The following is a 57,671-nucleotide window of genomic DNA, read 5'->3' as shown; positions in this document are numbered from 1 at the left end:
CTTTAGCAACAGCAACTGCATGACCGGTACCGAGTTGTTCTTCTTGTAATACCCAGTTTACTTGGTTGTGCGATAGGGCTGTTTGTAACTGTTCACGGCCATGGCCATAAACCAGGTTTGTTTCACGAGCGCCGAGAGCGGTAGCATTATCAATAACGTGCTGCACCATAGGTTTACCAGCAACTTTGTGTAATACCTTAGGGAGTGCAGAGCGCATACGGGTGCCTTTACCCGCAGCAAGAATAACGGTAGTCAGAGACATTAAAACAATATCCTTCTTTCTTTGTTTTAGTTGAGCGAAATGAATTAAGCGATAAACATGCAAAGTTGCGCAAGTCACGTCATGTGCAAATACTCAAACCTAGTTAATAGGAAAGAACTTCAGATGAAAGCTCAGTTCAGTTTCAATACACACATTGTAGCGGGGAATAGTGCAGGATATAAGTACAATAATCAGAATAGGGTGTTATGCAGTGAATTTCGGGCACAAAAAAGCCCACGTTAAGTGGGCTTTTTGAAAACCGAGTAGGCTTACTTTTTACGTAATTGTTGGATTACGCGAAGTTGAGCGATTGCTTCAGCAAGCTGCACAGCAGCTTGTTGATAATCTAACTCAGCAACTGACGTGTTCGACATTTGCTCTTCAGCATCACGTTTAGCTTTTTCAGCTGCTTGTTCATCTAGATCTTCACCACGAACTGCAGTGTCTGCAAGAATCGTAATGCGATTAGGTTGAACTTCTAGCGTACCGCCAGCAACATACATCACGTCTTCGTGACCAAATTGCTTAACTAAACGTACCATACCAGGTTTTAGGGCAGTTAATAATGGAGCGTGACCATAGTTAACACCTAGGTCACCTTCAGTACCACTTACTTGAATAGATTCTACCAGACCAGAGAATAAACTCTCTTCTGCGCTTACTACGTCAAGATGTACAGTCATAGCCGCCATACTACCCTCCTAATTACATGCTTTTGGCTTTTTCTTGAGCTTCTTCAATAGAGCCAACCATGTAGAACGCTTGCTCTGGCATATCATCAAACTCACCGTTTAAGATACCTTTGAAGCCAGCAATTGTGTCTTTAAGTGACACGTATTTACCCGGTGAACCTGTGAATACTTCAGCAACGAAGAACGGCTGAGATAGGAAACGCTGGATTTTACGTGCACGAGATACAACTTGCTTATCTTCATCAGAAAGCTCGTCCATACCTAGGATTGCGATGATGTCTTTAAGTTCTTTATAACGTTGAAGAACTGTTTGAACGCCACGCGCTGTATCGTAGTGCTCTTGACCGATTACTAATGGATCAAGTTGACGTGAAGATGAATCAAGTGGGTCTACCGCTGGGTAGATACCAAGTGAAGCGATATCACGTGAAAGTACTACTGTTGCATCTAAGTGAGCAAACGTTGTTGCTGGAGATGGGTCAGTTAAGTCATCCGCAGGTACGTATACCGCTTGGATTGAAGTGATTGAACCAGTCTTAGTAGATGCGATACGCTCTTGAAGTACACCCATTTCTTCAGCAAGAGTTGGTTGGTAACCTACTGCTGAAGGCATACGACCTAGAAGTGCTGATACTTCTGTACCCGCTAGAGTATAACGGTAGATGTTATCAACGAAGAAAAGAACGTCACGACCTTCGTCACGGAACTTCTCAGCCATAGTAAGACCTGTTAACGCTACGCGTAAACGGTTACCCGGTGGCTCATTCATCTGACCGTATACTAGAGATACTTTGTCTAGTACGTTTGAGTCGTTCATCTCATGGTAGAAATCGTTACCCTCACGAGTACGCTCACCAACACCTGCGAATACTGAGTAACCGCTGTGCTCGATTGCGATGTTACGGATAAGTTCCATCATGTTTACGGTTTTACCTACACCGGCACCACCGAATAGACCAACTTTACCACCTTTAGCGAATGGACATACAAGGTCGATTACCTTGATACCAGTCTCTAAAAGTTCTACTGAATTTGATTGATCTTCGTAAGAAGGTGCTTCACGGTGAATAGACATACGCTCTTCTTCACCAATTGGACCAGCTTCATCAATAGGGTTACCTAATACGTCCATGATACGACCTAGTGTCTTCGTACCTACTGGAACGTGGATTGGCTGACCTGTACCTTCTACTGCTGTACCACGACGTAAACCGTCAGTAGTACCAAGTGCGATACCACGTACCACACCGCCACCTAGCTGTTGTTGAACTTCTAAAGTTAAACCTGCTAAGTCGCCATCTGTTACTTTTAGTGCGTCATATACGGCTGGCACGTTGTCTTGTGGAAACTCGATGTCCACAACGGCGCCGATAATTTGGACGACCTTACCTAAACTCATGTCTATTCCTCTCATTAAACTTTGCCGAAGCGTTAAACTGCTGCCGAACCGCCAACAATCTCACTGATTTCTTGTGTGATTGCAGCTTGACGAGCCTTGTTATAAACAAGCTGTAACTCATCCATAAGGTCGCCTGCGTTATCAGTTGCAGCTTTCATTGCAACCATACGGGCAGCCTGTTCAGAGGCAGCGTTCTCAACTACACCTTGGTATACTTGAGACTCAATAAAGCGTACTAACAGAGCTTCTAAAATCGCTTCTGGGTTTGGCTCATATAAGTAATCCCAAGAATGTTGAGATACTTCTTCTTCAGCTTTTGGCAAAGGGAGTAACTGATCGATTGTTGGTTCTTGCTTCATAGTATTAACGAATTTGTTAAATACTACGTATAAGCGGTCAATTTTGCCTTCAGAATATGCATCAAGCATAATTTTTACAGGACCGATAACGTCTTGTACTGAAGGTGTATCTCCTAAGCTCGCTTTTTTAGCGAGTAACTTACCGCCGAAACGTTGGAAAAAGCCAGCTGCTTTGCTACCTAAAGTAGCGAACTCAGCTTCAACGCCTTTTTCTTTCCACGCTTTCACGTCTAGGGCAACTTTTTTGAACTCGTTAGAGTTCAAGCCACCACAAAGACCACGGTCAGTAGAGACAACAATATAACCAACTCGTTTTACTTCACGCTCAACTAAGAACGGGTGAGTAAAATCAAGATTTGCTTGAGCAACACGACCGATTACTTCGCGTAAGTTTTCAGCGTATGGACGGCTTGAAGCCACACGTTCTTGCGCCTTTTTCATTTTAGACGCAGCAACCATTTCCATTGCGCTGGTGATCTTTTGAGTATTCTTGATACTCCCGATCTTGCTTTTAATCTCTTTTCCGCTGGCCATGACTCTCTCTCCGAATCAGGTGGGCTTTAGTTGCCTAAAGCTCACCATTCATAACTAAATTACCAAGTTTGCGTCGACTTGAACTTCTCTAGAAGTTCTTTAAGTTGAGCTTCAATCTCAGCGTTGTAGTTACCAGTTTCATTGATTTGAGCCATTAGCTCTGCGTATGTGCTGTTTGCATAAGAAATTAAGCCAGCTTCAAAGTCACCGATTTTCGCGATTTCGATGTCTTTTAGGTAGCCTTTTTCAGCAGCAAATAGCGACAGAGACATTTCAGCAACAGACATTGGTGCGTACTGTTTCTGCTTCATTAGCTCTGTTACGCGCTCACCATGCTCTAATTGAGCACGTGTTGCATCGTCAAGGTCAGACGCGAACTGCGAGAACGCAGCTAATTCACGGTACTGAGCTAACGCTAGACGGATACCACCACCTAGTTTCTTAACGATTTTAGTTTGCGCTGCACCACCAACACGAGATACCGAGATACCAGCGTTAACAGCTGGACGGATACCTGAGTTGAATAAGTCAGTTTCTAAGAAGATCTGACCGTCGGTGATAGAGATAACGTTTGTCGGTACGAACGCAGAAACGTCGCCGCCTTGAGTTTCAATGATTGGCAATGCCGTCAATGAACCAGTTTTACCTTTCACTTCACCATTAGTGAACTTCTCAACGTAATCAGCGTTTACACGTGATGCACGCTCTAGAAGACGTGAGTGAAGGTAGAATACGTCACCTGGGTATGCTTCACGACCTGGTGGACGCTTAAGTAGTAATGAGATTTGACGGTAAGCAACAGCTTGCTTAGATAAATCATCATATACGATTAGCGCGTCTTCACCACGGTCACGGAAGTATTCACCCATAGTACAACCAGCGAATGGTGCTAGGTACTGAAGTGCCGCAGATTCAGAAGCAGATGCAACAACAACGATTGTGTTTTCAAGTGCACCGTGCTCTTCTAATTTACGTACTACGTTAGCGATTGTAGATGCTTTTTGACCAACTGCAACGTACACACACTTAACGCCTGTACCTTTTTGGTTGATGATTGCATCGATTGCTAATGCAGTTTTACCAGTTTGGCGGTCACCGATAACAAGCTCACGCTGACCACGACCTACTGGGATCATCGCATCGATAGATTTATAACCAGTTTGAACTGGCTCATCTACTGATTGACGTTCGATAACGCCTGGTGCGATTTTTTCTACTGGCTCATAACCATCGTTAGCTAAAGCGCCTTTACCGTCGATAGGAGCACCTAGTGTGTTAACAACACGACCAAGTAGACCACGACCAACAGGAACCTCTAGGATACGACCAGTTGATTGTACTTTTACGCCTTCTTTAAGGTCTGCGTAAGGACCCATTACTACAGCACCTACTGAGTCACGCTCAAGGTTTAGTGCGATAGCGAAACGGTTGCCTGGAAGCTCAATCATCTCACCTTGCATACAGTCAGCAAGACCGTGGATGCGGATGATACCGTCAGTAACAGATACGATAGTACCTTCGTTACGAGCTTCACTTACAACTTCGAACTGCTCAATACGTTGTTTGATCAGATCTGAAATTTCAGTGGAATTAAGTTGCATGCTCTTCTTCCCAATTACGATTGTAGTGTAGTAGCTAGGCGGTTTAATTTACCGCGTACAGTGCCGTCGATTACAGTGTCACCAGCCTTGATTACAAGACCACCAACAATAGTTTCGTCAACACTACAATTCAGCTTAACTTTGCGTGCGAAACGTTTTTCTAATGCCGCTACCAGAGATGCTTGCTGCTCAGCAGTAAGCGTTGTTGCAGAAACTACATCTACGTCGATTAATTTGTCGTAGTCCGCTTTAAATTCAGCGAATAGTTCAGCAACAGCTGGTAGTGCCGTTAAACGTCCATTTTCAGCCATCACTTTTACTAAGTTCTGACCATTTTCGTTGAGTTGCTCTGCACAAACAGAAATAATAATTTCTGATTGCTTTTCAGCAGAGGCACTTCCTGAAAGAAACTGAGCGATTTGCTCGTTCTTTGCCACTTCACCAGCAAAAAACAACATTTCGTTCCAGCTTTCAACAGTACCTTTATCAACGGCAAATTCAAAAGCCGCTTTAGCGTATGGGCGAGCGATTGTAGTCAATTCAGACATGCTCATACCCTCCTATTAAAGCTCAGCGACGAGTTTTTCAACGATGTCACTATGTGCGGCTTCATTGATTTCGCGCTCTAAGATCTTCTCGGCACCGATAACCGCTAATGAAGCAACTTGCTTACGCAATTCTTCTTTAACACGGTTACGCTCAGCTTCGATTTCAGAATGACCTTGAGCAATAATTTTTTCACGCTCTTCGTGACCACGAGTAGTCTCTTCATCAACGATTTGCGTGGCACGCTTTTTAGCTTGCTCGATGATATCAGCAGCTTGTGATTTAGCTTCTTTAAGCTCTTCAGTTGCTTTTTTACGAGCAAGCTCAAGATCTTTTTCAGCTTTATCAGATGCAGCTAAACCATCTTCAATTTTTTTCTGGCGAGCTTCAATAGCACCGTTTAGTGGTGGCCACACGAACTTCATGCAGAACCATACAAAAACAATAAATGCTATTAATTCGCCGAGTAGAGTAAGGTTTAAACTCACAACCACTCCTCCTTAGTCAATTGTTGATCGCGTAAAAGTATTTTCAATATTAAAGTGCGAACAACATGTATAGACCGATACCTACACCGATCATCGCGATAGCATCGATAAGACCCGCTACGATGAACATTTTAACTTGAAGTTGTGGTGCAAGCTCAGGTTGACGAGCCGCTGACTCTAGGAATTTACCACCAAGGTTACCGAAACCGATCGCAGTACCTAAAGCACCAAAACCAATTAGTAAAGCAACAGCGATATATTTAAGGCCGATTACAAGTTCCATTATTGTCTCCAATATAATTTTAAATGATTAAAGTTAAAGTAAAAAAATCTTTATTGAACAAGCGCTACGATTAGTGATCAGTAGATGCCATGCTCAGGTATACAATTGTTAGCATCATAAAGATAAATGCTTGCAATACGATTACGAGAATGTGGAATACAGCCCATACGAAGTGCAGTGGTAATTGGAATAAACCAATTGCGCCGATCAGGATGAAGATAAGCTCACCTGCGTATAAGTTACCAAATAAACGTAGTGCCAATGAAATTGGCTTAGCAAACAAGGTTACTAATTCTAGTAACAAGTTTACTGGAATGAATAAAGCTTGAACTACTGGGTTCTTAGCGCTAAATGGTTGTAATGTAAGTTCTTTTACAAAACCCATTACGCCTTTCACACGAATCGAGTAGAAGATGATTAACGCAAACACACCTAAGCCTAACGCCATTGTTAAGTTAAGGTCAGTGGTTGGTACTACTTTCATGTAAGTGTGTGATTGACCGCTAGAGATTACATCCCAAGACTCACCATTGATCAGCGATGCTGCAATTGGTAAGAAGTCTACTGGAATTAAATCCATTAAGTTCATTAAGAAAACCCATACAAAAATCGTAAGGGCAAGCGGGGCAATTAGTTTGCTTCGACCGTGAAAGGTGTCTTTCACGTTTTGATCAACGAATTCAACGATCATTTCGACAAAGCATTGAAGTTTACCAGGAACACCAATCGTTGCTTTATTCGCAGCACGTTTGAAAATCCATAGGAAAACCAATCCTAAACCGATTGACCATGCAAGGGTATCGACATTAAGTACCATCCACCAATTGTTAGGGTCGTCGGTTAGACGCACCTGACCGTTGGTAAGGTGGTGCTTGATGTAACCCGTAAGAGTTAGCTCTTCACCTGCAGCCATGTTATATCCCAAAAGTTAATGTTTAAAAAAAACCGGTGCAAACAATCCAAAAAACATCACAAGTATAAAGCAGCTGAAAAAAGGTAGATGAACTACCGGAAAAAGCTTAAATACCAGTACAAACAAAACGATTGTAAGCAAAAATTTTAGTCCTTTGCCGCGTTTAAACGAAGCAAACACTTGTTTTACCTTACTTGCACCCATATAACGGAATGCATAGAGGGTAAAAACCAGATTAGGGAGTACTGCGACAACTCCGCCAGCAAGCGCTGACTGACCGGCGTTGGCTCCCCAACCTATAAAAACAATTACTGCAGCTATGAGCGCTACGATACCCTGAAGACAAATTAATCTGAATGCGGCAAGCCTATATGGCTTTGCTAACCTATTAGTCACGTTTTGTTAACCTTTAGAACTATCGTTGTCAGGGTATGAAAACTGGCGAAATTATACTGATTCCTACCAGTTTTGCAACTTGAGTTGAGCCTTTGTAGTGCAAAATCACCACAAATGTCTCTTTTTGGACATGTTATTAATTAATGACGGGAATAGTCTTAATTTATACGGCTTAAAATGCCATCTAACTCATCTAGACTTGTATACGAAATAACCAGCTTGCCTTTACCTTTTTTATTGTAGTTAATTTCGACTTTTGCGCCCAAATTTTCAGCGAGCTTTTGCTCTAACTGTTTGACATCTGGGTCTTTTTCTTGCTGTTCCTTTTTAGGCGCTGGTTCTAAAATAGAACGCACTAACTTTTCGGTTTCACGAACGGTTAAAGCTTTAGCAACTGCGAAACGTGCAGCGTCTGACTGCGCTTCACCTTCAAGTGCTAATAAACAGCGTGCATGGCCCATTTCAATGTCGCCATGCTCTAACAAAATTTTAACATCTTCGTTAAGATTATTCAGACGTAGTAAATTAGTCACAGTGGTACGAGATTTACCTACGGCCTCGGCAACTTGTTGGTGAGTTAATTCAAATTCGTTGAGTAAGCGATTCAGTGCAATCGCTTCTTCCATCGCATTTAGGTCTTCACGTTGAATATTTTCAATTAGCGCGATAGCAACTGCCGCTTCATCAGGCACATCTTTGATAATACACGGCACAGTGTCTAATTTGGCTAATTGAGCAGCACGCCAACGACGTTCACCCGCGATGATTTCATATTTGTCTGCACCAATTTGGCGCACAACAATCGGCTGAATGATACCTTGGGCACGAATTGAGCTCGCTAATTCTTCTAGCGCTTCTTCTGACATGTCTTTACGCGGTTGATATTTACCCGATTGTAAAAACTCAATCGCTAACTTTTGCAGCTCACCTTTACTTTGCTCGGCAACCACATCAGAGACTTGCTCAGTTGCTGCGGTTGCTTGTTGCTGATTATTTGCACTAGGGGCAGGTTTTGATGAACTTAATAAAGCGTCGAGTCCTCGGCCTAAACCGCGTTTTTTAGCAGACATGTTATTTTTTTACCTCGAAGTTAGGCTACTGCTGAAGATGTTTTCTCTTTTCTACGTAACATTTCACCGGCTAGGGCTAAGTATGCTTTAGCACCACTAGATGCACGGTCATAATACATGGCAGGGGCACCAAAACTCGGCGCTTCTGCTAAACGGACATTACGTGGGATAACGGTACGATAAACTTTATCGCCAAAATGTTGTTTAAGTTGTTCAGATACATCATTTGCAAGGCGATTGCGCGGATCATACATGGTGCGCAAAATCCCTTCAATTGTTAACGCTGGATTTACTAACTTAGAAAGTTGCGTAATGGTATCCATTAATGCGGTTAAACCTTCAAGGGCATAATACTCACATTGCATCGGAACTAAAATTGAATCAGCTGCAGCCATCGCATTCACAGTCAACATGTTCAGTGAAGGCGGGCAGTCGATAAAAATGAAGTCGTATTGGTCTTGAATTTTTTCTAGCGCATTACGTAAACGCACTTCGCGAGCAAACAATTCCATTAGCTTTACTTCAGCGGCAGTCACATCGCCATTAGCAGCAATTAAGTGATACTCACCTGAGGTCTCTTTATTGATCACCTCTTCGATAGGGGTTTCTTCAATCAATAAATCGTAAATAGTCGCAACATCACCGTATTTATCGACACCGCTACCCATGGTCGCGTTTCCTTGCGGATCAAGATCGATTAATAACACTTTACGCTTCGTCGCGGCCATCGATGCCGCGAGATTCACAGCGGTGGTTGTTTTACCAACACCACCTTTTTGGTTTGCTAATGCGATGACTTTTGCCACAGTGCTCTGATCCCTAGTCTTTAGATAGAATGATTAGATGTCTTTGCGCATCTAACTCAGGTACTTCCAAGCTGATTTTTTCGTCAAACTTAATACCTTTAGGTAATGAGTCTAGTTCTTCGCTCGGAAATACGCCTTTTAAAGCGATAAATTTACCTGAATGATCAATCAAGTGCGCACACCAGTCAACCATATCTTGTAAAGAGGCGAATGCACGACTTAATACACCATCTAATTTAACACTTGGTTGATATTCTTCAACTCTAGACTGCACTGGGGTTACATTTTCAAGGCCAAGTGCATGTTTTACTTGCATCAAAAAGCGCACACGTTTACCTAAACTATCTAACAAAATAAATTGCGTGTCAGGTAAAGCAATGGCTAATACGATACCCGGTAAACCAGGACCTGTACCAACATCAATGTAATGTTTGCCTTTAAGGTGAGGTGCAACAACTAAGCTATCCATAATATGCTTAATCATCATTTCTTCAGGTAAACGAACAGAGGTTAAATTATACGCTTTGTTCCACTTGTCTAATAATTCAACATATTGCACAAGCTGTTGTTGCTGTTTTTCTGTTAGCGCAATATCAGTTTGCGCTAACAGTGACGTTAATTGTTGTTGTAACACTGTATTCCTTACCAACTACGCTGTTTTGCGTAGTAAGCCTTGCTTTTTCAGATAGACTAATAATAGCGAAATAGCAGCAGGGGTGATACCTGAAATACGCGACGCTTGGCCAATTGTGTCTGGACGACTATCCGTAAGCTTAGCTACAACTTCATTTGATAAACCAGAAACAGTTGAATAATCAAAGTCTTTTGGTAAAACAGTTTGCTCATGACGCAGTTGTTTATTGATCTCGTCTTGTTGACGGGCAATATAACCTGCGTACTTAGTGTGGATCTCAACTTGCTCAAGTGCAGCTTGATTATCAAACTCTGAACCTAAGCCATCAATTGCCATTAAGTCGTTATAACGAATTTCAGGACGACGGATCAGATCTTCAAGGCTTGCCTCACGCGTCAATGGGGTCTTAAGTAACGCATTTACTTGTTCTACAGCAACATGATCTTTATGGATCCACGTTTCTTTTAAGCGTTGCGTTTCTTTTTCGATGATTTCCATTTTTTCGTTAAATGCAGCCCAACGAGCATCATCAACTAAGCCTAGTTCACGGCCTTTAGCAGTTAAACGGATGTCGGCATTATCTTCACGAAGTAATAAACGGTATTCAGCACGGCTAGTAAACATACGGTACGGTTCTTTAGTACCTAATGTTGCTAGGTCGTCAATGAGTACACCTGTGTATGCTTCATCACGGCGTGGTGTCCAAGATTCTTTACCTTGTACTTGAAGTGCTGCGTTCATACCCGCAATTAGACCTTGCGCGCCCGCTTCTTCGTAACCAGTTGTACCATTGATTTGACCCGCAAAGAATAAACCGTCAATAAATTTGGTTTCTAATGATTGCTTTAAGTCGCGTGGATCAAAGAAGTCATATTCAATCGCATAACCAGGGCGACAAATATGTGCATTTTCAAAACCAGTGATTGATTGCACAATTTCTAGTTGTACATCAAACGGTAAACTCGTTGAGATACCATTTGGATATAGTTCGTATGATGTTAAGCCTTCTGGCTCAACAAAGATTTGATGTTTGTCTTTATCAGCAAAACGTACAATCTTATCTTCAATTGAAGGGCAGTAACGTGGACCAATCCCTTCGATAACACCCGAGTACATAGGTGAGCGATGCAGGTTATTGCGGATCACATCATGTGTTTTTTCATTTGTATAAGTGATGTAACACGGGATCTGCTGTGGGTGATCCGATTGTTTACCCATAAACGAGAATACTGGAGTAGGGGTATCACCTGGCTGTTCTTGCATCTTGCTAAAATCAACAGTACGCGCATCAATACGAGGTGGCGTGCCTGTTTTTAAGCGATCAACACGGAACGGTAATTCACGTAAACGCTGTGCTAGAGCAATTGAAGGTGGATCGCCAGCACGACCGCCTTTGTAATTCTCTAAACCAATATGGATCTGGCCGCCTAAGAAAGTACCGACTGTAAGTACAACTGAAGGCGCGCTAAAACGAAGACCCATTTGGGTTACAACACCCATTACACGATCACCTTCAACAATCAGATCATCACATGATTGTTGGAAGATCTTTAAATTCTCTTGATGTTGTAATGTATGTTGGATAGCTGCTTTATACAAAGCACGGTCTGCTTGTGCACGTGTAGCACGTACAGCAGGGCCTTTAGATGAGTTTAAAGTACGAAATTGAATACCGCCTTTATCGATAGCCTGAGCCATAGCACCACCAAGTGCATCGATCTCTTTAACTAAATGGCCTTTACCAATACCGCCAATTGCCGGGTTACAAGACATTTGACCAAGGGTATCCATATTATGAGTTAGCAATAGGGTATTCATGCCCATGCGAGCAGATGCTAATGCAGCTTCAGTACCTGCATGTCCACCACCTACAACAATAACATCAAAACGTTCGTGAAAAATCATTTATGGGATCCTACTTAATCGACCAGCAAAACTTTGTAAAGGGAGCGTATTCTACCTAGAAATTTAGAGAAGATAAATGATTAAACAGTGCTCAAGATCTAAGTGGGTGATCTCTAATAATATAAAGGATCTTTTAAAGAGATCTTTTGTTGTTTTTACTATTAGTACTCAGCAGATCTGTTGATAATGTCTGCTTTGCTATTTAAAACATGATCTTAAAGCAGATCTAAAGGTGTTAATATGATCGGATCTTCCCGCGTACAAGCTTTGATCAAAAGGGCTATTTATTCACAGGGCAATATCGATTGGATCTTATCCAAGGGATAAACTAGCTTAAAATCGCAGTTAGATCAGTGTTTATCCACAATCCGATCTAAATTATCAGTAAATTGTGGGTAACTTTTATAACGACGATCAATGCTGATCGGCTTAATTGAGTCCTACTGACTCGATCCAGCTTGGTAACCAGGCTAAAGCTGTGTCTTCTGGTAATGCTTCATCAAGAATATTGAGCTCTAAGCGTTCTGCGACGCGGCTTGCGCCTTTACTCGCTAATAACTCATCAAGATTACGGCCTGCATAGTTATAGGTGTCGTAGCTAGTGTCACCTAGACCGATCACACTGTACTTTAATCCTTTAAGATCAGATTGTTGGTTAATAGATTCAACAAATGGCAGTAGGTTCTCAGGGTAGTCTCCCGCACCATATGTCGATGTACACATCAACCAAATAGTATCTTGCTGATCAATATCATCAAACACAGGCTGTTCATGAAGCTGCACTTGGATCCCTTGTTGTTCAAGGGCTTCTGCTAGTTGCTCTGCTACGTATTCAGCAGATCCCATTTGGCTGCCAACAATGATATTTACTGATTGCATGTGTTTGATCATGTAATTAAATAAGTGGCCACATGATAACGAAGTTAGGGTGTGAGTAAAGCGTTGAATTACGATCTGAATAAGTTTTTAAGCTCAAAATACAGGCTTTAATTTAATAATAATTTTAAAGTACTGTTTTTAATGGTTTTTTAAATATCATAATAAATTAAACCCTTTGATCAAGCTGTTAATAAATTTGGGGAAAGTTCTGATCAAGCTAAATATTGGAAAGTGTATAACTTTGCTAAGTTGTTGATCTTTAATTGTGTGTAAGCGCTTTTATTTTTAGATCAAGGTAAAGTTCGGGTTATGATCGTTTTGTGGATAGATCGCTTGTTGATAACGATCGGTTTGCAATTTGCGATCAATAAAACAGATCGAAAAAATGCTAAATAAGTGCCTATAAGAGCTGTTTTAAAGAAAATTAACGGTGAAAAATGGCTGTTGATGACAAATAAATTTAAATTTCTGCGTTTTTTTATGATCAAATCAGCCTTTAGATCTAAAAAAGCCCCAAATGTGGATAACATTTTTAGCTAAATTCGATCTTAAAAGCTGTTTTGATCTGATTTTTTAGCTCGCTAAGTTAATTTTCGATCTGAGTTAAACTGGTTTTTATCGTATTACCGACTAGATCATAGAGAGAATTACCCAGTGAGAAGCGTTTTGCGCCACCAGCAAAAGCCGCTTTTGCTGAGTTAAAATTATTCATTGTCATCACATTTAGTGGAATATCTATCGCGTTTGCTAAGCTGGTTATTTGCTCTATGTTAGTGAGACCGGGTACAAACAGACCATCTGCTCCTGCATCTTGATACGCTTTTGCGCGCTTTAATGTTGCTTGAAAAGGGGATTCACTTAGAAAGTAGGTATCGGTTCTGGCGTTTATAAATAAACGACCGAAGCTATTTTCGTTAAGTACTTTCTTTATCTCACTAATAATAGTGCATTGCTGTTCGATAGATCTTAGTGCGTTAGTGTCTTTGTCTGAGTCTTCTATGTTGATACCAACAACCCCTAATCTTGCTAACGCTAAAACGTTTTGGCTAATTTGCTGCGGATCGTTACTGTAGCCTGACTCTATATCGACAGAGAGTGGAATATTTAAGTGTTCGGTTAAGCTTTTAACCAGCGCTAATTGAGTTTTAAAAGAGATGTTCTCACCATCGGCTAAACCTAAACTGGCTGCAATGCCCCAGCTGGTTGTTGCGACGGCTTTAGCACCCGCAGTTTGAATGAATTGGGCAGAACTTAGATCCCACGCATTAGCGAGTACAAAACCTGTTGGCTGGTGGTGTAATTGGTGAAAGAGTTGATATTTGTCCATGATGTCCTCCGTTTAATGACATCGCTAGACTAATTGAAATTGCATTTAATACTGGCTGGTTTCGGCCCTGAACCGATAATTGAATGCTGGATTAAAAACAAAAAAAGAGTCTTGCGACTCTTTTTTATAATATTGATGTCCGGAAACTATTTACCGATACAGAACGAACTAAAGATTTTCCCTAGTAGGTCATCAGAGGTAAATTCACCCGTTATCTCATTTAAGAACTGTTGAGTTAGGCGTAATTCTTCAGCAAGGATCTCGCCAGCAATATGCATCTCTAATTGCTCTTTACCCGTGTTTAAATGATAGGCTGCATGATCTAGTGCATCTAAGTGACGACGACGTGCCATAAAGCCACCTTCAGTAGCTCCTTGGAAACCAATACATGCCTTTAAGTGAGTACGAACTAACTCTATACCTTCTGCATTTTTAGCACTTAAACGGATCACCGGATATTGTTCATGTTCATCCATACCGACATTTTCACCGGAAATATCGGCTTTATTTCGGATCACTGTCACGCCCATACCCTCTGGTAGCTTAGCCATAAACTCAGGCCAAATATCATGAGGGTCGGTGGCTGCTGTGTCTGTGCCGTCTAACATAAATAGAACGCGATCGGCTTGGTTGATCTCTTCCCATGCGCGCTCAATACCAATTTGTTCTACTTTATCTGGACTTTCACGCAGGCCAGCGGTATCAATAATATGCAGTGGCATACCGTCAATGTGAATATGTTCACGTAATACGTCACGTGTTGTACCGGCTATTTCGGTAACGATAGCAGCATCTCGGCCAGCTAATGCATTGAGTAGGCTTGATTTACCAGCGTTAGGGCGACCCGCAATAACAACACGCATACCTTCACGCATGATGCTACCTTGCTTAGCTTGCTGAGTGACATTATCGAGTTGATCAATAATGGCATCGAGATCTGCTGCTACTTTACCGTCAGATAAAAAGTCGATTTCTTCATCTGGAAAATCAATTGCAGCTTCAACATACATACGTAGGTGAATGACTTTCTCCACCAGCGTTTCGATGTGTTTAGAGAATTCACCTTGCAGTGATTGAAGGGCGCTTTTGGCTGCTTGTTCACTGGTTGCATTGATTAAATCGGCAATTGCCTCTGCTTGGGTTAAATCAAGCTTGTCATTCATAAATGCGCGCTCAGAGAACTCACCTGGTTTTGCTAAGCGTACACCGTCAATTTGGCTAATTTCTTTTAATAGCATATCAAGTACGACAGGGCCGCCATGACCTTGTAGTTCTAGTACGTCTTCGCCGGTAAATGAATTTGGCCCTTGAAAGTAAATAGCAATACCTTGGTCAAGCTGTTCACCGCTCAAGCTCTTAAATGGTACATAGTCTGCGTAACGTGTTTTAGGACAACGGCCAATAATGTGCTCTGCCACTGTTTTAGCTAAGCTGCCAGAGACGCGAATAATACCAACCCCACCACGTCCTGGTGCGGTCGCTTGTGCTGCAATTGTGTCTTGATTAATCATGCGATGAAATATTGCCAATAAAAGAATGAATGCTGGCTCTATTGTAACCTATGGCTTAATTTCATGCGAATAGCTGTTTAGCGAATGAAGTAGTAGTTAGCTGATATTAGTAATACTTTATTTAGCTTTAATTAATAATAAACGACCATTGCAAATGATAATTATATTCATTAACATGTTGCGCATTATTAACCTTGTCCCTTTTTACTATGCGTCTTTCTGCTGTTTTTATTGCTCTTGCTGCGGGTTTTTCAGGTATTGCTCATTCGCAAACTGAAGTTTCTACTGATCAAAATGACTCTAAAGAGATCGAAAAAATTGAAGTTGTTGGCCGTGCGTTTTCTTTATATCGCCCAACAGAGTCAAGTTTTGCTACTCGTACTAATACACCGTTAGAAAAAATACCTCAGTCAATTCAAATTTTACCGCAGGAGCTGATTAACGATCAGGCTGCTCGCCAAATTACCGATCTTTATAGCAATATTGCTGGTGTTAATGCCTTTAGTTATTCAGGCGTGACATTCCGTGGTTTTCGCCAAGATGAGATTTTATACGATGGCGTGAAGGGCGACCCTTTCAATGGCTTTGCTGTGCCGCAATTATTTAATATCGAACAAGTTGCGGTGTTAAAAGGACCTGCTGGTGCTATATACGGTAGTGGTAATCCGGGCGGTATTATTAACTATGTGACTAAGAAGCCTAAATTCACCAGTGAGCATAGTATTGAAGTTGAAGTGGGGAATGATGACTTCTTCAGTGGCGCATTAGAAAGCACAGGAACATTGAGTGAATCACTTGATAACCATGCTTATCGTGTTGGCATCTACCGTGATACTGAAAAACCATTTCGTGAAAATACTAGCAGCGATAATACCATTGTTGATCTTGGTTATACGTGGCTTATAAACAATGCAACAGAATTAACCACTCAGTATACCTATATAGAGCAAGAATTAGGTGGGGCGCGTTTACGTGGTGTCCCGGCTGATGATAATGGCAATTTTTTAACTGATATAAGCTGGAACCATAATGAGGCAACAGACTTTCAAAATGTAGAAGCGCATGTTTATCAGGCGACTTTAAAACATGATTTTAATGATGTTTGGCGCACAGATGCCACAGCACGTTATTTTGATAACAAAGAAGTGCAAAACTACCATGAGCCAAGAGGTCTGGTAGATACTGACGGTGATGGAATTGTTGATTGGAGTCATCGAGAGTTTCGTGATCAAGTCCGTGAGAACGAAGGGTTTAGCTTAACAGCTAATGCAATTGCGGAGTTTGCATTTGCCAACATGCAGCATCAAGTGCTGTTTGGTAGTGATTGGTATGAACATGATTTTGAAAGTGTTTACCGTACGGCTACACAACAAAGTAAAGGTGGCCCAGTACCAGGACTTGATCTTAACAACCCTGAATATGGTTTAACGTCTGCTGATGACTATGACCTTGATAGTATTACTCCAAGGCTTGGGAAAACAAATAGCACGCGCTTTGGTGCGTACTTACAAGACCAGCTAGATATCACCGCAAATTGGAGTGTGACAGCTGGCTTAAGATATGACCGTTTTGAAGATAAAGATCTGTTAAATCAAACCGAGTTTTCTGATAGCGACCTCACTTACCGTATTGGTACCAGCTATAACATTAACAATATGTTCTTCCCTTATGCGTTACATGGCACTGGCTTTGTGCCGCAAAGTGCCAGTAATCAGGAATCAGCAAAGGGCGGCCCATTCTCGCCTGAAACTAGTCGTATCAACGAGTTAGGTTTAAGAACCAAGCTATTAGCAGACACACTTGCTGTTAATATGGCGGCGTATGATATTGTTCGCGAAAACATCCTGCAGCCTAGCTTACTAGGTGATGTTGCAGGTGACGGCGTTGATGATTTAGTTGCTATTGGTGAAGTGCAAAGTAAAGGTTTTGAACTTGAAGTGGTTGGCGACATTACTGAGCGTTGGGTGGTTACTGCAAGCTATGCTTATAATGATACCCGTATTACTAAAGCAAACGACAGTATTACCAATCAAATACCTGATAGTGATAAATTTGCCAACGCACCGCAAAATACTTTAGGCATATGGACACGCTATGAGTTACCTCGCTTATCATCATCTATTTCTGCTGGTTTAGATTATGTTGATGAACAGCTAAGTTTAGGTGGTCAACGCGTTAAACCTTATACGATTTACAACATGGCGTGGCAAACAACCATTAATAACTGGCAATGGCAGTTATCAGTTAAGAACGTGTTTGATAAAGAATACGCAAGCAGTGGCTTTATCGAGCGAACAGGGCACTTTCCTGGTGAACCACGTCGTGTCTATTTAAGTGCTAAATACAGCTTTTAATGGTGGCGTGTGAACGCTAAAAGTTGGTTTAACTTACATTCTTGGGCAGGACTCTTTTTAGGAGTCCTGCTTTTTGTTACCTGCGTATCGGGGACACTCGCTACGTTAAGTCATGAACTCGAATACTTATCAGACGCAAAATACCGTGCTTTAAGTTCTTCTACCTCTACTAACTACTCAGCTATCGAAAACACTCTTAATAAGTATTATCCGCAAGCTCAGATACTCTATATACAACGCCATAAACAAGATTACCTTGCCACTGAGGCGGCCCTTAAAGTCGGTGATTCATTTCGTTTTGTTTATTTAGATGCCGCAACTGGCACCTTACTCGGTGAAGGAGAGTGGGCGCGGATATCGCGGTTTTTACGTAACTGGCATATGAACCTGTCGATGGGCTGGACGGGTAAATTAATCGTCACTAGTTTGAGTGTGTTACTCGTTATTTTATTGGTCTCGAGTTTTTATGTGTATCGGCGCTGGTGGCAAGGCTTTATGAAAAAGCCTGCTGCGCTTTGCCTTGATAAGCGCAGTAGTTGGGCTGATTGGCACAAACTGTTTGGGCTTTGGAGTTTATGGTTTATTACGGTGATGGCCATTACTGGGATTTGGTATTTAGTCGAACATGGGCTGCAAACCGCTAAAGTGCCGCACACAGTTTCTTTACCACAAGCGGTAAGTGACTTTAAAAAACAACGTATTGAAAAGCATCTATCGCCAATTAGTTTAACTGCAGCATATGAGGCGGCTAAGCAGGCGTTTCCGAGCCTTGATATTCGCTATATCCGCTATCCTAATAAAGCGGATCAGCCTATTGAAGTGCGTGGATATAACGATGATATTTTACTGCGTCTACGTGCTAACCGGGTTTATTTAAATCCAAGTTCCGGTGAAGTTCTAGGTATACAAAAAGGAGAAGAATTACCGATTGTAGCCCGGATTTCAGATACCGCTGATCCATTGCACTTTGGTAACTTTGCAGGAGTCGGAACTAAACTTATTTGGGGATTGTTTGGTACGTTGATGAGCTTTGTTAGTGCTGCTGGCATCTATATGAGTTGGCTTAGAGTTAAACGTAAAACAACGGCTGTAAAGTGGCTTGGAGTATCTGGGGGGATTGCAATCGGTTTGGTGGTTACTTCGCTACTAATAACGAGTTTGAGCTTTACTGAGCGCAGTGTGCCGAATCGGGTTTATTCTCCCATTCTTGGTTAGCCATGTTCAGACATTAAAAAAGGCGCAGTTAGCGCCTTTTTTGTTGGGTTAAGAGTTTAGCCTCTTACCTTAATACCTTTTTTCTCCATACCGCGGTAGATGATCAGCATCTGTGCGATTGAGATAAGGTTCGATACTAACCAGTAAAGTACTAGGCCAGATGGGAACCACAAGAAGAAAATAGAGAATACAACAGGCATAAAGGTCATCATTTTTTGCTGCATAGGGTCAGTAACCGTCATAGGTTGCAGCTTTTGAGTGATGAACATACTTAAACCAAATAAAACAGGCAATACGTAGTATGGGTCCATTGCTGATAAGTCATTTAACCATAAAATGAATTCAGCATGACGTAGCTCTGTTGATTCTAAGAATACGTAGAATAATGCTAAGAAGATTGGCATTTGTAGTAACAGCGGGAAACAGCCACCCATAGGGTTTACTTTTTCTTTGCGGTACATTTCCATCATCGCTTGACCGAATTTTTGACGGTCATCACCATACTTCTCTTTTAGCGCAGCCATTTTAGGCTGTAGTGCACGCATCTTCGCCATTGACGTGTATTGTGCTTTAGTAAGCGGGTACATTGCCGTTTTAACGATAACCGTGATTGCAATGATAGCTAGACCCCAGTTACCTAGGATGCTGTGTAACCACTTAAGTAGTACGAATAATGGTTGTGAGATAAACCATAACCAACCATAGTCTACTGTTAGGTCTAAGTCGGGGTGAATTGCTTCTAGTACATCAGACTCTTTCGGGCCCATGTAGTAAGTTGAGCTAAGTGTTGCTTGCGTACCAGCTTGTACGTTAACTGCTTCACCTTTAGTACCAATAATTGCCGCATTACCAGCAACTAACTTGCTGTAAAGGGTATTTTGTTGGTCTTGCTGAGGTACCCAGGCACTTACAAAGTAGTGCTGGATAAATGCAATGTAGCCACCAGCAGTGGTGATGTTAAGGTTTTTATCAGCCATGTCTGAGAAGCTGTACTTTTCGTATGGCTCTTCTTCAGTACCGTATGCTGCACCTAAGTAGTTTTGATCTACTAAGCTACCTTTGTCTTGTACAGTGCGTTTTACTTGCGTGTATAACTGAACTTGAATTGGGTCAGCTGTAACGTTGTTTACTGTGTACTCTAAACCTACAGCGTAGTCGCCTTTTTTGAATATATAGGTTTTAGTAAACGTCACACCTTTGCTGTCAGTAAACTCAAGTGGAACACGCAGCTCATCACCATTTAAAGTGAATGCTTTTTGTGTGGTTTTATAAACCGGACGGCCTTCAACTGTCGCATCTGGGCCATTTAAACCAATTAAGCCGCTTTGTGAGAAGTATTGTTTACCGTCAAACACACCAAGTAGCATGTAAGGAGTATCACTGCCTTTTGTCTCTTCGTACTGAAGTAAGTCTGCTTCAATAATGTCACCACCACGGGTGTCAATTTTAACAGTGAATACATCAGTTGTTACATCGATAACTGAGCGCTTTGCTGTAGTAGCAGCTGGCACTTCACCGTCAGATGATGCTGGAATAAAGTCATCAGATTCTGGTGTAGTTGCGCCTAGTGTTTGTGTTGTGGCACTTGGATCAGCTTTTGGTGCGTTGTAGTCGTTATTCCATTCTTGAAATAATAAAAACGACACAAGCATCAAGCCGATTAATAAAAACGTGCGTTGCGATTCCATAACAGCTCTTATTTCTCGTGTTGGTGGTTAATATGATTTTTTGCCGGTACGGGATCATCCCCACCAGCATGTAAAGGGTGGCATTTTAATATGCGTTTAACAGCTAACCAACTGCCTTTTACACTTCCATGCAAATTAATTGCTTGAATAGCATAACTAGAGCAGGTTGGGTTAAAACGACAATGCGGGCCTAATAGTGGGCTTATCCATTTTTGATAGCCGCGTATTAGCATGACTAAACAGCGCTTTGGAATAGCAACAAGTGGTTTAAGTAACCTCATGATGTGTCAGCCCCTGCGTTAATTTAGTCAATGGATACCATGAATTTAAATTCCTATCGTAGAATTTTAAATGCATGATTAAAAGGTGAGCTAAAGATACCTTAATTAAGCCTGTAATTCTATTGCTATCAGGCTTGTTTATTAGATTTAGCTGATTTATTCGGGCGTTTTTTGAAAGGTGGTGGTTTTGGTGCACCAGGCTTGCAGCGTTCGTTAATTTTTCGCCACAATTTATTAAGTTGTTTTGTTAGCTCGTCGTTTGACTGCTCATCAATACCACTTTTAACCATAAGCACAATATCAATGTTATCGAGTTTGTGTTGATTTAAACGAAAACTTTCGCGAGCAAGTCGTTTGATTCGATTACGTTGGCAGGCTTTTTTAACGCGTTTTTTTGCGACCGTAAGACCTAATCGAGGATTTGTTTGGTCATTGCGTTTAGCTAATAGGGTAAAAAAAGGAGTCGCAGCGCGTGCTGGTTCATTAAAGATTCGAGAGTAATGCGAGGGAGTTAACAGACGTAACTCCCTGCTGAAGCTAAAGTCTTCCACTTATATATTAAGCAGAAAGAACTTTACGGCCTTTAGCACGACGACGAGCTAATACTTTACGGCCATTTGCTGTTGCCATACGAGCACGGAAACCGTGTGTACGTTTGCGTTTTAAAACGCTAGGTTGAAAAGTTCTTTTCATAACAATTCCATCCGATCGGTTAAGGTTAAAACATCCTATGCAGGTCGCGATCCTGGCACAGGTGCCATTGCGAGCGCGAGATATTATAGATGAAGACAGCAAAAGTCAATCATTAAAACGCTGCAGAGGTAGTAATTATAAAGGATCCTTTTATGTGATCATATAGGATCATCATAAATAAGAAGTTTTCCACAGCCTCTGTATAAAAAGTGAATAAAAGCTTGGGAAAAGCCAATTCGATCGTAGAATTTGATCGCGATCTGCGTCTAAATTTGTTATGATCACTGTTCGAGCTTAAAAAATAATTTTCTTTAAAATCAATATTTTAATGTTTTATGTTGCCGAGATCATATTTTTCATAAAAATCAATCTTGTACTTGTGGATAAAGTACCTTCATAATAGTCGGTCTGGGCCAAGAAAGTTGGTCAAAGATTAGCAATAAATGTTTGATTTTCCATCATTAAAGATGAACGGGAATAAAAATTAAATCTCTGGGAGTTTAACTGTGTATCTGTCGGTTTGGCAAAGTTGTTTATATGTATTGCAAGATGAATTGCCTTCACAGCAATTCAGTATGTGGGTAAGACCACTTCAAGCAGAAAGTACCGAAGATACGTTGACTATATATGCACCTAATCGTTTCGTTTTAGATTGGGTGAGAGAAAAGTATTTAAACCGTATTAATGAACTACTCGTTGAAATTTGTGGTGATGAAGCACCAGAGTTACGTTTTGATGTAGGTAGTAAACCCATTTTAAATGCTCAAGCGGCATCAGCTCCGGCTGCATCGGAAGCAAGTGCACCAGTGAGTGCGCAACATACTACCGAAAAGCAACAGCCAAAACCTGAAAAAGCAGCGGTAGAGCCTGCTCCAAAATCAGGTTATAAATCAAACATTAAAGAAAATTATACCTTTGATAGCTTTGTTGAAGGTAAATCAAACCAATTAGCAAAAGCCGCAGCGACTCAAGTTGCAGATAACCCAGGTTCGGCATTTAACCCTGTATTTATATATGGTGGTACGGGCTTAGGTAAAACTCACTTATTACACGCTGTTGGTAACGGTATTATGGCTAATAAGCCAGACGCGAAAATTGTCTACATGCACTCAGAGCGATTTGTGCAAGACATGGTTAAAGCACTGCAAAATAATGCCATCGAAGAGTTTAAACGTTATTACCGAAGTGTTGATGCATTGATGATCGATGACATTCAATTTTTCGCTAATAAAGAGCGCTCACAAGAAGAGTTCTTTCATACCTTCAACGCTTTACTTGAAGGAAATCAACAGATTATCTTAACTTCAGACCGCTATCCTAAAGAGATAGAAGGGGTTGAAGATCGCCTTAAATCACGTTTTGGCTGGGGCTTAACCATTGCTATTGAGCCGCCAGAACTTGAAACACGTGTTGCCATTTTGATGAAAAAAGCCCAACAAAGTAAAATCAATTTACCTCACGAAGTGGCCTTTTTTATCGCGAAAAAATTGCGCTCAAATGTACGTGAATTAGAAGGGGCGTTAAACCGTGTTATTGCTAATGCAAACTTTACTGGTCGTCCAATTTCGATCGATTTTGTAAAAGAAGCCCTACGTGATTTACTTGCACTGCAAGATAAACTGGTAACGATAGATAATATTCAACGCACTGTTGCTGAGTATTACCGTATTCGTGTGTCAGATTTACTCTCTAAACGTCGTAGTCGTTCAGTAGCAAGACCACGCCAAGTGGCCATGGCATTATCAAAAGAACTTACAAATCACAGTTTACCTGAGATTGGCGACGCCTTTGGCGGTCGCGATCACACAACAGTATTACACGCTTGTCGTAAAGTTAAATCACTCCGTGATGAAAGCCACGAAGTGAAAGAAGATTATCAAAACTTAATAAGAACCTTGTCATCTTAAGGCCGACTTTATTATGCAAATAACAATATCAAGAGAGCAATTTTTAAAACCTTTAGTTCAAGTGTCTGGTGCGATCGAGCGTAAGCACACCTTACCGATTTTATCGAACGTTCTGTTAGTTGTTGAAAACGGGCAACTTTCGATGACAGGTACTGATCTTGAAATTGAATTAGTAGCGAGTGTGTTTGTTGGTGAAGATACCACTGATACAAAACTAACTTTACCAGCTAAAAAGTTACTCGATATTTGTAAAAGTTTACCTGATGGCTCAGACCTTACATTAAGTAGCCAAGATCATCAGTTACTACTTACCAGTGGTAAAAGCCGTTTCTCTTTGACGACACTTGCGGCTGAGGATTTTCCTAATCTAGAGCAATGGGATGGTGAAGTAGAGTTTCAACTAACACGACTAGAGTTACGTAAGCTTTTAGAAAGCACACATTTCTCTATGGCTAATCAAGACGTACGTTATTACTTAAACGGTATGTCATTTGAAGTTGATAACGCAGACATTAAAACAGTGGCTACAGATGGTCACCGTTTGGCAATTGCACAAAAGCAATTACCACAATCTTTAAATACACAACGTCAGTTAATTATTCCACGTAAAGGTGTGCAAGAAATTATGCGCCTTATGGTGGCTGATGATGAATTAGTTACCATTCAATTTGGTGCTAACCATATTCGTATTATTGATACTGAATTTACGTTTACCAGTAAGCTGGTGGATGGTCGTTTCCCTGACTATCGTCGAGTATTACCGCGTGGTGGTGATAAAATTATTACTGCTAACCGCGAATGGTTGCGCAGTGCTTTTCAGCGTGTGTCTATTTTATCGAATGAAAAATTCCGTGGTGTACGATTAAACCTATCTGAAGGTTTACTAAAAATTACTGCTAACAACCCTGAGCAAGAGCAAGCCGAAGAGGTTGTTGAGGTAATGTATCAGGGCGGCGAACTTGAAATTGGCTTTAACGTTTCTTACGTGCTTGATGTACTAAATACATTAAAAACAGAAGATGTTGTTTTCACACTTGCTGATTCAAATAGCAGTGCGCTAATTGAAGGTGCGGGTGACGAAGAAGCTATGTACGTTGTTATGCCGATGCGCTTATAAGCTTGTATGAGTTTAAGTCATTTAAGCCTCAATAATTTTCGGAATATTGAGGCGCTGACACTTGAGCCGGTTAATGGCATAAACATTATCTATGGCGAAAATGGCAGCGGTAAAACTAGTCTCCTTGAGGCGATTTATTTCCTTTCTCACGGTAAATCATTTCGTACCGCCAAACATAAAAATATCATCCAGCATCAACAAGACAAGTTTGTGATCCATGGTCGTAAAGCACTACACGATTTGTCTATTCCGATTGGAATTAGTAAGAACCAAGCGGGTGAAACATCTTTAAAGATTCAGGGAAAAACGAGCCGTAAAATTTCTGAATTAGCCCAGCTAGTACCTGTGCAGGTGATTACGCCAGAAAGCTATTCATTGTTTTTTGGTGGCCCAAAAGAGCGTAGAAAATTTCTTGATTTAGGATTGTTCCACGTGGAACATGACTTTTTTTATTTATGGCAGTCCTTTAATAAAGTACTTAAACAACGTAATGCTTTATTAAGAAGTAAACCAAGAGATTATTTCGAACAGATCAAGTTTTGGGACAAAGAATTTGTTAGACTAGCTGAGCAAATAAATAATTTAAGAATCGCGTATATAAGTAGGTTTAAGCAGCAGTTTTTTGATAAAATGTGTGCAGAATTAACGCTTGTAAGCGATTTAGAAATTAACTTTCATGCGGGCTGGAAAGAGAGTGAAACGCTCTCAGAGGCGCTTGAGCAAAGCTTTGAACGTGATGCCAAACAAGGTTTCACAAGTAAAGGTCCGCATAAAGCTGATTTTAGTTTTAGTGTTTCTGGTAACAGTGTAGAAAATACATTTTCTCGCGGTCAATTGAAGCTCTTGCTTTATGCGTTAAAAGTAACGCAAAATAGCTTAATTGAGTCAGAAACAGATAAGCAATCTATATTGCTAATAGATGACTTACCTTCAGAGTTAGGTGAAGATACAAAAGAAAAAGTGGGTCAGCTTTTGACTCATTGCGATTCGCAGCTTTTTATCTCATCAATTTTATCTGAAAGTATTTCTGCTGTGGTGGAACCCATGCAACGAGAACTAAAAATGTTCCACGTGAAACATGGCAACCTAATAACAAGATAAGTGGGATTAACCATGTCTGAGAATTACGATTCGTCGAGTATTAAAGTACTTAAAGGATTAGACGCAGTAAGAAAGCGTCCAGGAATGTATATAGGGGACACCGATGACGGTACAGGCCTACACCACATGGTGTTTGAGGTTGTTGATAACTCTATCGATGAAGCCTTAGCTGGTCATTGTGATGATATTTTTGTAACGATTCACTTAGACGGTTCTGTCTCTGTAAGAGATAACGGTCGTGGTATCCCTACATCTATTCATGAAGAAGAAGGTGTATCAGCGGCTGAAGTTATCATGACGGTACTTCACGCTGGTGGTAAGTTCGATGATAACTCATATAAAGTATCAGGTGGCTTACACGGTGTAGGTGTTTCAGTAGTAAACGCTCTATCTGAAAAACTACAGTTAACAATTCGTCGTGAAGGTAAACTTCATCAGCAAACATATACAATGGGTGTGCCAGATGCACCATTGGCAGTGATTGGTGAAGCAAGTGATACGGGTACTGAATTACGTTTTTGGCCAAGTGGTGAAACATTCACTGACTTAAACTTTCATTACGACATTCTAGCAAAACGTTTACGTGAACTTTCGTTCTTAAACTCAGGTGTAAGCATTATTCTTACAGATGAGCGCGAAGAAACGAAAACAGACCACTTTAAATATGAAGGTGGTATTCAGGCGTTCGTTGAATACTTAAACCGTAATAAAACACCAGTACATAAAAGTGTTTTCCACTTTACCCATGAGCGTGAAGAAGACGGTATCAGTGTTGAAGTATCAATGCAGTGGAACGATGGTTTCCAAGAAAGCATTTACTGTTTCACAAACAACATTCCACAACGTGATGGTGGTACGCACTTAGCTGGTTTTAGAGCTGCATTAACGCGTACGCTAAATAACTACATGGAAAAAGAAGGCTTTAATAAAAAAGCGAAAACAACCAGTAATGCAACGGGTGATGACGCTCGTGAAGGCTTAACGGCTGTTGTCAGTGTTAAAGTTCCTGATCCTAAGTTCTCATCACAAACGAAAGATAAACTAGTATCAAGTGAAGTTAAGTCTGCTGTAGAACAAGCAATGGCAGAAAAACTAACAGAGTTCTTATTAGAGAACCCGGTTGATGCAAAAACAGTTGTTGGCAAAATTATTGATGCAGCACGTGCTCGTGAAGCTGCACGTAAAGCGCGTGAAATGACTCGCCGTAAAGGTGCAATGGATTTAGCCGGTTTACCGGGTAAACTGGCTGACTGCCAAGAAAAAGATCCAGCACTTTCTGAACTATACATAGTGGAGGGTGACTCTGCAGGTGGTTCAGCTAAGCAGGGTCGTAACCGTAAAAACCAAGCAATTTTGCCACTTAAAGGTAAGATTCTTAACGTAGAAAAAGCACGTTTTGATAAGATGCTTTCTTCTCAAGAAGTAGCAACTCTTATCACCGCGCTAGGTTGTGGTATTGGTCGTGATGAATATGACCCAGAAAAACTACGTTACCATCGCATCATTATCATGACCGATGCGGACGTGGATGGTTCTCACATTCGTACTTTATTGCTGACTTTCTTCTACCGTCAAATGCCAGAGATTGTAGAAAAAGGCTTTATTTATATTGCACAGCCACCACTATATAAAGTGAAAAAAGGTAAGCAAGAGCGCTACATCAAAGATGACCCAGCGCTAGTTGATTACTTAACATCATTAGCATTAAACAATGCTGCACTTTATACAAGTGAAGGTGCATCTGCACTTGAAGGTGAAGCGTTAGAAACGATTGTTCACGATTATCAAAGCACTGTTAAAGTAATTGAGCGTTTAAAACGTAAATACCCGAACACGGTAATGGAACGCTTAATCTATCAAAGCGAATTAACTGAAGCTGATTTATCAAATGAAGCAAAAGTTAAAGAGTGGACTAACACCTTAGTTGATGACTTAATTGCACGTGACGAAGATGCAACTATCTTCCACGCAAGCACAGAGCATGATACTGAGCGCAACTTGTATTATCCAGTTGTGAATATCCGTCAGCACGGTGTTGATAAGGCTCATGTATTAAACCATGACTTCATCACATCACGTGACTATAAACGTATTGCTGCAACGGGTGCGAACATCGCTAACCTAATTGAAGCGGGTGCATACATTCAACGCGGTGAGAAAACTCAGCCTGTTGATAACTTTGTGGATGCGTTAGAGTGGTTAATTACTGAATCTAAGCGTGGACTATACATTCAACGCTATAAAGGATTAGGTGAGATGAACCCAGATCAGCTTTGGGAAACCACCATGGACCCAGATGCACGTCGTATGTTGAAAGTGACAATTGAAGATGCTGTTGCAGCTGACCAATTGTTCGCGACATTAATGGGTGACCAAGTTGAACCTCGTCGTGACTTCATTGAAACGAATGCACTACGCGTAGTTAACTTAGACGTATAAAGTTAAAATTGATATTTAAAAAAGGAGCCAACGGGCTCCTTTTTTTATTACTGAAAAAGCACAAACTGCTTAAAACCTTACTGCACACAAGGTATACTGAGAGCAATTTTCAGACTAAACGCACCAGATACTATAAGCCAAATATGCAAAAATATGACGTTAAAACCTTCCAAGGTTTGATCCTGGCTTTACAGGACTATTGGGCACAGCAAGGCTGTGTGATTGCTCAACCACTCGATATGGAAGTGGGAGCAGGGACATTTCATCCTTTAACATTCTTAAAGTCGATTGGCCCAGAGCCAATGTCGAGCGCGTATGTTCAACCATGCCGTCGTCCAACTGATGGTCGCTATGGTGAAAACCCAAACCGCTTACAACATTACTACCAATTCCAAGTAGTATTAAAACCATCACCAGAGAACATCCAGGAGCTCTATTTAGGCTCTTTAGCTGCTGTTGGTATCGATACGCTCACTGATGAAGTTCGCTTCGTAGAAGACAACTGGGAGTCGCCAACATTAGGTGCTTGGGGTCTAGGTTGGGAAATCTGGTTAAACGGCATGGAAGTGACTCAGTTCACTTACTTCCAACAAGTAGGTGGTCTAGAGTGCTCACCAGTAACAGGTGAGATCACATATGGTCTTGAGCGTTTAGCAATGTACATTCAGGGCGTAGATAGCATATATGACCTAGTATGGGCAGACGGTCCTATGGGTCGTGTAACATACGGCGATGTATTCCATCAAAACGAAGTTGAGCAATCTGCTTATAACTTCGAACAAGCAGATGTTGAGTTCTTATTTGCACAGTTTGATCACTGTGAAAAAGAAAGCGAAAAACTAATCGAAGCAGGCTTACCATTACCAGCCTATGAGCAAGTAATGAAAGCATCACATGCATTTAACTTATTAGATGCACGTCACGCTATCTCAGTAACTGAACGTCAACGTTATATCTTACGTGTTCGTGCTTTATCTAAAGCGTGTGCACAAAGTTACTATGATGCCCGTGAAGCACTTGGTTTCCCGCTTTGTAAGGATTAAGAATTAGCATGTCAGCAGAAAATTTATTAGTAGAAATTGGCACAGAAGAGTTGCCACCGAAAGCACTTCGTAAACTTGCTGAGTCATTTGCTGAGAACTTAACAGCAGAACTTGCAAGCTTAGAACTAGCACATCAAGGTGTTAACTGGTACGCGTCTCCACGCCGTTTAGGTTTACGTGTGACTGCGCTTGAAGCAAAGCAAAGTGACAAGGTAGTAGAAAAGCGCGGTCCTGCTGTAGCAGCTGCATTTGATGCCGATGGTAATCCAACTAAAGCAGCAATGGGTTGGGCACGTGGTTGTGGTATCGATGTAAGCGATGCAGAAACGATTGAAACAGATAAAGGTGCTTGGTTATTACATAAAGCACAAGTAGAAGGTCAATCAACAACTGCACTTATGAGCGATGCGGTAAACAAGGCACTTGCTAAATTACCTATCCCAAAACCAATGCGTTGGGGTGCGAGTAAAACACAATTTATTCGCCCTGTGCACACAGCGACTATTTTATTTGGTAGCACGCTGATCGAAGGCGAAATCCTTGGTAAGCAAGTTGGCAACCAATTACAAGGTCACCGTTTCCATCATCCAGAAAAAGTAACAATCAACCATGCTGATGATGTGTTTGAGGTGCTTAAATCAGCTTATGTTATTGCTGACTTTGCAGCGCGTAAAGCACAAATTCGCGAACAGATTGAAGCTGCTGCTAGCGCTGTAAATGCAAAAGTAGCGATGGATGAAGACTTACTAGAAGAAGTAACATCTCTAGTTGAATGGCCTGTTACACTAACTGCCACTTTTGAAGAAGCATTCTTAGCTGTTCCTTCAGAAGCACTTATTTATACCATGAAGGACGACCAAAAGTACTTCCCGCTATTAGACCAAGATGGCAACTTACTTAACAAGTTCCTATTTGTTTCTAATATCGAAAGTAAAGATCCAAGCGTGGTCATTGCCGGTAACGAAAAAGTTGTTCGTCCTCGTTTAGCTGATGCGCAGTTCTTCTACGAAACCGATAAGAAGAAAACGCTAGAGAGCCGTTTAGAGTCGCTAGATACCGTTTTATTCCAAAAGCAACTTGGTACGCTGAAAGATAAATCTGAGCGTATTAGTGAACTTGCAGGTTACATTGCTGAGCAATTAGGTGCGGATGCCGAGTTGGCTAAGCGAGCTGGCTTGTTAAGCAAAACAGATTTAATGACCGAAATGGTCATGGAGTTTACCGACGTACAAGGTGTAATGGGTATGCATTACGCTCGTCACGACGGTGAAGCTGAAGAAGTAGCACTTGCGCAAAACGAACAATATATGCCACGCTTTGCGGGCGATAACTTACCAACAAATGTGATCAGCTGTGCTGTAGCAATTGCTGATAAGTTTGATACGCTGGTGGGTATTTTTGGTATTGGTCAAGCGCCAAAAGGTGACAAAGACCCATTTGCACTTCGCCGTGCAGCAATTGGTGCATTACGCATCATGGTTGAAAAATCATTACCGCTAGATATCTTAGATCTTGTTGCTAAGTCACAAACTTTATTCGGTGAAAAGCTAACTAACTTAAACGTATCAACAGATGTGTTTGAGTTTATGCTAGGTCGTTTCCGCGCATGGTACCAAGATGAAGGTATCGAAGTTGATGTGATCCAAGCTGTGTTAGCACGTCGTCCAACTAAACCAGTTGATTTCGACCGTCGTGTTAAAGCGGTAAGTCACTTCCGTACATTAGACGCAGCAGAAGCGCTTGCAGCAGCAAATAAACGTGTAAGCAATATCTTGGCTAAAAATGACATCACAACACAAGGTGATGTGAATGAGAGCCTATTAAGCGATGAAGCAGAAAAAGTATTAGCGTCACACGTTGCTAAGTTCGCAACTGAGCTTGCACCTTTATATGCAAATGGCGATTACCAAGAAGCATTATCACAACTTGCGGGTATCCGTGAGAGTGTTGATAACTTCTTTGATAACGTCATGGTAATGGCAGATGATGAAGCGGTTAAACAAAACCGTTTAGCATTATTAAGCCAGCTAAGCCGTCTGTTTTTAGATATTGCTGATATTTCTGTACTTCAGAAGTAAGCAGTAGCCAATTGATAAAAGCCAGCTCTGTGCTGGCTTTTTTGTAGCATAAGGAACAGTAATGAAACGTGTAATTACTTTAGCATTAGCAGGCTTATTAACTGCCTGTTCTAGCCAAATGCAAATGCCAAGCATTGACGATATTCTGCCAAGCAAAGACCTCGACCGTACTATGTATTTACGTGGTGACTTTACTTTGTGGGATGCCGAACCTCAGTATCAATTAGAGCAAGTTGCACCGGGTATATTCCAAACCGAGGTTAAGTTTTCAACGCCTGGTAAGGTTTATGAATTCAAAGTAGCAGATGCTGATTTTAGCGAAGGCTATAACTGTGGTTACAGTGATATGGACCCAGCAGGGCAATCATTAGTTCTAGGCCAAGCCGCCAATGCCGACTGTAATACCATCTACAATTATTTCAGCTTTAAACCCGCTGCAAAAGGTGTGTATGTAGTGAGCTTTGATTACCGCAATAGTAATCAACCAAAAGTGACAGTAACGAAGAAATAGCTTTAAGCTGTCAGCTTTAAGCCGATCGAGTGAGCGTTTAATATTGAAAAATGCTCACTTTTAATTTTAATTGATTAACTCGAAACTCGAAACTCGAAACTCGAAACTCGTTGTTATAACCCTTTCTTCACCAAGTATCGATACGGTGCTTGTTCTACATCTTTGGCCACGAGAGTGTGATCCATAAAGGTACAAAAGCTTGGGATATCACGGGTGGTTGATGGGTCATCGGCGATGATAAGTAAGGTTTCACCATCTTTCATTTTACGTACTGCACCACGCACCATCATGACAGGCTCTGGACAACGTAGGCCAAGTGCATCTAATTGGTGATCGGGATTATCAAAACTCATGGCTGACCTTTTGGATGAAAGAGACAATTAATAAGCGGCTATTTTAACTTTCTATTGCCGCCAGTTTCAATAAGTGAAAGCAAAGCAAATAAAAAAGGCGCACTGAGCAATTCAGTGCGCCTTTTTATCACCAAGATGTTTGGCGTGAGCTCGTTATTCTACTCGCTCAAATACAGTTGCAATACCTTGGCCTAAACCAATACACATAGTTGCTAGACCGTATTTAGCGTTCTTGTCTTCCATTAGGTGAACAAGCGTTGTGCTAATACGTGAACCAGAACAACCAAGTGGGTGACCAAGTGCAATTGCACCACCATTTAGGTTAACTTTCTCATCTACCACGTCCATCAGACCTAGGTCTTTTAATACTGGTAGAGATTGTGCTGCGAATGCTTCGTTAAGCTCTGCAACATCGATATCGTCAATAGTGATACCTGCTTGTTGAAGTGCTTTTTGCGATGCAGGAACAGGGCCGTAACCCATGATTGATGGATCGCAACCTGCAACAGCCATTGATTTAATACGCGCACGAATTGGTAAACCAAGTTCTTTTGCTTTTTCTTCGCTCATTACAAGCATTGCTGACGCGCCGTCAGAAAGTGCAGAAGAAGTACCTGCCGTTACGCTACCTGATGCTGGATTGAATACAGGGCGTAGTTGCGATAAACCTTCTACAGTTGTTTCTGGACGGATTACTTCATCGTCTTCAACTAAGATTAAAGAACCATCTGCATCATGACCTTCCATTGGCAGGATTTCACGACGGAAACGACCTTCAACAGTTGCCGCGTGTGCACGTTGATGTGAACGGTAAGCAAACTCGTCTTGTTGCTGGCGGCTAATGCCGTGCAGCGTTGCAAGGTACTCTGCAGTTAAACCCATTACGCCGGCAGCTTGTGCTACAGACGTTGATAAACCAGGGTGAAAATCATTACCGTGAGTCATAGGTACGTGACCCATGTGCTCAACACCACCAATGATATAGGTATCACCAGCGCCAGTCATAATAGCGCGTGCTGCATCGTGTAATGCCTGCATTGATGAGCCACATAAACGGTTAACCGTTACTGCTGGCACTGAATGCGGAATACCGGCGAGTAGTGCTGCGTTACGAGCAATGTTAAAACCTTGCTCTAAAGTCTGTTGTACACAGCCCCAGTAAATATCATCAATTGATGCTGGATCAACGGCTGGGTTACGGTCTAACAAACCTTTCATTAAGTGAGCACTTAAATCTTCCGCACGCTTGTTTTTGAATACGCCGTTCTTAGAACGACCCATTGGTGTGCGGATACAATCTACGATTACTGGATTATTCATGTTTCTTATCCTTCCACCTTATAGAATACACGGCCTTCTTCGGCCCACTTGCGAGTTTCATCAGATACTTGGTAAATCGCACCTAAGTGAGCGTACTTGTCTGCTGTTGCAACAAAGTTCGCTAAACCAGTTTGATCTAAGTAACGGAATGCACCGCCTCTAAATGGAGGGAAACCAATGCCGTAAATTAGCGCCATGTCAGCTTCTTGTGGAGACGCCACGATACCTTCTTGTAAACAAAGTAGTACTTCGTTGATCATAGGGATCATACAACGGTCAATGATTTCTTGTTTATCAAAATCTTTAGGCGCATCAGTGATGGCACTTAGTAACTCAGTTGCTGTAGCATCTTGTGCCTTTTTAAGGCGACCACGGCGGTCTGGTGCATATTGGTAGAAACCAGAACCATTTTTCTGACCAAAACGTTTTTCGTTTGCAAATACAGTAACAGGGTCTTTATCTTGACGAGCCATACGCTCAGGGAAACCATCGGCCATTACGCCAGTACAGTGGTAAGCCGTATCGATACCTACAACATCAAGAAGGTAGGCAGGGCCCATAGGCCAACCAAATACATTTTCCATTACTTTATCAACTTTCGCGAAGTCAGCACCTTCAACAACAAGTTTGCTGAAGCCTGCAAAGTAAGGGAATAATACGCGGTTTACAAAGAAACCAGGGCAGTCGTTTACAACGATTGGTGATTTACCAAGTTTTAAAGCGTAATCAACAACCGCATTAATTGTTGCTTCTGATGTTTTTTCACCGCGAATGATTTCTACTAATGGCATTTTTGGCACTGGATTAAAAAAGTGCATACCACAGAAGTTTTCTGGTTTTTCAAGTGCAGATGCTAACTCGTCAATACGAATTGTTGAGGTATTTGAAGTTAGGATAGTGCCCGCTGGTAAGTCTTTTTCAAGACCTGCAAGAACGGCTTGCTTCACTTTAGGGTTTTCAACCACGGCTTCAACAACAATATCAGCACTTTGTAAGTCTGCATCGTTAAGCGTCGGTTTGATCTTGCCTAATGTAGCAACCATCTTTTCCATCGCCATATGGCCACGTTGTACTTTTTTACCAAGTAGCTTAGAAGCTTCGCCCATACCTAAATCAAGTGCATCTTGGTTGATGTCTTTCATGATAATAGGTGTGCCTTTATAAGCAGACTGATAAGCAATACCGCCGCCCATAATACCTGCACCTAATACAGCGGCTTGTTTAATTTCAAGTTCACTGTGCTTAGCTTGCTTCTTCGCTTTACCTTTAATGTATTGGTCAGCTAAGAAAATACCTGTTTGTGCTGCTGCTTCGCTTGTTGCTGCTAATTTAGCAAAGTTAGCGTTTTCAATCGCCATTGCTTCAGCGCGTTCACAATTTGCAGCTGCTTTAATTGTTCTTACTGCCATAACGGGTGCTGGGTAATGACCTTTTGTCTGACCCATTACCATACCTTCCGCCATCGCAAAGCTCATGCCTTGCTCAACACGGTTCATTTTCAGTGGCTGTAATTTTACTTGTCGTTTTGCTTGCCAATCTAGCTTGCCAGCAATTGCTTGTTCAAGTGTTGATATGCTTGACTCTAAAAGTTTGTCAGCACTAACTACCGCGTCAAATGCACCTACTTTTAAGGCATCCGCAGCACGGTTTTCTTTGCCAGTGGTGATCCACGTCATCGCATTATCAGCGCCAATCAGGCGCGGAAGGCGAACAGTGCCACCAAAACCAGGCATAATGCCTAATTTAACTTCAGGTAGGCCAATTTTAGCATCAGTACTACCAACGCGATAATCGGTAGCAAGTGCCCACTCACATCCACCACCAAGCGCCATGCCGTTTACAGCACTTAACGTTGGGAAAGGTAAATCTTCAATAGCGTCAAAAACGTCAGTTGCATTTTTGATCCATGCAACAAGTTCTTCTTGAGGTTTAGTGAATGTAGGTAAAAATTCGAAAATGTCGGCGCCGATAATGAAATGATCTTTATCGCTGGTGAACACCATGCCTTTGATATCTGAGTTTGTTGCCAATTCTTTTAATGCTAAAGCGCAATCTTGCAAGGTTTGCTGCGAAAGTTTGTTTACTGAACCGTCGGCACAGAACTTAAACTCGGCGATGTTGTCCTTGATGAAAGCAACTTCAAATGAATCGCTTTTATATAACATTATTATTCTCCCTAGTTAATTAACTAAGACTGGTACGATGAGTTTGCATTTCAATCAGTGTGCTTGCTTTAAAATGAAAATGCAACGAAAAATTTACTGCGCTTTATCGCGATTGGTTAAAATATAGCTGGTTTGGTGCTAAGGTGTAGGAGAAGTTTTTTGTTATTAATTCTTTAATTTTTGTTAAAGGTCATCATGAAAAAACAACTCTTTGGTTGGACAGCTGCCGCATTAATTTTTCCTTTTTTTGCAGCTGAAGCCAACGATAAACATGACGCTTTTTTAAAAGCAGAAAAAAAGGCGCGTTACGGTGATTATCAAGACATGAAAAATGCAATTAACGGGCTCGATCACCCGTTAAAGCCTTATGTCGAAAAGGCGTTTTGGCAACGTAATCCAAGCTTAAATCACCAAACAGAGATCGAAAACTTTCTCAATATTTATCAAAATACACCGCTTGAGTGGCCGGTGCGTAAAGCCTGGCTTGAATACTTGAAAAAGTACAACAAGAAAGCGGCTTATATTCGTAACTATCGCGAAACGAGCAACAACGAATTGACCTGTCCTTATTTAAGTTTTCAATTAGATTTAGGGGCACCTGAAAAAGCCATCATGAACCAAGTTAGTGATTTGTGGGTGGTAGGAAAATCACAACCTAAAGAGTGCGATAAGTTGTTTTCACTCTGGAAGAAGAAGGGTTACCAAACGCAAGATCGTATTTGGCAACGTATTAGCTTAGCGGCAGAGGGCGGCACATCAAGCTTAATTCCTTATTTAAAAACGTTATTGCCTCAAAGCGAGCAATATTTAGCTGACTTATATTTAACAGTTCGCAAAGACCCAAGTGCAGCAGCCGGGCTTTATCGTTATAAGAAAAAGTCGGCTAAAGAGGGGCAAATTGCCCTTTATGGTGTGAAGCGTTTAGTGTGGCGAGATAATGACCTTGCATTACGTGCATGGGAAAAGCTCGAAACCATGTTTAATTACACAGACGAGCAAAAAGCAGATGTTTATTATAGTTTTGCGTTGTCGCTTGCATCTAATGGTCATCAACAAGCGCGTTTTTGGCTGAATAAAGTGCCTAAAGACCGTCAAACGAGCAAGCTAATGCAGTGGCAGTTAGCAAATATGCTTGAAAGACAAGATTGGTCAGGCATTGTGGCGTTTTTTACTGGTAAAGAAAATCTCAGCCTTGGTCAGCAATATTGGTTAGCGTATAGCTTAAACCAGCGCGGTGAAGTAGAGCGCGCGCGTGCTATTTGGCAAACAGTGGCAAAAGAGCGTGATTATTATGGCTTTTTAGCTTCAGCACGATTAGGTATTCCGGTTAGTTTAAACAATAAAGATATCAGCATTAGCAATCAATTAAAGTTAGAAGTAGCCAATGCTCCAGGCTTTAAACGTGCTCGTGCTTTATATGAACTTGAGCGTTTTACCTCAGCGCGCCGTGAATGGAATTACCTAACAGACACCTCAACTAAAGAGGAAAAGCTCGCAGCCTCAATTTTAGCGGCTGATCTTGATTGGTACGACAGCACTATCTACACCTTAGCGCAGATAAAAGAGTGGGATTATGTCGACTTACGCTTCCCATTTGCGTTTAAAGATGTGTTTGCCACGTATAGTAGTCGCAGCCATATTGATGTTGCATGGAGCATCGCTATTTCGCGTAGAGAAAGTTCTTTTGCACCTGATGCTCGCTCTCATGCTAATGCGCATGGTTTAATGCAGCTACTACCAAGCACAGCCAAATATATGAATAAGAGTACGGTAACACGTAAGCAGCTGTATCAGCCACGTACTAATATTCGACTTGGTACCGAGTATCTACAGTATTTGAAAAAGAAAAATCATGGCAATGAGATCCTGGCTACAGCCTCATATAATGCAGGTTATCATCGTATTAAACGCTGGTTACCTGAACAGCCAATGCCTGCCGAGCTGTGGATCGAATTAATTCCTTTCACAGAAACACGTAACTACGTTAAAAACGTGTTTGCTTACAGACAGGTATACCATACTCGACTCGGTCGCGACGGCAATGTTCTAGCGCCAATTCTTGATATGTCGATGGGTGGTTAAGCTTCATTGTATGCACTATCCCCTCAGTTGGGGGATGGTACAGGACTATGATAGACTGCTAACAAGTTAAATTTACTAAAGATGGGTTTACTATGGATAAATTAGCGGTGTTATACGCCGAACATATTGCAACCTTGCAACAACGTACTCGCACAATTACAGAGCGCGAAGGTTTAGAAGGGTTAGTAATTCACTCAGGTCAGGCTAAGCGTCAGTTTTTAGATGACATGTATTATCCGTTTAAAGTGAATCCGCAATTTAAAGCGTGGTTACCAGTGATCGACAACCCTCATTGTTGGATTGTGGTTGATGGTGTATCTAAACCTAAGCTTATTTTTTATCGTCCAGTGGATTTTTGGCATAAAGTGCCTGATGAGCCGCGTGATTTTTGGGCTGAGTATTTTGATATTGAATTATTAGTACAGCCAGATCAGGTCGAAAAATTACTTCCTTATGACAAAGCAAATTACGCCTACATTGGTGAGTATTTAGAAGTAGCGCAAGCGCTGGGCTTTAGCATTATGAACCCAGAACCTGTTATGAACTACTTGCATTTTCACCGTGCTTATAAAACACAGTATGAGCTTGAATGTTTACGCCAAGCAAACCGTATTGCGGTAGAGGGCCATAAAGCAGCACGTGACACATTTTTTGCTGGTGGCTCAGAGTTTGATATTCAACAAGCTTATCTTATGGCTACCCGTCAAAGCGAAAACGAGATGCCTTACGGCAATATCGTTGCGCTCAATGAAAACTGTGCAATTTTACACTACACTCATTTTGAGCCAAAAGCGCCGCAAACACATCGCTCTTTCTTGATTGATGCTGGTGCAAACTTTAACGGCTATGCTGCTGATATTACACGTACTTATGACTTCAAAAAGTCGGGCGAATTTAGCGATCTAATTAAGGTCATGACTGAGCATCAAATTGCTTTAGGAAAAGCATTAAAGCCTGGCTTGTTATATGGTGAATTACATTTAGATTGCCACCAACGTGTAGCGCAAGTGCTTAGCGACTTTAATATTGTGAAATTACCAGCCGCTGAAATTGTTGAACGTGGTATTAGTTCAACCTTCTTCCCGCATGGTCTTGGCCATCACTTAGGTTTACAAGTTCATGATATGGGTGGTTTTATGGCTGATGATAAAGGTACTCATCAGGCGCCACCTGAAGGCCATCCGTTCCTTCGCTGTACGCGTTTAATCGAAAAGAACCAAGTATTTACTATTGAACCTGGTTTATACTTCATCGACTCGTTATTAGGCGACCTTGCGCAAACAGACAACAAACAGTTCATTAACTGGGAAAAGGTTGAAGCGCTTAAGCCATTTGGCGGTATCCGTATTGAAGATAACATCATCGTTCATGAAGATAGCCTAGAAAACATGACCCGTGATCTACACTTAGATTAATGGTGAAGGTTAGTGAATATCGGGGCCAATAGGCCCCATTTTTTTAGATAAGCAATTATGTCTGAATACCAATACCCGGCTGAACCGGTTTTTTACCAAGAAGAAATTAAAAAAAGCACGTTTATTGTGCATATTGCCCACACGCCAGATCTAACCTCGGCGAAAGCCTTTATCAAAGAAATCCAAGAGAAATACAGTGATGCTCGTCATAATTGCTGGGCTCATGTTGCAGGAAACCCTGGTGGTAGTCATGTGTATGGTTTTTCTGATGATGGTGAACCCAATGGCACAGCAGGTAAACCCATGCTTAATGTATTAACAGGCTCTGGTATTGGTGAAATAACAGCGGTGGTAACTCGTTATTTTGGCGGTATTAAACTCGGCACTGGTGGGCTTGTGCGGGCTTACGGCGGTAGTTTAAATAATGCCATGCGTGAGCTTAAAACCATTACCAAGGTACCGAGTGTTGAACTGGTAGGTCAAAGTGATTACAGCGCACAGGGTGCAATTGAACAATTATTAAAAAGCCAGTATCAAGTGCTTAATATCGATAAACAGTTTGCAGAGAATATTGCCTGGAAAATTGAGATCGATAGTCGACAAGCCGAGCAAGCTATTCATGATGTTCATGAATTGACTCACGGTGCAGTGAGCCTAAAAGTCAGAAAAGTTTGAAATGTAAAAATAATACATTCCGTTTACTTACAATTAAGCCTGTAAGACAATAAACTGTATTAGCTAAACAATTAATAAGAAAGCGATACGCCTAGATGCAATTTCGTACCATAATAAAAATTCTCGGCCAGCTGGTGGCGTTATTTAGTATCACTATGGTGCCTCCGGCGCTGGTGTCTTTGATCTACAAAGACGGTGGTGGTGTGCCATTCGTTCTCGCTTTTATCTTTAGTGTTGTGATTGGTTTAGCGGCTTATTATCCAAACCGTCATGAGCATGGTGACCTTAAAGCCCGAGAAGGCTTCTTGATTGTGGTCTTGTTCTGGCTGGTACTAGGCACCTTCGCTGCGGTGCCTTTAGTGTTCTTACAAGAGCCTAATCTTTCCTTAGCTGACTCCGTATTTGAGGCCTTTTCAGGGCTTACAACGACAGGGGCTACCGTACTTACGGGCATAGAATATCTACCTAAATCAGTGCTTTTTTATCGCCAGCAATTGCAATGGTTAGGCGGTATGGGGATCATCGTACTCGCGGTCGCGGTACTGCCCATGCTAGGGGTCGGTGGTATGCAGCTATACCGTGCAGAAACGCCTGGTCCGGTTAAAGACTCGAAAATGACGCCGCGTATTGCCGATACCGCAAAGCACCTTTGGTATATCTATGTATCACTTACGATAGCTTGTACGCTTGCGTACTGGGCTGCAGGGATGGATTGGTTTGATGCAATCTGTCATTCATTCTCAACAATTGCGATTGGTGGCTTTTCTACTTACGACGCATCAATGGGGCAGTTTGATAGCCCATTAATTAACTTTATCTGTGTCGTGTTCTTATTAATTGCTGCTATTAACTTTTCGCTTCACTATGCTGCGGTATCGTCGCGCAGTCTTCGTGTTTATTTACGCGACCCTGAATTTAAAGTGTTTTTATTGATTCAATTAGCATTGGTCATTGTTTGTTTTACTGTACTGTCTTCAAATAATATATATGCCGATGGTGATGAGACTCTCGACCAAGCTATGTTCCAAGCGGTATCAATGAGTACCACTGCGGGCTTTGCGACTGACAACTTCTCAGCATGGCCACTGTTCCTACCTATTTTACTTATTTTTTCAAGCTTTATTGGCGGCTGTGCCGGCTCTACCGGTGGTGGTATGAAGGTTGTACGGGTGTTCTTACTTTACTTGCAAGGTATTCGTGAGCTTAATCGTCTTGTGCACCCGAGGGCTATTTACTCAATTAAATTAGGCCGAAAAGCACTCCCAGATAAAGTTGTAGAAGCCGTTTGGGGCTTCTTCTCGGCGTATGCTTTGGTGTTTGTCATTATCATGTTGGCGCTGATGGGCACCGGTATGGATAACATCAGTGCATTCTCGGCAACGGCAGCATGTTTAAATAATTTAGGTCCAGGTTTAGGTGAAGTCGCTGCTCATTACGGGGCGATTTCTGATACGGCAAAATGGCTACTTACTATTGCGATGGTATTTGGTCGTTTAGAAATATTCACCTTATTAGTGTTGTTTACGCCAACCTTCTGGCGAGGCTAACCATAGCAAGGTGATTATCTAGAAGTGGAGGCATTACTGTGCCAAAAACTCAAAAACAACGTAATCTTGAGAAGCTCACCTGTATCCCTGCAGGTAGCTTGGTGGATGTTGAAATTACCACACCAACCGACAGTAAACGCGTAAAAACAGAATTCATAGGATTGATGAATGATCAGTACATCATAATCAATTATCCATCCACAAAGCGTTTAGCGAATGGCAGTGATTTCATCAAAGATGGGGTGATGGTTGTTATACGGGCTGTACTTGAAGCGGGCGGTGGGCAAGTGATTGCTTTTCGTCAGCAAATAAACGCCTTGGCATCGCATCCGCATCGCTTAATATTTCTCGACTTTCCTCAGCAAGTACAGCTGTTTAGTTTGCGTAGTGAAGCGCGTATTCCTACGTTATTCCCGGCAAATTTAGTGATTGCAGAGCAAAAACTGGCTGGGCTAATTAAAGATATTTCACTCACAGGGGTTCAGTTTGATATTAATAGCAATGAGGATTTAAGCGCTTTGAAAGGGCAAAGTGGCCAAATCACACTGAGCAAACGAGAGTTTAATGGCACAGTATGCAGCGTACGCAAAAGAGCGGGTGGTTTTATGCTCGGTGTGCAGCTTGATACCAGTGAAGATGAAATGAAAGCGTTTATGAAAGAGCACCTAATTGACCTTTCAGTATTGGATAGCTAATGCCAATTCGCCATTTTGCAACAAAATGGCTATTTTCCTCGATTTAAACCTATAGATATCAAAATTAATTTATAAGAAAACCAAAATAACCAATTAAATCAATATCTTATTTGTTAAATTAATTTCGATTTTTTTCTTTAAGTTTTGTTGTTCAGATAGAGTTTATTTTCAAATTCCTAATTTCTCTGTTTTTTAATCCAAATAAATCACTATTGTCTCCATTTTATACTTCATAAGTCATTGATTTTAAAAGAAGCGTAAAACCAACCATTGAGCTTGTTGCAAAACAGCAACAAATAAATCGGGCTATTTTCCTGAAAATATCGATTCTTCAACTCAACTATGTGATTTTGTTGTTATTTTTAACTTTGGCATCGAAGTTGAAATAGTCTTAGCGAACACAGAGAAAAACTGATTCAGGAACATATCCTTTATCACAGTTGAGACAACATTGAAGGAATAGTGATTATGAAAACGTTACACAAAACTTTAGCACTTGTAGCTCTTGCAACTTCATCTGCAGCGTTTGCCGCTGACTTTGACACATTGGATGTTAATGGCGATGGCGCAATCAGCAAAAGCGAAGCATCAGTAAGCGAAACGTTAATGAGCCAATTCAAAGAGCTTGATACAGACGGCAACGGTGAGCTGTCTAAACAAGAGTACTCAAAAGCTTAATTTCATTGTAAGGACACACTGAAAAGGACTTCTAACTCAAGACAACACACTTTGAAGGAATGACATTATGAACACAGTAAATAAAACACTAGCACTTATGGCCCTAGTATCTTCATCAGCAGCATTTGCGATGAGTGATTTCGATACCTTAGATGTTGATGGCAATGGTGTTATCAGCCAAAGCGAAGCATCGGTAGATGCAGAGCTTATGAGCAAATTCAGTGAATTAGACACTGACGGTAACGGTGAGTTATCGAAACAAGAATTTTCAAAAGCTTAATGTGATTAAGCAAAACCAGTTTATTTAGCTGATTAGTTCTGAGCTGCCAAAGACAGCCTAAATGGATAAGGGAATCCATGACAAAGGACAACATTGGAAGTGTGATCAGCTAACACTCTTAAAATTGAAGGAATATGATTATGAAAACAGTAAATAAAACATTAGCTTTAATCGCACTTGCATCTTCTTCAGCAGCTTTTGCCGCAACTGATTTTGACACCTTAGACGTAGACGGTAACGGCGTGGTTAGCAAAAGTGAAGCAGCCGTTGACGCAAAAATTATGTCGCAGTTTAAAACATTAGACGTGAATGGTGACGGCGTCCTTACTGAAGCAGAGTTTTCTGAAGCCGAATAACTGAGTTAGTACGTAGTTATACCAATTTCCACTAAACAGGGATCTCAGAAACGGATTTCACTCTTTTCAAATTTTGAGGTAGTTATTATGAAACAGTTAAGCACAACAATTGCAATTTTAGCACTAGCAACATCATCAGCATCCTTTGCACAAGGCGTAAGCTTTGCAACGTTCGATACCGACGGTGATGGTGTGATCAGTAAAGAAGAAGCGTCTGCAAATATGCAGCTTGAAAAGTTATTTCCAGAGCTAGATAGCGATGGTAATGGCGAACTTTCAAAAGAAGAATTCGCTCAAATTCAATAGAATCTTTTAGAAAAGTTAGGTACTTTCACTTCAAGAGTCGTAAAGCAGCTGTCATGGCTGCTTTTTTCGTTTACAAGAAGATAGCACTTACTTGGAATAGTTTTTCTACAACCGTAATATGCTTTTTATCAATCAAGAACATGATGACATGGTCACCCGACTGAATAATGGTATCGTCATGGGCAATCAGTACATCATCGTTACGCACAATTGCACCAATGGTTGTTCCAGCTGGTAGCTTAATATCAGCAATAGCTCGGCCAACAACTTTAGAAGTATGCTCATCACCGTGAGCGACAGCCTCAATGGCTTCTGCTGCGCCCTTACGTAATGAATAAACGTTAACAATGTCACCACGACGTACGTGTGTTAGCAGCGCCGAGATAGTGGCTTGCTGAGGTGAAATAGCAATATCAATTTCACCGCCTTGTACTAGGTCAACATAAGCGCCACGCTGAATAAGCACCATGGTTTTTTGTGCGCCCATACGCTTTGCCAGCATCGCAGACATAATGTTTGCTTCATCGTCGTTAGTCACTGCGATGAATACATCCACTTGTTCAATATGTTCTTCAGATAACAGCTCTTGATCTGAGGCATCGCCACAAAACACAACCGTGTTATCAAGCATTTCAGAGAGCTGTGCTGCGCGCTCTTTATTGCGCTCAAGCAGCTTAACGCTGTGGTTTTTCTCAAGTGAACGCGCAAGGCCTGCACCGATATTACCACCACCCGCAATCATGATCTTTTTGTATGAACGTTCGAGCTTTTGCAGCTCATTCATGACTGCTCGAATATGCTTTGTTGCAGCGATAAAGAACACTTCATCGTCCGCTTCGATAACGGTTGTGCCAAGCGGTTTAATCGCTTTACCTTGACGATAAATAGCCGCTACCCGGGTTTCGACATTCGGGATGTGCTCTTTCAAGGCTGAAAGCGCATAACCCACCAGCAAACCACCGTAATAGGCTTTCACCGCAACCAGCGATAACATACCATCGGCAAATTGTAATACCTGTAAAGCACCCGGATAGTCGATTAAGCGACGAATATACTTAGTTACCAGCGCTTCTGGAGCTATGTAGTGGTCAACAGGTAAGTCATCGTTATGAAATAACTTTTCACGGTACTTTAAGTATTGTTCTGAGCGAATACGGGCAATTTTAGTTGGCGTGTTAAAAATACTATAAGCTACTTGGCAAGCAACCATGTTCACTTCATCTGAACTGGTTACGGCAATAATCATATCGGCGTCTTCTGCGCCTGCGCGACGCAATACATCTGGATGCGCACTGTGGCCAGTAACACCTTGTAAGTCGTACTTATCTTGTAGCTCTCGCAAACGGTTACCGTCGATATCGACAACGGTGATCTCATTTTGCTCACCTACGAGGTTTTCTGCCAGTGTGCCACCAACTTGTCCGGCACCGAGTATGATTATTTTCATAGCTTGTTCTTATTAGTGTTTTTTAACTAGCTTTGCATAATAGAAACCGTCACTTTCACCAGGTAGTAATTGCAGACCAGGTAACGTAGGGGTGTCGTTTTCATGCAAAGGTATGTGTTCAGCACTTGGATTATTGGCAAGAAACTTGGCAACTTGTTGCTGGTTCTCTTGCGGTAATACAGAGCAGGTCGCATAAACTAACGTACCACCTGGCTTAAGTAGAGGCCAGATGCTATTTAGGATATCGCCTTGTAAATTAGCCAGATCTTCAATATCAGATGCACGACGTAACCATTTAATGTCAGGGTGACGACGGATCACGCCAGTAGCTGAACAAGGCACATCAAGCAAGATACGGTCGAATTGCTGCTCATCCCACCAGATATGAGGTTGTGAAGCATCGGCACATTGTAAATCGGCAGCTAAACCAATACGCACTAAGTTTTGTTTAACACGTTCTAGGCGCTCGCTGTCGCTATCAAGTGCTAATACGTCGGCATCGGCAAGCTCTAGGATATGGCACGTTTTACCACCTGGCGCTGCACACGCATCTAAAATGACATCATCATTTTGAGGATCTAAAAAGCGTGCTGCTAATTGTGCCGCTGCATCTTGAACTGAGCAGGCACCGGTATCAAATTCTGGTAATGCGTATACATCACACGGTTTAGCTAGTTTAATACCATCAGGAAAATCAGCATTAAGGGTATGCTCAATATCATTTGCTTTAAGCATTTCGCTGTATTCTTGGGTGCTGTATTGCGCTTGGTTTACACGTAACCACATAGGTGCTTGTAGCTGATTCGCTTCAAGAATTTCTTGCCAGTTACCAGGATAAGCTGCAGTAATTTGTTTGATAAACCAACCTGGGTGGTTAAATTTGCAAACAGGAATTTGCTTTGCTTTTTCTTCAAGCTCAGCTTGTTCACGTTGGAAACTGCGTAAAATCGCGTTGATCAGGCCTTTTAAACCCAGTGCACGCATTTGCTGAAGCGCATTAACTGTTTCGCTGATTGCTGCATGAGGCGGTACACGCATATGCTGAAGTTGGTAAATACCCACATACAATAAAAACTGGAAAATACGGCGTTTGCCTTTTAGTGGTTGATCTAAAAGTTGCTGGCAATAATTTTCTAGGCTAGGTAAATAGCGCAGCACACCGTAGCAAATTTGTTGTAGTAAGGCTTTATCTTTCGGCGATAATCCTTGGCTTGCAAAAGGCAGCTCTTGATTCAACGACGCGCCTTTATCGACCACGTTGTAAAGGGTTTCAGCAGCAAGTGCTCTTACATTACTCATTGCTTTGACCTAATACTGAGCCAGGTTCAACCCAATCACTGCGACCATTTAAAAAGTCACTCACTGCCATTGGTTTTTTACCTTGTGGTTGAAGAAGGGTGATTTTAAGTGCATCTTGCCCACAGCCAACGGTAATACCTTGCTTATCAGCAGCAATGATTTTACCGGCTTGTGCAGTTTGCGATACAACCTCTGCTTGCCAAATTTTTACCGTTTGTCCTGCCATTTCAGTAAAGCAAACAGGCCATGGATTAAAAGCGCGGATATTACGCTCAATTTGCGCAGCATCCATTGACCAATCAATGTTTGCTTCGTCTTTTGATAGCTTTTTAGCGTAATTTGCCAGTGCATCATCTTGCTTTTCTGGGGTGATTTCACCTGCAGCAAGACGATTGATAGTATTGATCAGTGCATCAGGACCCAATGCAGCTAGCTTATCGTATAAAGAGCTACTGGTTTCTGTGCTATCAATCGGGCAACGGCTGATATGCAGCATATCGCCGGTATCTAAACCTTCATCCATTTGCATTATTGTTACACCGGTCTCATTGTCACCAGCCCAAATAGCACGTTGGATCGGTGCAGCACCACGCCAGCGCGGTAAAATTGAGCCATGCACGTTTAAGCAGCCTAAGCGCGGTGCATCTAAAATTGCTTTTGGTAACAGTAAGCCGTACGCCACCACAATCATAATATCGGCGTTCAAGCTGGTAAGCTCTGCAAGTGCGTCATCTGATTTTAGTGATTGCGGTTGATAAACTGGTAAGTCATGAGCAAGTGCAAGTTCTTTAACTTCACTGGCTTTTAGCTTTTTACCGCGGCCCGCTGGGCGGTCTGGTTGGCTATATACACCAACAACGTCGTGCTCTGAGTCAATCAGTGCTTGTAAATGGCGCGCAGCGAAGTCCGGCGTACCAGCAAAAATAATGCGTAATGGTTGTGTCACAGATATTCCTATTGATTAACTAATTATTTAGCAGCCAGCTTTGCTTCTTTCTCAAGCTTTTTACGGATACGTTGGCGCTTTAAAGGCGATAGATAATCAATAAATAGGGTGCCTTTAAGGTGATCAAGCTCATGCTGAATACAAATTGCTAATAGCTCGTCAGCGTCTAGGCTGAATTCTTCACCATTTTCATTAAGCGCTTTAACCGTGACAGTTTCTGCGCGGTCAACTTTTGCGTATGAGTAAGGAACAGATAAACAGCCTTCTTCACTCACCGTTGAGCCATCTTTTTTGGTGATTTCTGGGTTGATTAATACTAACGGTTGGTCGCGCTCTTCAGATACGTCGATCACCACAATTCGCTGGTGGATATCTACTTGCGTCGCTGCTAAGCCGATACCGTTTTCGTCATACATAGTTTCAAGCATGTCTTTGACGATTTGACGAACGTCATCGTTTACTTCTGGTACTTCTTTCGCGATTGTACGTAAACGCTCATCCGGAAATCTTAAAACTTCTAACCTAGCCATAGTTACCTTTTACACTTGTGATTCATTTAGGGTATTGTATGCTCTTATTTTAGCCATTCGTGTTCACCTTTAACAGGTTTTGGTCGATAATAATCTAAAAACAACTCAAGGAAGCCAAATGAGATACCCACTAGTTGCGGCTTTGTTAGCCATTAGCAGTGCTTTTCCGGTAGCTGCTGATGTTTTAACAATAAAAAAAGATGCACCAAAACAATACGTTGTCAAAAAAGGCGACACGCTTTGGGATATCTCGGGCGTATATCTTGACGAACCTTGGCAATGGCCTGATTTGTGGCAGATGAACCCACAAATTGCGAATCCGCATTTAATATACCCGGGTGATGCGCTCACTTTAATTTACGATAAAGACGGAAATCCTCGTTTAGTTAAAAATGCGCGTTATAAAAAACTCTCTCCTGAAGGGCGAATTACACCAAAAGGTAAGCAGGCTGTGCCGACGTTGCCTTTGGAATTGTTACGTCCATATTTGAGTTATGAACAAGCGATTAGCGCCGATATTATTGCAGAAAAGCCGTATATTCTCGGTGCCAGTGTTAATACCAAAATGAATACTATGGGTCATACGCTTTACGTTAAAGGTGATTTAACACTTAACGAGGCTTATGGCGTGTACCGTAAAGGAAACGACCTTGTCGATCCAAATACCAATGAAGTACTGGCGAATAAAGCTGAATTAGTAGCGATTGTTCGTTCATTTAGAAGCGGTGATGTGGCAAATGGCGTGCCTGCCTCAGTGAAAGTTGAGCTGGTAAAACAAGAAATTAAGCCGCATGACTTTTTAATGCCTGCGATGGAAGGGCAAATGTTGCCAGCCTATTTCACTATGAAACGCCCTGAAACGGCTTTAGATGGCACTATTATCGCGTCAGCTAATGAAATGCGTGAATTTAGTACCATGGATATTGTTGTACTAAACTTAGGTTCAGACCAAGTGAAACCGGGTTTTGTACTCGATATTCAGCGTCAATCACCTGAAGTGTATGACGGCCGAAATGGTCCTCGTTATCGCGAAGATTCTAACAGTCTTGAGAAGTTTATGACTGATGCAAATGATGTGTTAGGAATTGAAAGCGATGAAGACAGTAATGTATGGCACATGCCAAAGGAAAAAGTCGGTGAGTTAATGGTGTTTAAGGTATATGACAACGTTAGCTATGCATTGATTGTGAAGAATCAGCACCCGATCCGAGTTGGAGATTATGCAGTTATAAACTAACTCACAATTTGGGCGCTCTAAGGAGGGAGCATGACACAAGTTTCAGGCAAGCTATCCCATTGGCTTGCCTTTTATTTATGTAAAGGGCTTGGGATAAAGAGCCTTATTGCATTAAGTCAAAAACAGCCACTGGACGAGCTATTTAAGCTATCTAGTATAGAGCTTCAGCAGCTGGGCTTATCACAAAGCCAAGCCGACAACTTAGTTAATACCGACTGGCAATTAGTCGCCCACTACCAAAAGCAGATAGCAAGACTTAAAATCAAAGTTATTAGTTATTTTGATAGCAACTATCCGCCCTTACTTAAGCAAATAGCCAGCGCACCTATTTTATTGTTTTGTTTAGGTAACACAGAGCTATTACTGTCACCACAAATAGCAATTGTCGGTAGTCGTAATGCCACTCCTACAGGTCTTGAAATAGCCGCTGAATTTGCTCATCAATTATCTGTTGTAGGCATGACAGTCACATCGGGTATGGCTATGGGAATTGATGGCGCAGCCCATAAAGGCGCATTAGCCGGATCAGGCAAGACCATTGCCGTACTAGGTACGGGTATCGATATTGCTTATCCCAAACGCCATAGTTTGCTCATTAAACAAGTTGCAGAGCGGGGCTTATTGGTTTCAGAGTTCTTGCCTGGCACCGCTGCTAATGCCGCTAATTTTCCGCGCCGAAACCGTATTATCTCTGGATTATCATTAGGTGTGTTGATTGTCGAAGCGCAAATTAAAAGCGGTTCTTTGGTTACCGTACGCTATGCACTTGAGCAAAATAAAGACGTGTTTGCTGTGCCGGGTTCGATAAAAAGCTCACTTTCAGAGGCAAGTCATTTTTTAATTAAGCAAGGCGCTAAATTGACAGAAAATATTAGTGATATTCTTGATGAAGTGAGCTTTTTCTGTGAAAACAGTCTATATAGTATAGAACAGCCTATAGCAGATGAACCCGACTGCCCAGTGTTCAAAAGTATAGGGTATGAGGTAACAAGTGTTGACCAAATTACACAGCGCAGCCAATTACCTGTAGACGAAGTACAAGCTCGGTTACTCGACCTAGAGCTCGCAGATAAAATCGAACGAGTACTAGATGGTTATATAAGACTTGGAGGACATAAACATGTTTGACATCCTCATGTATCTTTTTGAAAACTATATCCATAGTGAAGCTGAAATCTTTACTGAAGAGAACGAACTTACCGATGAGTTAGTTCGTGCTGGCTTCAATAAACCTGAAATCTACAAAGCCCTTGATTGGCTAGAGCAACTTGCTGACTTACAACAAAGCGATATCTACCCGTACCTTAATGCCCAACCACAACATGCCATGCGTATTTACACTGATAGTGAATGCCAAATGTTAAGTGTAGAGTGTCGCGGCTTTTTAATGTTTATCGAGCAAATTGGTGTGATTAACACTGTAACCCGCGAAATGGTGATAGATAGACTTTGCGCTCTTGATAAACCATTTATTTCTTTGGAAGATCTAAAGTGGGTGGTGCTTATGGTGTTATTTAATGTACCCGGGTCAGAGCAAGCTTACGCACAAATGGAAGACTTAATATTTGACGAGCCAGCCGATGTATTACATTAATTCGACTTTGCTTGTATCTTTGTTGAGTTTGGGTATATTAGGCGAAAATTAGCCAACCCCACAGGAATCTTATGAGTAAAATCGACCATTCTCTTTTTTCTGCAGATAAACATGCACTCGAAAAAGAGTATGAGGTTTGCCCTAAATGCGGTTCTGAATTGGTTATGCGCAACTCAAAGTCAGGGCCGTTTTTAGGCTGTGCCAGTTACCCTAAGTGTGATTACATCCGCCCATTAGCTCATCATGATAGCCAACAAATAAAGGTGCTCGAAGACAGTGCCTGCCCAGAGTGTGGCAAGCCATTGGTAATTAAAAATGGCCGCTACGGCATGTTTATTGGGTGTACTGGCTATCCCGAGTGCCACTATATTGCACATGATGAAGAACCTGACGATGCCCCCCAATTACCTGCTTGCCCGAAATGCAAAAAAGGCCAGCTGGTTGCGCGTAGTAATAAGTTTGGCAAAACCTTTTATTCTTGTGATGGCTATCCGCGCTGTAAATATACGCTTAATCATAAACCTGTGGCGACCGAGTGTCCTGCCTGTCAGTGGCCAATTATGACCGAAAAGAAAACTGCCTCAGGTGTTGTGTTACAATGCCCGCAGAAGTCGTGTATGCATAAGTTAGTCGAATCTTAATGCACTTGTAATTTGTTTATTTAGGAGAGTTTCTTTGTCTGATCCTGTTGCACAACCAGCCAATGCAATTGACGCTTTGCAGCAAGGCGGTGTGATTGTTTACCCAACCGAAGCTGTTTTTGGTCTTGGTTGCGATCCTGATAACCAAGCTGCGGTTGAAAAGCTTTTAGCCATCAAACAACGCCCTGTAGAAAAAGGCTTAATTTTAATTGCTGACAATTATGGCCAGTTATTAAAGTATGTAGATGATGCCAAAATCCCCATGGATAAACGTGCTGATATCTTCTCACAATGGCCAGGTGCTATCACTTGGGTGATGCCAGCAGCAAAAGAAACGCCAAAGTGGTTAACGGGTCAGTTTGATACTATTGCTGTGCGTGTAACTGATCACCCAACAGTAAAAGCCCTGTGTCAGCAATTTGGTAAACCGTTGGTTTCAACAAGTGCAAACTTAACCGGTCAAGAAACGGTAATGACTATCGCTCAAGCAAAAAGCGAATTTGCTGATACGGTAGATTTTTATGTTGATGAGCCGCTGGGTGGCAACAGTCAACCAAGTGTGATCAAAGACGCTGCGACCGGCAAAGTATTTAGAGGATAAACATGCAAAGCGAGCTACTCGAACAAGTTAAAGCCTATTTAATGGCCTTACAAGATACAATTTGTCAGGGCCTTGAAAGTGCCGATGGCAAAGCAAAATTTGTTGAAGATAATTGGCAACGTGCAGAAGGCGGTGGTGGACGTACGCGTGTTATCCAAGGTGGTAATGTCATCGAACAGGGTGGGGTAAATTACTCGCATGTATTTGGCGCTTCAATGCCAGCATCTGCAACAGCGCACCGCCCTGAGCTCGCAGGTCGTAGTTTTCATGCATGTGGTGTGTCATTAGTGATCCATCCGAATAATCCACATATTCCAACGAGTCACGCCAATGTGCGTTTCTTCATTGCCGAAAAAGAAGGTGAAGAGCCAATTTGGTGGTTTGGCGGTGGTTTTGATTTAACACCTTACTACCCTGTTTTTGAAGATGTACAACATTGGCATCAAGTGGCAAGCGATCTGTGTCAGCCATTCGGTGTAGCGGTATACGACAAATATAAAAACTGGTGTGATGAATACTTTTATTTAAAACACCGTGGTGAAACGCGTGGTGTTGGTGGCTTATTCTTTGATGATTTAAATGAGCTCGGCTTTGAACAAAGCTTTGCCTTTATGCAGGCGGTAGGAAATGGCTATTTAGATGCTTACCTTCCTATTATTGAGCGCCGTAAAGACACGCCGACAACCGAACAGCAACGCGATTTCCAACTGTATCGTCGTGGTCGTTATGTTGAGTTTAATCTTGTTTGGGACCGTGGCACATTATTTGGCTTACAAACCGGCGGACGTACTGAGTCAATTTTAATGTCGATGCCACCATTAGCACGTTGGGAGTATAACTATGTACCTGCTGCAGATAGCCCAGAAGCTAAGCTGTATCAGTACTATTTACGTCCGCAAGATTGGTTAAACAGCAAAGAATCAGATTTAGTTGCACGCCAGTGGCAGCTTTAATCAAGTATTGAAACCACTCTAATCAACATTGTGTTGTCACCCTCAACGAGGGTGGCGACACTGTCACTGTTAGGCAGCTCTGCCAAGACACTAAATAGCACTTCTGCTTTTAATATCTCTAACTTATCAGATGGTGTATCAATGGGGGCACTAACCTGAGTTAAGCATTGACTAATATCACAGGCATAGAAATCAAGTTTCACCTCAAAATATTCAGGGTGCTGAATAAGCTTATCAAAACCATCAACAATGCTTTGTTCATGTTTATCGCTCTGCGAGGTTTTATCTTGACTGATAAGAGATTGAGCAATCTGTTGAATATCATCCTGATAAATATATTGATCAATCGTGCTTAGTTGATCAGCAGTATCATTCACGCTGTACTGATAGGTAAATAGTAACGCCGCAATAATTCCAATGCAGACTAAAAGAGTTGTTATAAATTTCATTTAAACATCCTTATTTACTATGAAATGCATATAACAACTCTAGCAGTTGCACGAAAAGCGCGCAATTTAGCTTAATTTAAAGCGTCTTACTTGCTCATCCAGTGAACGAGCTAACGACAACAGCTCTTCACTGACTTTTTGGTTTTCATGGGCATCAACCAATGAGTGCTCGGCATTGTCACTAATTGCTATAACGCTTTGATTAATTTCTTCAGCCGCGAGGTTTTGCTGTTCGGTGGCATCAGCGATTTGCACGTTAAGTTGGTTTATTTCGCTCATTTGTGAAGAAATATCACGCAGAGCTTTAGCAACTTGCTTAACTTGAACTGCTCTTTCGTCTGCTTCTTCACAAGAGTTATTCATCGTATTAACGGTTTGTGCAGCTTCAGCTTGTAGTTTATCGATAGTGCGGCGAATTTCGTCGGTTGAGTCATGGGTGCGTGTTGCTAAAGTACGTACTTCATCGGCTACCACAGCAAAACCTCGGCCAGCTTCACCAGCACGAGCTGCCTCAATCGCAGCATTAAGTGCAAGTAAGTTAGTTTGCTCGGCAATGCTACTGATCACCTCGAGTACTTTGCCAACGTCTAACGTTTGCGTTTGTAGTTGACTTACTTGCTCAGCTGCTGCTCTAACATCTGCCGCAAGTTGATTAATACTTTGCTCAGTGTGCTCAGCAACATGTAAGCTTTGCTGCGCAAGTTGATTACTATGCTCAGATTTCTCAGACGCAAAATGGGTGGTGTTTTTAACTTCGCTTGATGAGCTTTCTAATTCGTTGATAGCGGCAGCGACCGAATCTGTCCCTTGCTTTTGCTTTAAAATCGCTTGCTCGGTGGCATCCGCTGAGGCATAAATGCTTTCGGCAGAGTGGATCAATACCTTAGAAGAATGGGAGACTTGGGCAATATTATCTTTAAACGCGCCTATCATGTGATTAAAGCTGGTGGCGAGAGAGCTAAGCTCGTCATTATTATTGTCGTCTATCGTGAGGCTTAAATCTTTATTGGTGGTTGCCAAGTGCATAGTATGGCTAATGACTTTTAAGCGTTTGATGAATATTTTTCTAAACATCACAGCCAGTAGTGAAAATGCAGTAATGAAAATAGCCGTTAGTAGTAGCGTGTTCATTAAGGTGTTTTGCGATACTTCTTGCTCAATATCAGCCAACGAATAACTAATTTTCACTACACCTAACACATCGCCTTCTTGTGCTTGATGGCAGCCTAAGCAGTTTGTTCCTTTATAGTCACTGCGAGCAAACATAGGCTTAAGATAAGTCATCGTACTATTTTGATTATCAATAAATAGTGCTTCAGTGCCTGTTAGTGCTTTTCGCTCAGCATCGTTAGTCGCAACTTGGTTGGCATTTCCTGGCCCATAAATTTTATTAACGATTGGACTACGAATGATATGAGCATCTGCAATATTAGGATGGCTTCTTAATTTAGTACTCAGAATTTCGCGATTAGCCATGGTGCCAGTTAGCATCATGGTATTAATAGAGTCAAAATAATTATCGGCAAGCAGTTTTATGTTACTTTCAACGGTATCTTGCGCTAATTCATGCTGCTGCTGGGCGCTGCTGAATATACTGGCAAACAGCACCAATACGCCTGTCAGAGCCAACAAGGCATAAATTTTAAATTGGATAGACTTCATTTGACGACGCTTTTTCTAAATTAAGGAAAATTTATTATCTTTATTTAGAAAAAGCGTACATTGATATAGCGCAAAGCTTCGTTAGTTTTGATTGATCATATGGCTGGCGAGTTGCGATAACGATTGTCTTAACCCTTCACGCAGGAGTGGGTTATCAATCTCGATATCAAGCGTTTTATTCATACAATGCATCCATTGGTCACGTAGGTCTTGATCAATAGGGAAAGGCATGTGACGCTTTCTTAGCATTGGGTGACCATATTTTTCAACGAATAGGTCAGGGCCGCCCAGCCAGCCAGATAAAAACTCAAAGAATACTTGGCGAATTCTATCTAAAGGCTGAGGATGCATATCATATAATGGTTTGGCGTATTCATCTGTGGCCATTATGTCGTAAAATCGATTTGCAATTGCTCGAGCTCCTGCTTCACCGCCAATAATTTCGTAAGGTGTTTTTTCTGGGGTAGGCGTTTCAGGCGTTGGTTTCGATTTAGAAAAAAGTCGTTTAATCATAATATTAATAAAGCTCTACAGGGCGAAGAGGTTGCTTCACTATGGACAAATATGCGGTTTTTGGAAATCCAATAAAACATTCGAAATCACCCGCAATACACGCACAATTTGCTGCATCATTAAACGAGCAAATACAATACAGCGCCATTTTAGCACCAACAGATGCATTTGAAAAAACTGTCGCTGAGTTTTTCGCTGCGGGTGGTAAAGGGGCTAATGTCACCTTGCCATTTAAAGAGCAAGCATTTGCCATGGTCGATGAACTTACAGAGCAAGCGAAAATAGCCGGAGCAGTAAACACGATTAAACAACTCGAAGATGGTAGCCTACTGGGGGATAACACCGATGGTGTAGGGCTTGTTAAAGATCTTTTAGCCAATAATGTCACCTTAAAAGGGCTGCGAGTACTTCTTATTGGCGCCGGTGGTGCGGCGCGAGGCGTCATTCAGCCATTATTGAATGAGCAAATCGAAAGTTTAACAATAGCCAACCGTACCGCCGAAAAAGCAAAGGCGCTAGCAAGTCATTTTAATGGTGAAATTGATGTGCAGGGCTTTGCTTTAAATGATATCCCAGCAAACAACTATGATGTGGTAATTAATTCAACCTCAAGTAGCGTAACGGGAGACCTGCCTGGTATAGCTGAAGAGCACGTTGCTAAGTGTCAGTGCGCTTACGATATGTTTTACGCAAATGACGATACCGCATTTATCAGTTGGGTAAAGTTGATTAACCCAACATGTTTAACACTTGATGGTTGTGGCATGCTAGTTGGTCAAGCAGCGCAAGCTTATTTTGTATGGCGCAATAAAATGCCAGAAATCATTCCCGTTGTTAGCGCGCTTAAAGCAGGAGAAATTGCGTGAATCAAGCTATCCAATTTATAGACAGACTCGAATTTAAGCCAGAAGAAAAGCAGTTGGTGTTTTTTGCCCAAGTAAGTGGCTTGATGGTGGAGTGTGTTATTGATACCAGCAAATATGATTTTGCTGATCAAAGCAGTGCGGTTAATTACTTTGAATCTTATCGTTTCGATTACGAAGAACTCGCCGAGCAACTGATTGAAGATGAGCAGTATAACTCGGCAGGACAAATCGAATTAACCGAGGTGTTTTAGCCCTCAGCTAAGTATTCATCTTTAAGCTGAACATAATTATCAGCAGAGACTTTTAAAAAGGCGCGCTCTTGCTCTGTTAAAGGGCGAGCCTGTTTAACAGGGCTACCGACATAAAGGTAACCAGACTCTAAACGCTTGTTAGGTGGTACTAATGAACCACCACCAATGATCACATCATCTTCAACAATTGCGTTGTCCATCACAATCGCACCCATCCCAACAAGTATACGATTACCAAGTTGACAGCCGTGTAACATAACTTTATGACCGACAGTGACGTCATCACCAATAATAAGAGGGTAACCATCGGGGTTTGACTTAGAAGCTCGGGTTAAATGTAAAACACTGCCGTCTTGAATGTTTGTACGTTCACCAATACGTATATAGTTAACATCACCTCGCGCAGCAACAAGAGGCCATACACTTGAATCTTTACCAAGCGTAATATCACCGACTAAAACCGATGACTCATCAATATAAACACTATTATCGTATGTCGGAGTGATCCCTTTATAAGAACGGATAGTCATAAATTCACCTTTTAATTTAAAAATGCGCTCAGTCTAGTGTAACAGCGAAGCAAATAAATACACCAAAACAGAGCTAAATTGACTGCTAAACAGCCAGTTTTAGGGTGTTTAGTTCAAAAGCTGAGCGAACAGTACGTTTTTTTAAATTTTATTGAAAAAAGTGCTTGCGTAAAAAATCCATCTCCCTATAATGCGACCCCACTGACACGGCGGGCAGCAACGAAAGACGCTGAACAACGTAGCAGAGA

At 41.7% G+C, this 57,671-nt stretch carries 58 protein-coding genes (1 of these 58 running past the window's edge); 26 read left to right on the top strand and 32 right to left on the bottom strand.

Annotated elements, in window-relative coordinates; all coding sequences use genetic code 11:
* The 17 genes from glmU to mnmE all read right to left on the bottom strand — a co-directional run.
* Nucleotides 1–262 carry the 5' portion of a bifunctional UDP-N-acetylglucosamine diphosphorylase/glucosamine-1-phosphate N-acetyltransferase GlmU gene (gene glmU / locus CWC28_RS15205; protein ID WP_138625355.1) on the bottom strand. It extends 1,097 nt beyond the left edge of the window, so 262 of the gene's 1,359 nt are visible here — the first part of the coding sequence; its start codon is at nt 260–262; the stop codon falls past the left edge of the window.
* Nucleotides 263–531: 269 nt separating this feature from the next.
* Nucleotides 532–954 carry a F0F1 ATP synthase subunit epsilon gene (locus CWC28_RS15200; protein ID WP_063701376.1) on the bottom strand — a complete coding sequence of 141 codons (423 nt, stop codon included), beginning with the start codon at nt 952–954 and terminating at the stop codon, nt 532–534.
* Nucleotides 955–967: 13 nt separating this feature from the next.
* Nucleotides 968–2,353: a F0F1 ATP synthase subunit beta gene (gene atpD / locus CWC28_RS15195; protein ID WP_063701380.1), complete on the bottom strand. Its 1,386-nt coding sequence runs from the start codon at nt 2,351–2,353 to the stop codon at nt 968–970.
* A gap of 32 nt (nt 2,354–2,385) precedes the next feature.
* Nucleotides 2,386–3,246: a F0F1 ATP synthase subunit gamma gene (atpG, locus tag CWC28_RS15190; protein ID WP_063701383.1), complete on the bottom strand. Its 861-nt coding sequence runs from the start codon at nt 3,244–3,246 to the stop codon at nt 2,386–2,388.
* Nucleotides 3,247–3,305: 59 nt separating this feature from the next.
* Nucleotides 3,306–4,847: a F0F1 ATP synthase subunit alpha gene (gene atpA, locus CWC28_RS15185; protein ID WP_063701386.1), complete on the bottom strand. Its 1,542-nt coding sequence runs from the start codon at nt 4,845–4,847 to the stop codon at nt 3,306–3,308.
* A gap of 14 nt (nt 4,848–4,861) precedes the next feature.
* Entirely contained in the window at nt 4,862–5,395 is a 534-nt protein-coding gene (gene atpH, locus CWC28_RS15180; RefSeq protein WP_063701389.1) for a F0F1 ATP synthase subunit delta, read from the bottom strand.
* Between the two features lie 15 nt (nt 5,396–5,410).
* Nucleotides 5,411–5,881, bottom strand: coding sequence for a F0F1 ATP synthase subunit B (gene atpF, locus CWC28_RS15175; protein ID WP_063701392.1), 471 nt, complete (start codon nt 5,879–5,881; stop codon nt 5,411–5,413).
* A gap of 49 nt (nt 5,882–5,930) precedes the next feature.
* Complete coding sequence (atpE, locus tag CWC28_RS15170; RefSeq protein WP_063701395.1) at nt 5,931–6,164, bottom strand: F0F1 ATP synthase subunit C; 234 nt, start codon at nt 6,162–6,164, stop codon at nt 5,931–5,933.
* A gap of 70 nt (nt 6,165–6,234) precedes the next feature.
* Nucleotides 6,235–7,077, bottom strand: a complete 843-nt coding sequence (gene atpB, locus CWC28_RS15165) for a F0F1 ATP synthase subunit A (RefSeq protein ID WP_063701397.1) — start codon at nt 7,075–7,077, stop codon at nt 6,235–6,237.
* Between the two features lie 15 nt (nt 7,078–7,092).
* Nucleotides 7,093–7,473 (bottom strand): ATP synthase subunit I, encoded by a 381-nt coding sequence (locus CWC28_RS15160; protein WP_063701399.1) that lies wholly within the window; start codon nt 7,471–7,473, stop codon nt 7,093–7,095.
* A gap of 158 nt (nt 7,474–7,631) precedes the next feature.
* On the bottom strand, nt 7,632–8,543 hold the full coding sequence (locus tag CWC28_RS15155; protein WP_063701401.1) for a ParB/RepB/Spo0J family partition protein: 912 nt from the start codon (nt 8,541–8,543) through the stop codon (nt 7,632–7,634).
* A gap of 20 nt (nt 8,544–8,563) precedes the next feature.
* A complete protein-coding gene (locus tag CWC28_RS15150; protein ID WP_063701404.1) occupies nt 8,564–9,349 on the bottom strand; it encodes a ParA family protein in 786 nt (261 codons plus the stop codon).
* A 13-nt stretch (nt 9,350–9,362) separates the two neighbouring features.
* Entirely contained in the window at nt 9,363–9,983 is a 621-nt protein-coding gene (rsmG, locus tag CWC28_RS15145) for a 16S rRNA (guanine(527)-N(7))-methyltransferase RsmG (RefSeq protein ID WP_063701407.1), read from the bottom strand.
* 15 nt (nt 9,984–9,998) lie between these two features.
* Complete coding sequence (mnmG, locus tag CWC28_RS15140) at nt 9,999–11,888, bottom strand: tRNA uridine-5-carboxymethylaminomethyl(34) synthesis enzyme MnmG (protein WP_105173826.1); 1,890 nt, start codon at nt 11,886–11,888, stop codon at nt 9,999–10,001.
* Between the two features lie 429 nt (nt 11,889–12,317).
* Nucleotides 12,318–12,767 carry an FMN-binding protein MioC gene (gene mioC / locus CWC28_RS15135; RefSeq protein WP_105173828.1) on the bottom strand — a complete coding sequence of 150 codons (450 nt, stop codon included), beginning with the start codon at nt 12,765–12,767 and terminating at the stop codon, nt 12,318–12,320.
* Between the two features lie 586 nt (nt 12,768–13,353).
* Nucleotides 13,354–14,094 (bottom strand): isocitrate lyase/PEP mutase family protein, encoded by a 741-nt coding sequence (locus CWC28_RS15130; protein ID WP_138625354.1) that lies wholly within the window; start codon nt 14,092–14,094, stop codon nt 13,354–13,356.
* A gap of 146 nt (nt 14,095–14,240) precedes the next feature.
* Nucleotides 14,241–15,605, bottom strand: a complete 1,365-nt coding sequence (gene mnmE / locus CWC28_RS15125; protein WP_138625353.1) for a tRNA uridine-5-carboxymethylaminomethyl(34) synthesis GTPase MnmE — start codon at nt 15,603–15,605, stop codon at nt 14,241–14,243.
* 209 nt (nt 15,606–15,814) lie between these two features.
* Between mnmE and CWC28_RS15120 the strand changes: the two genes are divergently transcribed.
* Both CWC28_RS15120 and CWC28_RS15115 read left to right on the top strand, forming a co-directional pair.
* Complete coding sequence (locus CWC28_RS15120) at nt 15,815–17,959, top strand: TonB-dependent siderophore receptor (protein WP_138625352.1); 2,145 nt, start codon at nt 15,815–15,817, stop codon at nt 17,957–17,959.
* Between the two features lie 9 nt (nt 17,960–17,968).
* A complete protein-coding gene (locus CWC28_RS15115) occupies nt 17,969–19,174 on the top strand; it encodes a PepSY-associated TM helix domain-containing protein (protein WP_138625351.1) in 1,206 nt (401 codons plus the stop codon).
* 56 nt (nt 19,175–19,230) lie between these two features.
* Here the strand turns inward: CWC28_RS15115 and yidC are convergent, their stop codons facing one another.
* The 4 genes from yidC to rpmH all read right to left on the bottom strand — a co-directional run bounded on the left by yidC (nt 19,231) and on the right by rpmH (nt 21,836).
* Complete coding sequence (gene yidC, locus CWC28_RS15110; protein WP_063701430.1) at nt 19,231–20,862, bottom strand: membrane protein insertase YidC; 1,632 nt, start codon at nt 20,860–20,862, stop codon at nt 19,231–19,233.
* 8 nt (nt 20,863–20,870) lie between these two features.
* Complete coding sequence (yidD, locus tag CWC28_RS15105; RefSeq protein WP_054563758.1) at nt 20,871–21,143, bottom strand: membrane protein insertion efficiency factor YidD; 273 nt, start codon at nt 21,141–21,143, stop codon at nt 20,871–20,873.
* Between the two features lie 128 nt (nt 21,144–21,271).
* Nucleotides 21,272–21,694 carry a ribonuclease P protein component gene (gene rnpA / locus CWC28_RS15100; RefSeq protein ID WP_063701433.1) on the bottom strand — a complete coding sequence of 141 codons (423 nt, stop codon included), beginning with the start codon at nt 21,692–21,694 and terminating at the stop codon, nt 21,272–21,274.
* 7 nt (nt 21,695–21,701) lie between these two features.
* Nucleotides 21,702–21,836: a 50S ribosomal protein L34 gene (gene rpmH / locus CWC28_RS15095; RefSeq protein ID WP_008488847.1), complete on the bottom strand. Its 135-nt coding sequence runs from the start codon at nt 21,834–21,836 to the stop codon at nt 21,702–21,704.
* 506 nt (nt 21,837–22,342) lie between these two features.
* Here rpmH and dnaA point away from each other — a divergent pair.
* The 7 genes from dnaA to CWC28_RS15060 all read left to right on the top strand — a co-directional run bounded on the left by dnaA (nt 22,343) and on the right by CWC28_RS15060 (nt 32,032).
* Entirely contained in the window at nt 22,343–23,743 is a 1,401-nt protein-coding gene (gene dnaA / locus CWC28_RS15090; protein WP_105173821.1) for a chromosomal replication initiator protein DnaA, read from the top strand.
* A 13-nt stretch (nt 23,744–23,756) separates the two neighbouring features.
* Nucleotides 23,757–24,860: a DNA polymerase III subunit beta gene (gene dnaN, locus CWC28_RS15085; protein ID WP_063701437.1), complete on the top strand. Its 1,104-nt coding sequence runs from the start codon at nt 23,757–23,759 to the stop codon at nt 24,858–24,860.
* 6 nt (nt 24,861–24,866) lie between these two features.
* Nucleotides 24,867–25,961, top strand: a complete 1,095-nt coding sequence (recF, locus tag CWC28_RS15080) for a DNA replication/repair protein RecF (RefSeq protein WP_119854117.1) — start codon at nt 24,867–24,869, stop codon at nt 25,959–25,961.
* Nucleotides 25,962–25,973: 12 nt separating this feature from the next.
* Nucleotides 25,974–28,400, top strand: a complete 2,427-nt coding sequence (gene gyrB, locus CWC28_RS15075; protein ID WP_063701442.1) for a DNA topoisomerase (ATP-hydrolyzing) subunit B — start codon at nt 25,974–25,976, stop codon at nt 28,398–28,400.
* A gap of 143 nt (nt 28,401–28,543) precedes the next feature.
* A complete protein-coding gene (glyQ, locus tag CWC28_RS15070) occupies nt 28,544–29,443 on the top strand; it encodes a glycine--tRNA ligase subunit alpha (RefSeq protein ID WP_054554789.1) in 900 nt (299 codons plus the stop codon).
* Nucleotides 29,444–29,451: 8 nt separating this feature from the next.
* Entirely contained in the window at nt 29,452–31,521 is a 2,070-nt protein-coding gene (glyS, locus tag CWC28_RS15065; protein ID WP_063701444.1) for a glycine--tRNA ligase subunit beta, read from the top strand.
* 61 nt (nt 31,522–31,582) lie between these two features.
* On the top strand, nt 31,583–32,032 hold the full coding sequence (locus CWC28_RS15060; RefSeq protein WP_063701446.1) for an early set domain-containing protein: 450 nt from the start codon (nt 31,583–31,585) through the stop codon (nt 32,030–32,032).
* 113 nt (nt 32,033–32,145) lie between these two features.
* Here the strand turns inward: CWC28_RS15060 and tusA are convergent, their stop codons facing one another.
* The 3 genes from tusA to fadB form a co-directional block, all read right to left on the bottom strand.
* A complete protein-coding gene (gene tusA / locus CWC28_RS15055; protein ID WP_054554785.1) occupies nt 32,146–32,385 on the bottom strand; it encodes a sulfurtransferase TusA in 240 nt (79 codons plus the stop codon).
* Nucleotides 32,386–32,538: 153 nt separating this feature from the next.
* On the bottom strand, nt 32,539–33,705 hold the full coding sequence (gene fadA / locus CWC28_RS15050; protein WP_063701448.1) for an acetyl-CoA C-acyltransferase FadA: 1,167 nt from the start codon (nt 33,703–33,705) through the stop codon (nt 32,539–32,541).
* A 5-nt stretch (nt 33,706–33,710) separates the two neighbouring features.
* Nucleotides 33,711–35,870, bottom strand: a complete 2,160-nt coding sequence (fadB, locus tag CWC28_RS15045; protein ID WP_063701450.1) for a fatty acid oxidation complex subunit alpha FadB — start codon at nt 35,868–35,870, stop codon at nt 33,711–33,713.
* Between the two features lie 195 nt (nt 35,871–36,065).
* On the opposite strand from fadB, the gene CWC28_RS15040 reads away from it, so the two are divergent.
* From CWC28_RS15040 to CWC28_RS15000, 9 genes are all read left to right on the top strand, one after another.
* Nucleotides 36,066–37,952 (top strand): transglycosylase SLT domain-containing protein, encoded by a 1,887-nt coding sequence (locus CWC28_RS15040; protein WP_063701452.1) that lies wholly within the window; start codon nt 36,066–36,068, stop codon nt 37,950–37,952.
* Between the two features lie 92 nt (nt 37,953–38,044).
* Entirely contained in the window at nt 38,045–39,367 is a 1,323-nt protein-coding gene (gene pepQ / locus CWC28_RS15035; protein WP_063701454.1) for a Xaa-Pro dipeptidase, read from the top strand.
* Nucleotides 39,368–39,424: 57 nt separating this feature from the next.
* A complete protein-coding gene (locus CWC28_RS15030; protein WP_063701456.1) occupies nt 39,425–40,042 on the top strand; it encodes a YigZ family protein in 618 nt (205 codons plus the stop codon).
* Between the two features lie 95 nt (nt 40,043–40,137).
* Nucleotides 40,138–41,589, top strand: a complete 1,452-nt coding sequence (locus tag CWC28_RS15025; RefSeq protein ID WP_063701458.1) for a TrkH family potassium uptake protein — start codon at nt 40,138–40,140, stop codon at nt 41,587–41,589.
* Nucleotides 41,590–41,627: 38 nt separating this feature from the next.
* Complete coding sequence (locus CWC28_RS15020) at nt 41,628–42,284, top strand: flagellar brake domain-containing protein (RefSeq protein ID WP_063701460.1); 657 nt, start codon at nt 41,628–41,630, stop codon at nt 42,282–42,284.
* A 468-nt stretch (nt 42,285–42,752) separates the two neighbouring features.
* Entirely contained in the window at nt 42,753–42,962 is a 210-nt protein-coding gene (locus CWC28_RS15015) for an EF-hand domain-containing protein (RefSeq protein ID WP_054563772.1), read from the top strand.
* A 67-nt stretch (nt 42,963–43,029) separates the two neighbouring features.
* On the top strand, nt 43,030–43,242 hold the full coding sequence (locus CWC28_RS15010; RefSeq protein ID WP_054554776.1) for an EF-hand domain-containing protein: 213 nt from the start codon (nt 43,030–43,032) through the stop codon (nt 43,240–43,242).
* A 140-nt stretch (nt 43,243–43,382) separates the two neighbouring features.
* Nucleotides 43,383–43,598: an EF-hand domain-containing protein gene (locus CWC28_RS15005; RefSeq protein ID WP_055022185.1), complete on the top strand. Its 216-nt coding sequence runs from the start codon at nt 43,383–43,385 to the stop codon at nt 43,596–43,598.
* An 87-nt stretch (nt 43,599–43,685) separates the two neighbouring features.
* Complete coding sequence (locus CWC28_RS15000) at nt 43,686–43,904, top strand: EF-hand domain-containing protein (protein ID WP_063701462.1); 219 nt, start codon at nt 43,686–43,688, stop codon at nt 43,902–43,904.
* 70 nt (nt 43,905–43,974) lie between these two features.
* Here CWC28_RS15000 and trkA read toward each other — a convergent pair whose 3' ends face one another.
* The 4 genes from trkA to def are packed head-to-tail and all read right to left on the bottom strand — an operon-like array spanning nt 43,975 to nt 48,126.
* Nucleotides 43,975–45,351 carry a Trk system potassium transporter TrkA gene (gene trkA / locus CWC28_RS14995; RefSeq protein ID WP_063701464.1) on the bottom strand — a complete coding sequence of 459 codons (1,377 nt, stop codon included), beginning with the start codon at nt 45,349–45,351 and terminating at the stop codon, nt 43,975–43,977.
* 12 nt (nt 45,352–45,363) lie between these two features.
* Complete coding sequence (rsmB, locus tag CWC28_RS14990; RefSeq protein ID WP_063701466.1) at nt 45,364–46,650, bottom strand: 16S rRNA (cytosine(967)-C(5))-methyltransferase RsmB; 1,287 nt, start codon at nt 46,648–46,650, stop codon at nt 45,364–45,366.
* Nucleotides 46,643–47,596, bottom strand: coding sequence for a methionyl-tRNA formyltransferase (gene fmt, locus CWC28_RS14985; protein WP_063701468.1), 954 nt, complete (start codon nt 47,594–47,596; stop codon nt 46,643–46,645). Before fmt ends, rsmB begins: the two co-directional genes overlap by 8 nt.
* 23 nt (nt 47,597–47,619) lie before the next feature.
* Nucleotides 47,620–48,126: a peptide deformylase gene (gene def, locus CWC28_RS14980; RefSeq protein ID WP_063701470.1), complete on the bottom strand. Its 507-nt coding sequence runs from the start codon at nt 48,124–48,126 to the stop codon at nt 47,620–47,622.
* A 118-nt stretch (nt 48,127–48,244) separates the two neighbouring features.
* Between def and CWC28_RS14975 the strand changes: the two genes are divergently transcribed.
* The 6 genes from CWC28_RS14975 (at nt 48,245) to hemF (ending at nt 53,152) form a co-directional block, all read left to right on the top strand.
* Nucleotides 48,245–49,363: a LysM peptidoglycan-binding domain-containing protein gene (locus CWC28_RS14975; RefSeq protein WP_063701472.1), complete on the top strand. Its 1,119-nt coding sequence runs from the start codon at nt 48,245–48,247 to the stop codon at nt 49,361–49,363.
* 30 nt (nt 49,364–49,393) lie between these two features.
* Entirely contained in the window at nt 49,394–50,491 is a 1,098-nt protein-coding gene (gene dprA / locus CWC28_RS14970) for a DNA-processing protein DprA (RefSeq protein ID WP_063701473.1), read from the top strand.
* Nucleotides 50,484–50,957, top strand: a complete 474-nt coding sequence (locus CWC28_RS14965) for a DUF494 family protein (protein WP_054563780.1) — start codon at nt 50,484–50,486, stop codon at nt 50,955–50,957. Before dprA ends, CWC28_RS14965 begins: the two co-directional genes overlap by 8 nt.
* Before the next feature lie 71 nt (nt 50,958–51,028).
* Nucleotides 51,029–51,598: a DNA topoisomerase family protein gene (locus CWC28_RS14960; RefSeq protein WP_063701474.1), complete on the top strand. Its 570-nt coding sequence runs from the start codon at nt 51,029–51,031 to the stop codon at nt 51,596–51,598.
* A 34-nt stretch (nt 51,599–51,632) separates the two neighbouring features.
* Nucleotides 51,633–52,199: an L-threonylcarbamoyladenylate synthase type 1 TsaC gene (gene tsaC / locus CWC28_RS14955; RefSeq protein WP_062564610.1), complete on the top strand. Its 567-nt coding sequence runs from the start codon at nt 51,633–51,635 to the stop codon at nt 52,197–52,199.
* A 2-nt stretch (nt 52,200–52,201) separates the two neighbouring features.
* On the top strand, nt 52,202–53,152 hold the full coding sequence (gene hemF / locus CWC28_RS14950; RefSeq protein WP_063701475.1) for an oxygen-dependent coproporphyrinogen oxidase: 951 nt from the start codon (nt 52,202–52,204) through the stop codon (nt 53,150–53,152).
* Here hemF and CWC28_RS14945 read toward each other — a convergent pair.
* The 3 genes from CWC28_RS14945 to CWC28_RS14935 all read right to left on the bottom strand — a co-directional run bounded on the left by CWC28_RS14945 (nt 53,149) and on the right by CWC28_RS14935 (nt 55,776).
* Nucleotides 53,149–53,601, bottom strand: a complete 453-nt coding sequence (locus CWC28_RS14945) for a hypothetical protein (protein WP_063701476.1) — start codon at nt 53,599–53,601, stop codon at nt 53,149–53,151. The genes hemF and CWC28_RS14945 overlap by 4 nt on opposite strands.
* A gap of 66 nt (nt 53,602–53,667) precedes the next feature.
* The gene (locus CWC28_RS14940) at nt 53,668–55,263 is read right to left on the bottom strand and encodes a methyl-accepting chemotaxis protein (RefSeq protein ID WP_063701478.1); all 1,596 of its coding nucleotides are present in this window, start codon (nt 55,261–55,263) and stop codon (nt 53,668–53,670) included.
* An 81-nt stretch (nt 55,264–55,344) separates the two neighbouring features.
* Nucleotides 55,345–55,776: a group II truncated hemoglobin gene (locus tag CWC28_RS14935; protein ID WP_054554758.1), complete on the bottom strand. Its 432-nt coding sequence runs from the start codon at nt 55,774–55,776 to the stop codon at nt 55,345–55,347.
* A 41-nt stretch (nt 55,777–55,817) separates the two neighbouring features.
* On the opposite strand from CWC28_RS14935, the gene aroE reads away from it, so the two are divergent.
* Both aroE and CWC28_RS14925 read left to right on the top strand, forming a co-directional pair.
* Nucleotides 55,818–56,642 (top strand): shikimate dehydrogenase, encoded by an 825-nt coding sequence (gene aroE / locus CWC28_RS14930; RefSeq protein ID WP_063701479.1) that lies wholly within the window; start codon nt 55,818–55,820, stop codon nt 56,640–56,642.
* Entirely contained in the window at nt 56,639–56,893 is a 255-nt protein-coding gene (locus CWC28_RS14925; RefSeq protein ID WP_054563787.1) for a DUF1488 family protein, read from the top strand. Before aroE ends, CWC28_RS14925 begins: the two co-directional genes overlap by 4 nt.
* Here the strand turns inward: CWC28_RS14925 and CWC28_RS14920 are convergent.
* Nucleotides 56,890–57,423 (bottom strand): gamma carbonic anhydrase family protein, encoded by a 534-nt coding sequence (locus CWC28_RS14920; RefSeq protein ID WP_063701482.1) that lies wholly within the window; start codon nt 57,421–57,423, stop codon nt 56,890–56,892. The two genes, CWC28_RS14925 and CWC28_RS14920, sit on opposite strands and share 4 nt — an antisense overlap.
* Between the last annotated feature and the right edge of the window lie 248 nt (nt 57,424–57,671).

It is taken from the genome of Pseudoalteromonas sp. S4492, assembly GCF_005886115.1.
GTDB lineage: Bacteria > Pseudomonadota > Gammaproteobacteria > Enterobacterales > Alteromonadaceae > Pseudoalteromonas > Pseudoalteromonas gelatinilytica.
The sequence above is the reverse complement of the archived record's forward strand: the minus strand, read 5'-3'. Positions and strand labels throughout refer to the sequence as shown.

What these genes read in the sequence shown, in the direction of transcription:
- trkA (WP_063701464.1), bottom strand. Translation starts at nt 45,351, where the DNA reads ATGAAAATAATCATACTCGGTGCCGGACAAGTTGGTGGCACACTGGCA.
- mnmG (WP_105173826.1), bottom strand. Translation starts at nt 11,888, where the DNA reads ATGATTTTTCACGAACGTTTTGATGTTATTGTTGTAGGTGGTGGACAT.
- atpG (WP_063701383.1), bottom strand. Translation starts at nt 3,246, where the DNA reads ATGGCCAGCGGAAAAGAGATTAAAAGCAAGATCGGGAGTATCAAGAAT.
- dnaN (WP_063701437.1), top strand. Translation starts at nt 23,757, where the DNA reads ATGCAAATAACAATATCAAGAGAGCAATTTTTAAAACCTTTAGTTCAA.
- rpmH (WP_008488847.1), bottom strand. Translation starts at nt 21,836, where the DNA reads ATGAAAAGAACTTTTCAACCTAGCGTTTTAAAACGCAAACGTACACAC.
- recF (WP_119854117.1), top strand. Translation starts at nt 24,867, where the DNA reads ATGAGTTTAAGTCATTTAAGCCTCAATAATTTTCGGAATATTGAGGCG.
- atpD (WP_063701380.1), bottom strand. Translation starts at nt 2,353, where the DNA reads ATGAGTTTAGGTAAGGTCGTCCAAATTATCGGCGCCGTTGTGGACATC.
- CWC28_RS15155 (WP_063701401.1), bottom strand. Translation starts at nt 8,543, where the DNA reads ATGTCTGCTAAAAAACGCGGTTTAGGCCGAGGACTCGACGCTTTATTA.
- rsmB (WP_063701466.1), bottom strand. Translation starts at nt 46,650, where the DNA reads ATGAGTAATGTAAGAGCACTTGCTGCTGAAACCCTTTACAACGTGGTC.
- CWC28_RS15015 (WP_054563772.1), top strand. Translation starts at nt 42,753, where the DNA reads ATGAAAACGTTACACAAAACTTTAGCACTTGTAGCTCTTGCAACTTCA.
- CWC28_RS14975 (WP_063701472.1), top strand. Translation starts at nt 48,245, where the DNA reads ATGAGATACCCACTAGTTGCGGCTTTGTTAGCCATTAGCAGTGCTTTT.
- CWC28_RS15030 (WP_063701456.1), top strand. Translation starts at nt 39,425, where the DNA reads ATGTCTGAATACCAATACCCGGCTGAACCGGTTTTTTACCAAGAAGAA.
- atpH (WP_063701389.1), bottom strand. Translation starts at nt 5,395, where the DNA reads ATGTCTGAATTGACTACAATCGCTCGCCCATACGCTAAAGCGGCTTTT.
- yidC (WP_063701430.1), bottom strand. Translation starts at nt 20,862, where the DNA reads ATGGAATCGCAACGCACGTTTTTATTAATCGGCTTGATGCTTGTGTCG.
- atpB (WP_063701397.1), bottom strand. Translation starts at nt 7,077, where the DNA reads ATGGCTGCAGGTGAAGAGCTAACTCTTACGGGTTACATCAAGCACCAC.
- CWC28_RS14965 (WP_054563780.1), top strand. Translation starts at nt 50,484, where the DNA reads ATGTTTGACATCCTCATGTATCTTTTTGAAAACTATATCCATAGTGAA.
- hemF (WP_063701475.1), top strand. Translation starts at nt 52,202, where the DNA reads ATGCAAAGCGAGCTACTCGAACAAGTTAAAGCCTATTTAATGGCCTTA.
- aroE (WP_063701479.1), top strand. Translation starts at nt 55,818, where the DNA reads ATGGACAAATATGCGGTTTTTGGAAATCCAATAAAACATTCGAAATCA.
- CWC28_RS15025 (WP_063701458.1), top strand. Translation starts at nt 40,138, where the DNA reads ATGCAATTTCGTACCATAATAAAAATTCTCGGCCAGCTGGTGGCGTTA.
- CWC28_RS14940 (WP_063701478.1), bottom strand. Translation starts at nt 55,263, where the DNA reads ATGAAGTCTATCCAATTTAAAATTTATGCCTTGTTGGCTCTGACAGGC.
- atpE (WP_063701395.1), bottom strand. Translation starts at nt 6,164, where the DNA reads ATGGAACTTGTAATCGGCCTTAAATATATCGCTGTTGCTTTACTAATT.
- CWC28_RS15005 (WP_055022185.1), top strand. Translation starts at nt 43,383, where the DNA reads ATGAAAACAGTAAATAAAACATTAGCTTTAATCGCACTTGCATCTTCT.
- tusA (WP_054554785.1), bottom strand. Translation starts at nt 32,385, where the DNA reads ATGAGTTTTGATAATCCCGATCACCAATTAGATGCACTTGGCCTACGT.
- dprA (WP_063701473.1), top strand. Translation starts at nt 49,394, where the DNA reads ATGACACAAGTTTCAGGCAAGCTATCCCATTGGCTTGCCTTTTATTTA.
- CWC28_RS14920 (WP_063701482.1), bottom strand. Translation starts at nt 57,423, where the DNA reads ATGACTATCCGTTCTTATAAAGGGATCACTCCGACATACGATAATAGT.
- CWC28_RS14960 (WP_063701474.1), top strand. Translation starts at nt 51,029, where the DNA reads ATGAGTAAAATCGACCATTCTCTTTTTTCTGCAGATAAACATGCACTC.
- CWC28_RS15060 (WP_063701446.1), top strand. Translation starts at nt 31,583, where the DNA reads ATGAAACGTGTAATTACTTTAGCATTAGCAGGCTTATTAACTGCCTGT.
- CWC28_RS15040 (WP_063701452.1), top strand. Translation starts at nt 36,066, where the DNA reads ATGAAAAAACAACTCTTTGGTTGGACAGCTGCCGCATTAATTTTTCCT.
- fadA (WP_063701448.1), bottom strand. Translation starts at nt 33,705, where the DNA reads ATGAATAATCCAGTAATCGTAGATTGTATCCGCACACCAATGGGTCGT.
- mnmE (WP_138625353.1), bottom strand. Translation starts at nt 15,605, where the DNA reads ATGATTAATCAAGACACAATTGCAGCACAAGCGACCGCACCAGGACGT.
- CWC28_RS15200 (WP_063701376.1), bottom strand. Translation starts at nt 954, where the DNA reads ATGGCGGCTATGACTGTACATCTTGACGTAGTAAGCGCAGAAGAGAGT.
- glyS (WP_063701444.1), top strand. Translation starts at nt 29,452, where the DNA reads ATGTCAGCAGAAAATTTATTAGTAGAAATTGGCACAGAAGAGTTGCCA.
- CWC28_RS15000 (WP_063701462.1), top strand. Translation starts at nt 43,686, where the DNA reads ATGAAACAGTTAAGCACAACAATTGCAATTTTAGCACTAGCAACATCA.
- CWC28_RS15130 (WP_138625354.1), bottom strand. Translation starts at nt 14,094, where the DNA reads ATGGACAAATATCAACTCTTTCACCAATTACACCACCAGCCAACAGGT.
- CWC28_RS15010 (WP_054554776.1), top strand. Translation starts at nt 43,030, where the DNA reads ATGAACACAGTAAATAAAACACTAGCACTTATGGCCCTAGTATCTTCA.
- mioC (WP_105173828.1), bottom strand. Translation starts at nt 12,767, where the DNA reads ATGCAATCAGTAAATATCATTGTTGGCAGCCAAATGGGATCTGCTGAA.
- def (WP_063701470.1), bottom strand. Translation starts at nt 48,126, where the DNA reads ATGGCTAGGTTAGAAGTTTTAAGATTTCCGGATGAGCGTTTACGTACA.
- CWC28_RS14935 (WP_054554758.1), bottom strand. Translation starts at nt 55,776, where the DNA reads ATGATTAAACGACTTTTTTCTAAATCGAAACCAACGCCTGAAACGCCT.
- yidD (WP_054563758.1), bottom strand. Translation starts at nt 21,143, where the DNA reads ATGAGGTTACTTAAACCACTTGTTGCTATTCCAAAGCGCTGTTTAGTC.
- glyQ (WP_054554789.1), top strand. Translation starts at nt 28,544, where the DNA reads ATGCAAAAATATGACGTTAAAACCTTCCAAGGTTTGATCCTGGCTTTA.
- gyrB (WP_063701442.1), top strand. Translation starts at nt 25,974, where the DNA reads ATGTCTGAGAATTACGATTCGTCGAGTATTAAAGTACTTAAAGGATTA.
- atpA (WP_063701386.1), bottom strand. Translation starts at nt 4,847, where the DNA reads ATGCAACTTAATTCCACTGAAATTTCAGATCTGATCAAACAACGTATT.
- pepQ (WP_063701454.1), top strand. Translation starts at nt 38,045, where the DNA reads ATGGATAAATTAGCGGTGTTATACGCCGAACATATTGCAACCTTGCAA.
- CWC28_RS14945 (WP_063701476.1), bottom strand. Translation starts at nt 53,601, where the DNA reads ATGAAATTTATAACAACTCTTTTAGTCTGCATTGGAATTATTGCGGCG.
- fadB (WP_063701450.1), bottom strand. Translation starts at nt 35,870, where the DNA reads ATGTTATATAAAAGCGATTCATTTGAAGTTGCTTTCATCAAGGACAAC.
- CWC28_RS15120 (WP_138625352.1), top strand. Translation starts at nt 15,815, where the DNA reads ATGCGTCTTTCTGCTGTTTTTATTGCTCTTGCTGCGGGTTTTTCAGGT.